This window comes from Pseudomonas sp. NY8896 (assembly GCF_039634505.1).
This window is the reverse complement of record NZ_CP132350.1, coordinates 6,417,844-6,474,706: the sequence shown is the minus strand read 5'-3', so window position 1 is coordinate 6,474,706 and position 56,863 is coordinate 6,417,844. Positions and strand designations below refer to the sequence as shown.

51 protein-coding genes and 1 pseudogene (2 of these 52 running past the window's edge) are annotated in these 56,863 nt (G+C 61.8%); 33 read left to right on the top strand and 19 right to left on the bottom strand.

The genetic code is table 11. The features are described from left to right. The 6 genes from Q9451_RS29320 to hisF all read left to right on the top strand — a co-directional run. Positions 1-459 carry the final stretch of an OFA family MFS transporter gene (locus Q9451_RS29320; RefSeq protein WP_012270090.1) on the top strand. The gene continues 1,203 nt to the left of window position 1, outside the view, so the window shows 459 of its 1,662 coding nt (coding positions 1,204-1,662); the start codon falls outside the window, past its left edge; its stop codon occupies positions 457-459. 170 nt (positions 460-629) lie between these two features. Continuing rightward, positions 630-1,223: an imidazoleglycerol-phosphate dehydratase HisB gene (gene hisB, locus Q9451_RS29315; RefSeq protein ID WP_003255736.1), complete on the top strand. Its 594-nt coding sequence runs from the start codon at positions 630-632 to the stop codon at positions 1,221-1,223. After that, entirely contained in the window at positions 1,224-1,862 is a 639-nt protein-coding gene (gene hisH, locus Q9451_RS29310; RefSeq protein ID WP_012270092.1) for an imidazole glycerol phosphate synthase subunit HisH, read from the top strand. It abuts the gene before it with no gap. Further along, complete coding sequence (locus tag Q9451_RS29305; protein ID WP_012270093.1) at positions 1,863-2,123, top strand: DUF2164 domain-containing protein; 261 nt, start codon at positions 1,863-1,865, stop codon at positions 2,121-2,123. 27 nt (positions 2,124-2,150) lie between these two features. Then, entirely contained in the window at positions 2,151-2,888 is a 738-nt protein-coding gene (hisA, locus tag Q9451_RS29300) for a 1-(5-phosphoribosyl)-5-[(5-phosphoribosylamino)methylideneamino]imidazole-4-carboxamide isomerase (RefSeq protein ID WP_012270094.1), read from the top strand. Between the two features lie 10 nt (positions 2,889-2,898). Next, a complete protein-coding gene (gene hisF / locus Q9451_RS29295; RefSeq protein WP_008091498.1) occupies positions 2,899-3,669 on the top strand; it encodes an imidazole glycerol phosphate synthase subunit HisF in 771 nt (256 codons plus the stop codon). Positions 3,670-3,788: 119 nt separating this feature from the next. On the opposite strand, the gene choV is transcribed toward hisF, so the two are convergent. The 3 genes from choV to Q9451_RS29280 all read right to left on the bottom strand — a co-directional run bounded on the left by choV (position 3,789) and on the right by Q9451_RS29280 (position 6,841). Next, positions 3,789-4,967 (bottom strand): choline ABC transporter ATP-binding protein, encoded by a 1,179-nt coding sequence (gene choV / locus Q9451_RS29290; protein ID WP_012270095.1) that lies wholly within the window; start codon positions 4,965-4,967, stop codon positions 3,789-3,791. After that, positions 4,964-5,812 carry a choline ABC transporter permease subunit gene (gene choW, locus Q9451_RS29285; RefSeq protein ID WP_171577239.1) on the bottom strand — a complete coding sequence of 283 codons (849 nt, stop codon included), beginning with the start codon at positions 5,810-5,812 and terminating at the stop codon, positions 4,964-4,966. Before choW ends, choV begins: the two co-directional genes overlap by 4 nt. Before the next feature lie 81 nt (positions 5,813-5,893). Further along, positions 5,894-6,841 (bottom strand): choline ABC transporter substrate-binding protein, encoded by a 948-nt coding sequence (locus Q9451_RS29280; protein ID WP_012270097.1) that lies wholly within the window; start codon positions 6,839-6,841, stop codon positions 5,894-5,896. A 442-nt stretch (positions 6,842-7,283) separates the two neighbouring features. On the opposite strand from Q9451_RS29280, the gene Q9451_RS29275 reads away from it, so the two are divergent. Then, on the top strand, positions 7,284-8,660 hold the full coding sequence (locus Q9451_RS29275) for an L-serine ammonia-lyase (RefSeq protein WP_012270098.1): 1,377 nt from the start codon (positions 7,284-7,286) through the stop codon (positions 8,658-8,660). A gap of 449 nt (positions 8,661-9,109) precedes the next feature. Continuing rightward, complete coding sequence (locus Q9451_RS29270; protein ID WP_012270099.1) at positions 9,110-10,216, top strand: GlxA family transcriptional regulator; 1,107 nt, start codon at positions 9,110-9,112, stop codon at positions 10,214-10,216. A 58-nt stretch (positions 10,217-10,274) separates the two neighbouring features. On the opposite strand, the gene Q9451_RS29265 is transcribed toward Q9451_RS29270, so the two are convergent. The 5 genes from Q9451_RS29265 to choX form a co-directional block, all read right to left on the bottom strand. Beyond that, positions 10,275-10,532, bottom strand: a complete 258-nt coding sequence (locus tag Q9451_RS29265) for a hypothetical protein (protein ID WP_012270100.1) — start codon at positions 10,530-10,532, stop codon at positions 10,275-10,277. 265 nt (positions 10,533-10,797) lie between these two features. Continuing rightward, a complete protein-coding gene (locus Q9451_RS29260) occupies positions 10,798-11,274 on the bottom strand; it encodes a thioesterase family protein (protein WP_012270101.1) in 477 nt (158 codons plus the stop codon). 10 nt (positions 11,275-11,284) lie between these two features. Then, positions 11,285-12,250 carry an L-carnitine dehydrogenase gene (locus Q9451_RS29255; RefSeq protein ID WP_012270102.1) on the bottom strand — a complete coding sequence of 322 codons (966 nt, stop codon included), beginning with the start codon at positions 12,248-12,250 and terminating at the stop codon, positions 11,285-11,287. 18 nt (positions 12,251-12,268) lie between these two features. Next, positions 12,269-13,153 carry a 3-keto-5-aminohexanoate cleavage protein gene (locus Q9451_RS29250; RefSeq protein ID WP_012270103.1) on the bottom strand — a complete coding sequence of 295 codons (885 nt, stop codon included), beginning with the start codon at positions 13,151-13,153 and terminating at the stop codon, positions 12,269-12,271. A gap of 125 nt (positions 13,154-13,278) precedes the next feature. After that, positions 13,279-14,223: a choline ABC transporter substrate-binding protein gene (choX, locus tag Q9451_RS29245; protein ID WP_012270104.1), complete on the bottom strand. Its 945-nt coding sequence runs from the start codon at positions 14,221-14,223 to the stop codon at positions 13,279-13,281. Between the two features lie 146 nt (positions 14,224-14,369). On the opposite strand from choX, the gene Q9451_RS29240 reads away from it, so the two are divergent. After that, positions 14,370-15,314 carry a GlxA family transcriptional regulator gene (locus tag Q9451_RS29240; protein WP_012270105.1) on the top strand — a complete coding sequence of 315 codons (945 nt, stop codon included), beginning with the start codon at positions 14,370-14,372 and terminating at the stop codon, positions 15,312-15,314. A gap of 81 nt (positions 15,315-15,395) precedes the next feature. Here Q9451_RS29240 and Q9451_RS29235 read toward each other — a convergent pair whose 3' ends face one another. Beyond that, positions 15,396-15,797, bottom strand: a complete 402-nt coding sequence (locus Q9451_RS29235; protein WP_012270106.1) for a lysozyme inhibitor LprI family protein — start codon at positions 15,795-15,797, stop codon at positions 15,396-15,398. 284 nt (positions 15,798-16,081) lie between these two features. Here Q9451_RS29235 and Q9451_RS29230 point away from each other — a divergent pair, with 284 nt between their 5' ends. The 7 genes from Q9451_RS29230 to Q9451_RS29200 all read left to right on the top strand — a co-directional run bounded on the left by Q9451_RS29230 (position 16,082) and on the right by Q9451_RS29200 (position 25,617). After that, positions 16,082-17,059: a dipeptidase gene (locus Q9451_RS29230; RefSeq protein WP_003257506.1), complete on the top strand. Its 978-nt coding sequence runs from the start codon at positions 16,082-16,084 to the stop codon at positions 17,057-17,059. A 77-nt stretch (positions 17,060-17,136) separates the two neighbouring features. Next, positions 17,137-17,667: a DUF5943 domain-containing protein gene (locus Q9451_RS29225; protein ID WP_008091518.1), complete on the top strand. Its 531-nt coding sequence runs from the start codon at positions 17,137-17,139 to the stop codon at positions 17,665-17,667. 15 nt (positions 17,668-17,682) lie between these two features. Further along, positions 17,683-19,743, top strand: a complete 2,061-nt coding sequence (gene dgcA / locus Q9451_RS29220; protein WP_012270107.1) for a dimethylglycine demethylation protein DgcA — start codon at positions 17,683-17,685, stop codon at positions 19,741-19,743. 208 nt (positions 19,744-19,951) lie between these two features. Beyond that, on the top strand, positions 19,952-21,904 hold the full coding sequence (gene dgcB / locus Q9451_RS29215) for a dimethylglycine demethylation protein DgcB (RefSeq protein WP_012270108.1): 1,953 nt from the start codon (positions 19,952-19,954) through the stop codon (positions 21,902-21,904). Continuing rightward, a complete protein-coding gene (locus Q9451_RS29210) occupies positions 21,904-23,136 on the top strand; it encodes an electron transfer flavoprotein subunit alpha/FixB family protein (protein ID WP_012270109.1) in 1,233 nt (410 codons plus the stop codon). Before dgcB ends, Q9451_RS29210 begins: the two co-directional genes overlap by 1 nt. 10 nt (positions 23,137-23,146) lie before the next feature. After that, the gene (locus Q9451_RS29205) at positions 23,147-23,917 is read left to right on the top strand and encodes an electron transfer flavoprotein subunit beta (RefSeq protein ID WP_012270110.1); all 771 of its coding nucleotides are present in this window, start codon (positions 23,147-23,149) and stop codon (positions 23,915-23,917) included. An 875-nt stretch (positions 23,918-24,792) separates the two neighbouring features. Further along, a complete protein-coding gene (locus Q9451_RS29200; RefSeq protein WP_012270111.1) occupies positions 24,793-25,617 on the top strand; it encodes an RHS repeat-associated core domain-containing protein in 825 nt (274 codons plus the stop codon). 27 nt (positions 25,618-25,644) lie between these two features. On the opposite strand, the gene gbcA is transcribed toward Q9451_RS29200, so the two are convergent. Then, positions 25,645-26,937 (bottom strand): glycine-betaine demethylase subunit GbcA, encoded by a 1,293-nt coding sequence (gbcA, locus tag Q9451_RS29195; protein WP_012270112.1) that lies wholly within the window; start codon positions 26,935-26,937, stop codon positions 25,645-25,647. 295 nt (positions 26,938-27,232) lie between these two features. Here gbcA and gbcB point away from each other — a divergent pair, with 295 nt between their 5' ends. Then, on the top strand, positions 27,233-28,333 hold the full coding sequence (gene gbcB / locus Q9451_RS29190) for a glycine-betaine demethylase subunit GbcB (protein WP_012270113.1): 1,101 nt from the start codon (positions 27,233-27,235) through the stop codon (positions 28,331-28,333). A gap of 144 nt (positions 28,334-28,477) precedes the next feature. On the opposite strand, the gene Q9451_RS29185 is transcribed toward gbcB, so the two are convergent. Beyond that, entirely contained in the window at positions 28,478-30,103 is a 1,626-nt protein-coding gene (locus Q9451_RS29185; protein ID WP_012270114.1) for a methyl-accepting chemotaxis protein, read from the bottom strand. Between the two features lie 265 nt (positions 30,104-30,368). Between Q9451_RS29185 and Q9451_RS29180 the strand changes: the two genes are divergently transcribed. The 3 genes from Q9451_RS29180 to mcpH all read left to right on the top strand — a co-directional run bounded on the left by Q9451_RS29180 (position 30,369) and on the right by mcpH (position 33,040). Beyond that, positions 30,369-30,599 carry a hypothetical protein gene (locus Q9451_RS29180; protein ID WP_012270115.1) on the top strand — a complete coding sequence of 77 codons (231 nt, stop codon included), beginning with the start codon at positions 30,369-30,371 and terminating at the stop codon, positions 30,597-30,599. Continuing rightward, positions 30,596-30,898, top strand: coding sequence for a cell division protein ZapA (locus tag Q9451_RS29175; protein WP_012270116.1), 303 nt, complete (start codon positions 30,596-30,598; stop codon positions 30,896-30,898). The genes Q9451_RS29180 and Q9451_RS29175 overlap by 4 nt, the downstream gene beginning before the upstream one ends. 204 nt (positions 30,899-31,102) lie before the next feature. After that, on the top strand, positions 31,103-33,040 hold the full coding sequence (mcpH, locus tag Q9451_RS29170; RefSeq protein ID WP_012270117.1) for a methyl-accepting chemotaxis protein McpH: 1,938 nt from the start codon (positions 31,103-31,105) through the stop codon (positions 33,038-33,040). 53 nt (positions 33,041-33,093) lie between these two features. Here mcpH and Q9451_RS29165 read toward each other — a convergent pair whose 3' ends face one another. Continuing rightward, complete coding sequence (locus tag Q9451_RS29165) at positions 33,094-34,134, bottom strand: low specificity L-threonine aldolase (RefSeq protein ID WP_012270118.1); 1,041 nt, start codon at positions 34,132-34,134, stop codon at positions 33,094-33,096. A 339-nt stretch (positions 34,135-34,473) separates the two neighbouring features. Here Q9451_RS29165 and Q9451_RS29160 point away from each other — a divergent pair, with 339 nt between their 5' ends. The 7 genes from Q9451_RS29160 (at position 34,474) to fdhA (ending at position 43,505) form a co-directional block, all read left to right on the top strand. Further along, entirely contained in the window at positions 34,474-35,727 is a 1,254-nt protein-coding gene (locus Q9451_RS29160) for a serine hydroxymethyltransferase (protein ID WP_003255681.1), read from the top strand. A 15-nt stretch (positions 35,728-35,742) separates the two neighbouring features. Next, the gene (locus Q9451_RS29155; RefSeq protein WP_003255680.1) at positions 35,743-36,993 is read left to right on the top strand and encodes a sarcosine oxidase subunit beta family protein; all 1,251 of its coding nucleotides are present in this window, start codon (positions 35,743-35,745) and stop codon (positions 36,991-36,993) included. 14 nt (positions 36,994-37,007) lie between these two features. Then, positions 37,008-37,343: a sarcosine oxidase subunit delta gene (locus Q9451_RS29150; protein WP_012270119.1), complete on the top strand. Its 336-nt coding sequence runs from the start codon at positions 37,008-37,010 to the stop codon at positions 37,341-37,343. After that, on the top strand, positions 37,340-40,354 hold the full coding sequence (locus tag Q9451_RS29145) for a sarcosine oxidase subunit alpha (RefSeq protein ID WP_012270120.1): 3,015 nt from the start codon (positions 37,340-37,342) through the stop codon (positions 40,352-40,354). The genes Q9451_RS29150 and Q9451_RS29145 overlap by 4 nt, the downstream gene beginning before the upstream one ends. A 174-nt stretch (positions 40,355-40,528) precedes the next feature. Beyond that, positions 40,529-41,161, top strand: coding sequence for a sarcosine oxidase subunit gamma family protein (soxG, locus tag Q9451_RS29140; RefSeq protein WP_012270121.1), 633 nt, complete (start codon positions 40,529-40,531; stop codon positions 41,159-41,161). A 12-nt stretch (positions 41,162-41,173) separates the two neighbouring features. Then, the gene (purU, locus tag Q9451_RS29135) at positions 41,174-42,031 is read left to right on the top strand and encodes a formyltetrahydrofolate deformylase (protein WP_012270122.1); all 858 of its coding nucleotides are present in this window, start codon (positions 41,174-41,176) and stop codon (positions 42,029-42,031) included. A gap of 274 nt (positions 42,032-42,305) precedes the next feature. Then, entirely contained in the window at positions 42,306-43,505 is a 1,200-nt protein-coding gene (gene fdhA / locus Q9451_RS29130) for a formaldehyde dehydrogenase, glutathione-independent (RefSeq protein WP_012270123.1), read from the top strand. 42 nt (positions 43,506-43,547) lie between these two features. On the opposite strand, the gene Q9451_RS29125 is transcribed toward fdhA, so the two are convergent. After that, on the bottom strand, positions 43,548-44,492 hold the full coding sequence (locus Q9451_RS29125) for an RHS repeat-associated core domain-containing protein (RefSeq protein WP_012270124.1): 945 nt from the start codon (positions 44,490-44,492) through the stop codon (positions 43,548-43,550). A 97-nt stretch (positions 44,493-44,589) separates the two neighbouring features. On the opposite strand from Q9451_RS29125, the pseudogene Q9451_RS29120 reads away from it, so the two are divergent. After that, a pseudogene (locus tag Q9451_RS29120) lies at positions 44,590-44,848 on the top strand (formaldehyde dehydrogenase, glutathione-independent); the annotation flags it as partial. 156 nt (positions 44,849-45,004) lie between these two features. Here the strand turns inward: Q9451_RS29120 and Q9451_RS29115 are convergent. Further along, positions 45,005-45,955: an RHS repeat-associated core domain-containing protein gene (locus Q9451_RS29115; protein ID WP_012270125.1), complete on the bottom strand. Its 951-nt coding sequence runs from the start codon at positions 45,953-45,955 to the stop codon at positions 45,005-45,007. Positions 45,956-46,155: 200 nt separating this feature from the next. On the opposite strand from Q9451_RS29115, the gene Q9451_RS29110 reads away from it, so the two are divergent. Beyond that, complete coding sequence (locus Q9451_RS29110) at positions 46,156-46,737, top strand: DUF2780 domain-containing protein (protein WP_012270126.1); 582 nt, start codon at positions 46,156-46,158, stop codon at positions 46,735-46,737. A 234-nt stretch (positions 46,738-46,971) separates the two neighbouring features. Here the strand turns inward: Q9451_RS29110 and Q9451_RS29105 are convergent, their stop codons facing one another. Further along, positions 46,972-48,321 (bottom strand): APC family permease, encoded by a 1,350-nt coding sequence (locus tag Q9451_RS29105; RefSeq protein WP_012270127.1) that lies wholly within the window; start codon positions 48,319-48,321, stop codon positions 46,972-46,974. Between the two features lie 244 nt (positions 48,322-48,565). After that, the gene (locus tag Q9451_RS29100; protein WP_012270128.1) at positions 48,566-49,453 is read right to left on the bottom strand and encodes an acyltransferase; all 888 of its coding nucleotides are present in this window, start codon (positions 49,451-49,453) and stop codon (positions 48,566-48,568) included. Positions 49,454-49,635: 182 nt separating this feature from the next. Here Q9451_RS29100 and Q9451_RS29095 point away from each other — a divergent pair, with 182 nt between their 5' ends. The 4 genes from Q9451_RS29095 to creD all read left to right on the top strand — a co-directional run bounded on the left by Q9451_RS29095 (position 49,636) and on the right by creD (position 53,927). Continuing rightward, entirely contained in the window at positions 49,636-50,136 is a 501-nt protein-coding gene (locus Q9451_RS29095; protein ID WP_012270129.1) for an ATP-dependent zinc protease, read from the top strand. A gap of 180 nt (positions 50,137-50,316) precedes the next feature. Then, complete coding sequence (gene creB, locus Q9451_RS29090) at positions 50,317-50,997, top strand: two-component system response regulator CreB (RefSeq protein ID WP_012270130.1); 681 nt, start codon at positions 50,317-50,319, stop codon at positions 50,995-50,997. Further along, positions 50,997-52,433, top strand: coding sequence for a two-component system sensor histidine kinase CreC (gene creC, locus Q9451_RS29085; protein WP_012270131.1), 1,437 nt, complete (start codon positions 50,997-50,999; stop codon positions 52,431-52,433). The genes creB and creC overlap by 1 nt, the downstream gene beginning before the upstream one ends. A 165-nt stretch (positions 52,434-52,598) precedes the next feature. Then, positions 52,599-53,927 carry a cell envelope integrity protein CreD gene (creD, locus tag Q9451_RS29080; RefSeq protein ID WP_012270132.1) on the top strand — a complete coding sequence of 443 codons (1,329 nt, stop codon included), beginning with the start codon at positions 52,599-52,601 and terminating at the stop codon, positions 53,925-53,927. Positions 53,928-54,093: 166 nt separating this feature from the next. On the opposite strand, the gene Q9451_RS29075 is transcribed toward creD, so the two are convergent. The 3 genes from Q9451_RS29075 to Q9451_RS29065 all read right to left on the bottom strand — a co-directional run. Next, positions 54,094-54,717, bottom strand: a complete 624-nt coding sequence (locus tag Q9451_RS29075) for a glutathione S-transferase (RefSeq protein ID WP_012270133.1) — start codon at positions 54,715-54,717, stop codon at positions 54,094-54,096. Positions 54,718-54,720: 3 nt separating this feature from the next. Further along, complete coding sequence (msrA, locus tag Q9451_RS29070) at positions 54,721-55,389, bottom strand: peptide-methionine (S)-S-oxide reductase MsrA (protein WP_012270134.1); 669 nt, start codon at positions 55,387-55,389, stop codon at positions 54,721-54,723. A gap of 165 nt (positions 55,390-55,554) precedes the next feature. Then, positions 55,555-56,863, bottom strand: partial view of an EAL domain-containing protein gene (locus Q9451_RS29065; protein WP_012270135.1) — the end only. 1,382 nt of this gene lie beyond the right edge of the window; the window shows 1,309 of its 2,691 coding nt (coding positions 1,383-2,691); its start codon lies off the right edge, out of view — the gene reads right to left on this strand; the stop codon is at positions 55,555-55,557.

Sequence of the window (56,863 nt, the reverse complement as noted above, 5' to 3'; positions counted from 1 at the left end):
GGTGGCGGTTTCGCGACCGTGCCGGCGTACCTGGCTGACCTGTTCGGTACGCAGATGGTCGGCGCCATTCATGGTCGTCTGCTGACGGCCTGGGCGGCGGCGGGGGTGCTGGGGCCGGTGTTGATCACTTACCTGCGTGAGTCTCAGTTGGCCGCGGGTGTGGAGCGGGCAGCGGCTTACGACATGACCTTGTACATCCTCGCTGGCCTGCTGGTGCTGGGCTTTATCTGCAACATGCTGGTACGCCCGGTGGCCGACAAGCATTTCATGAGCGATGCAGAGCTGGCCGCCGAGCGGGCGTTGAGCCATGACAAGGGCGCCGACAGTGCACGCTCGCTGGAGTGGAAAGCGGCGCCGGGCAGCCTGCCACTGGTGCTGCTGGCCTGGGCTGTGGTGGTCGTGCCGTTGGCCTGGGGGGTGTGGGTAACCTTGCAGAAGACAGCTGTGCTGTTCCACTGAGCCGCTCCTTTGGGGTTGCAAGGCAGCCCCAATTACCTGGTTGTATAGACCTGTAGCGGCATCTAGCCCGCGTAATTCCTCGCTTTGCCATATGTCATCCGCGTTTCAAGCTGGCGCGTTCTGGGCCTATAATGGAGCCCTTTTCGCCCAATGATTTTGCGGAGCTGGTGATGGTCGAACGTAAGGCTTCCGTCGAGCGCAATACCCTGGAAACCCAGGTCAAGTGCTCGATCAACCTCGATGGCAGTGGCAAGGCCCGATTCGATATCGGTGTGCCTTTCCTTGAACACATGCTGGACCAGATCGCCCGCCATGGGCTGATCGATCTGGATATCGAGTGCAAGGGTGACACGCATATCGACGATCACCATACCGTCGAAGACGTTGGCATTACCCTGGGCATGGCATTCGCCCAGGCCATCGGTGACAAGAAAGGCATCTTCCGCTACGGCCATGCCTACGTGCCGCTGGACGAAGCGCTGTCGCGCGTGGTCATCGACTTTTCTGGCCGCCCAGGCCTGCAGATGCACGTGCCGTATACCCGCGCCAGCGTTGGTGGCTTCGATGTCGACCTGTTCCAGGAGTTTTTCCAGGGTTTCGTCAACCATGCCCTGGTCACCCTGCACATCGACAACCTGCGTGGCCACAACACCCACCACCAGATCGAAACCGTGTTCAAGGCTTTCGGCCGTGCTCTGCGCATGGCCATTACCCTCGACGAGCGCATGGCCGGGCAGATGCCTTCCACCAAAGGGTGCCTGTAAATGCAGACGGTAGCCGTAATCGACTATGGCATGGGCAACCTGCACTCGGTGGCCAAGGCGCTTGAGCACGTAGGTGCCGGTAAGGTGTTGGTCACCAGCGATGCCGCAGTGATCCGCGAGGCCGACCGCGTGGTGTTCCCAGGTGTGGGTGCGATTCGCGACTGCATGGCCGAAATCCGCCGCCTGGGCTTCGACAGCCTGGTACGTGAAGTCAGCCAGGACCGCCCGTTCCTCGGTATCTGCGTCGGTATGCAGGCGCTGCTCGAACACAGCGAAGAAAACACCGGTGTCGATTGCATCGGTCTGTTTCCCGGCCAGGTGCGTTTCTTCGGCAAAGACCTGCAAGAAGACGGCGAGCACCTGAAGGTGCCGCACATGGGCTGGAACGAAGTTGCCCAGACCATCGACCACCCGCTGTGGCACGACATCCCCGACCGCGCACGTTTCTACTTCGTGCACAGCTACTACATCAATGCCGGCAAGCCGGGCCAGGTGGTCGGTCGCGGCCACTATGGCGTCGATTTCGCCGCCGCGCTGGCTGATGGCTCGCGCTTTGCCGTGCAGTTCCACCCGGAGAAGAGCCATACCCATGGCCTGCAGTTGCTGCAGAACTTCGTCGCCTGGGACGGGCGCTGGTAAATGAGCAGGTCGAAGACCAAGGCCCCGATCATGACCCTGGCCCCCGAGCAGGAGCGCGATGCGCTCGACACGCTCAAGCGCTTCCTTGAAGACCGCTTCGAGCTGCAGCTGGGGTCGTTCGAGGTGGCCGAAGTCCTCGAGCTGTTCACCAAGGAAATTGCACCCCATTACTACAACAGGGCGATTGCCGATGTTCAGCTGCACCTCAAGGAGCGGTTCGAGAGCATCGAAAGCGACCTGTGGGCACTCGAGAAGCCCTGAAACCCAACAAATAGACAGGTTCCCAAGATGCTGATTATCCCCGCTATCGATCTGAAGGACGGTGCCTGCGTGCGCCTGCGCCAGGGCCGCATGGAAGACTCCACGGTATTTTCCGACGACCCGGTGAGCATGGCCGCCAAGTGGGTCGAGGGTGGCTGCCGCCGCCTGCACCTGGTCGACCTCAACGGCGCTTTCGAAGGCCAACCGGTCAACGGTGAAGTGGTTACCGCCATTGCCAAACGTTACCCGACTCTGCCGATCCAGATCGGCGGCGGTATCCGTTCGCTGGATACCATCGAGCACTACGTCAAGGCTGGCGTCAGCTACGTGATCATCGGCACCAAGGCGGTCAAGCAGCCCGAGTTCGTCGCCGAAGCGTGCAAGGCCTTCCCAGGCAAGGTCATCGTTGGCCTGGATGCCAAGGACGGCTTCGTCGCCACCGACGGCTGGGCCGAAGTCAGCTCGGTGCAGGTCATCGACCTGGCCAAGCGTTTCGAGGCCGATGGCGTCTCGGCGATCGTCTACACCGACATCGCCAAGGACGGCATGATGCAGGGCTGCAACGTGCCGTTCACCAAGGCGCTGGCCGAAGCCACCCGCATTCCGGTGATCGCGTCTGGCGGCATTCACAACCTGGGCGACATCAAGGCCCTGCTCGACGCCAAGGCGCCAGGCATTGTCGGCGCCATCACAGGCCGTGCCATCTACGAAGGCACGCTCGATGTCGCCGAGGCCCAGGCCTTCTGCGACAACTACCAAGGCTGAGGACTGAACCATGGCACTGGCCAAGCGCATCATCCCTTGCCTGGACGTGGACAACGGCCGGGTGGTCAAGGGCGTCAAGTTCGAGAACATCCGTGATGCCGGCGACCCGGTGGAAATCGCCCGTCGGTACAACGAGCAGGGTGCCGACGAAATCACTTTCCTCGACATCACCGCCAGCGTCGATGGCCGCGACACTACCCTGCATACCGTCGAGCGCATGGCCAGCCAGGTGTTCATCCCGCTGACCGTGGGCGGTGGCGTGCGTACCGTGCAGGACATCCGTAACCTGCTCAACGCCGGTGCCGACAAGGTTTCGATCAACACGGCTGCGGTGTTCAACCCGGAGTTCGTGGGCGAGGCTGCGGACCGTTTCGGTTCGCAGTGCATCGTTGTCGCCATCGATGCCAAGAAAGTGTCCGGGCCGGGTGAAACGCCGCGCTGGGAGATTTTCACCCACGGTGGGCGCAAGCCGACTGGCCTGGATGCAGTGGAGTGGGCGAAGAAGATGGAAGGCCTGGGTGCAGGCGAGATTCTGCTCACCAGCATGGACCAGGACGGCATGAAGAACGGCTTCGACCTGGGCGTTACCCGTGCCATCAGTGATGCGCTGGGTATTCCGGTGATTGCCTCGGGTGGTGTGGGCAACCTGCAGCACCTGGCTGACGGTATTCTGGAAGGGCATGCCAGCGCGGTGCTGGCGGCCAGTATCTTCCACTTTGGCGAGTACACGGTACCGGAAGCCAAGGCCTACATGGCTTCGCGCGGGATCGTCGTTCGCTGACAGATCGCTGGGAGGGCTTTGCCCTCCTATCGCGACACAAGGCCGCTCCTACAGGGTAATGCGTATCTCTGTAGGAGCGGCCTTGTGTCGCGATGGGCCGCAACGCGGCCCCAATTGCATCACCCGTGATTCTTGCCGAGCAACGCGTGATAAAGCTCGGTATCCCCAAGAATCCCCACCACCCTGTCGTTATCCTGCAGCACCAGCTTGTTGCCAGTCTGATAACGAATCTGCAGCGCCTCGCGCATGCCGATGTCGGCGTGCACCACGGTCGGTCTGCGCTCCAGCAGCTCCACATCCTGCCCCGGTGCCCAGTTCTGCATGTCCAGCCCGTTCTGGCCCTGGCGAGCACGCTTGAGCGCGCCGCCTTCGCCCAGGTCCAGCCACGAATCGATACCGGGGTCCAGGCACACCGAACCATTGACCCGCTTGCAGTTGTCCAGGCTGCGCATCAGGCTGCGGCCGCACAGCACGTTCAGCGGGTTGGTGTGGGCGACGAAGGTGCGCACGTATTCGTCGGCCGGGTTGAGCACGATTTCTTCCGGCTTGCTGTACTGGATGATCCGCCCGTCCTTCATGATCGCAATACGGGTACCCAGCTTCAGTGCCTCGTCCAGGTCATGGCTGACGAACACGATGGTCTTGCTCAGCTTGGCCTGCAGGCCCAGCAGTTCGTCCTGCAGGCCCTGGCGGATCAGCGGGTCGAGGGCCGAGAACGGTTCGTCCATCAACAGGATGTCGGCATCCATGGCCAGTGCACGGGCCAGGCCCACGCGCTGCTGCATGCCGCCTGACAGCTCGTCCGGCTTCTTGTTGCGCCATTGGGTCAGGCCCACCAGCTCAAGCTTCTCGTCGACCAGCTTGCGCCGTTCCTTTTCCGGGCGGCCCTGCATTTCCAAACCAAAGCTGATGTTCTCGCGCACCGTCAGCCAGGGCATCAGGGCGAACTTCTGGAACACCATGGCAATGCGCTTGGTGCGCATCATCTTCAGCTCGGCCGGGGAGCAGTGGGCAATGTCGATGTGCTTGCCTTCGTGCTCGACGAACAGCTTGCCACGGCTGACGGTGTTGAGGCCGTTGATGCAGCGCAGCAGGCTCGACTTGCCCGAGCCGGACAGGCCCATCAGCACGCAGATCTCGCCCTTGTTGATATCCAGGTTGGCCTTCTCGACGCCAACCACCAGGCCGGTCTGCTTGAGGATCTGCTCGCGGGTCTTGCCTTGGTCCAGCAGCGACAGCGCTTCGCGTGGCTTGTTGGAGAAAATGACGTCGACGTCTTCGAAACGAATGATGCTCATGCCTCACCCCTTACCGGCAGTTCCGGTTGCTTGCAGATACGGTCGAGCATGATCGCCAGCAGCACGATCGCCAGGCCCGCTTCGAAGCCCAGGGAGATATCGGCGGTGTTCAGTGCGTTGACCACAGGTTTGCCCAGGCCGTCAGCGCCGACCAGGGCGGCAATCACCACCATCGACAGCGACAGCATGATGCACTGGGTGACGCCGGCGGCGATGCTGGGCATCGCATGCGGCAGTTCGATACGGGTAAGCAGTTGGCGACGCGAGCAGCCAAAGGCCTTGCCGGCGTCCATCAGCTCTTGCGGCACGTCGCAGATGCCCAGGTAAGTCAGGCGAATAGGCGCGGCAATGGCGAATACCACGGTGGAGATCAGCCCCGGCACCACGCCCAGGCCGAACAGGGTCAGGGTTGGGATCAGGTAGACGAAGGTGGGCACCGTTTGCATCAGGTCGAGCACCGGCCGCATGGCGGTGTAGAACATCGGTTTGTGCGCGGCGAGGATGCCCAGCGGCACGCCGATTACCACGCACACCACCGTGGCGAAGGTGACCTGCGCCAGGGTTTCCATGGTTTCCTGCCAGTAGCCCAGGTTGAGGATCAACAGGAACGATAGGGCAACGAACACGGTCAGCGCCCATTTGCGCTGGATCAAGTGCGCCAGGGCGGCGAACAGGGCAATGAGAACGAACGGGTTGAACCAGGTCAGGGCGTTGGTGACGCCATGGATCATGAACTCCAGGCCTTGCGCGATGGCGTCGAAGTAATTCGCGCCGTTCTGGGTCAGCCACTCGACGAACGACGCGATGTACTGGCCCAGGGGTATTTTCTGATCGATAAGCATGATAGCGAGCTTCCACCTGCATAGATTGAAATCAACCCGGGGCAGGCACGGTCCTGCCCCGAGGTAGCGCTATTGCGTGGTTCGTTATTGCGTGAGCTTGGCCTTGGCCGCCTCCAGGCCAGGTTTGCCATCCACGGTGGTCACGCCGGCCAGCCAGGCATCCAGCTTGCCTGGGTTGTCCTTGATCCATTTCTTGGCGGCGGCTTCGGGTTTCATCTTGTCGTCCAGGACATAGCCCATCATGGTGCTTTCATCCTTGAGCTCGAACGACAGGTTCTTCAACAGCTGGCCAACGTTGCTGCACTCCTGCGCGTAGCCCTTGCGGGTGTTGGTCAGCACGGTGGCCTTGCCGAAGTCGGGGCCGAAGAATTCGTCCCCGCCGGTCAGGTACTGCATCTTGAAGCGGGTGTTCATCGGGTGCGGTTCCCAGCCCAGGAACACCAGCGCTTCGCCACGCTTCTGCGCGCGGTCGACCTGCGACAGCATGCCGGCCTCGCTCGATTGCACGATCTTGAAACCGGCGTCCTTCAGGCCGAAGGCGTTCTTGTCGATCATGCTCTGGATGGTGCGGTTGCCATCGTTGCCGGGTTCGATGCCGTAGATCTTGCTGTCGAGTTCTTTCTTGAACTTGGGAATATCGCTGAAATCCTTCAGGCCCTTGTCATACAGCGCCTGGGGCACGGCCAAGGTGTACTTGGCGTTTTCCAGGTTGGCGCGCACGGTTTCCACCGTGCCGGCGTCGCGGTACTGCTTGATGTCGTTTTCCATGGTCGGCATCCAGTTGCCGAGAAACACGTCCAGGTCCTTGCCGGTGGCCAGCGACTTGTAGGTCACCGGTACCGAGATCATGGTGGTGTGGGTTTTGTAACCCAGGGCTTCGAGCACAACGCTGGTGGTCGCGGTCGTGACTGTGATGTCGGTCCAGCCGACATCGGAGAAACGTACCGTCTGACACTGCTCGGGTTCGGCGGCCTGGGCCAGCAATGGCGTGGACAGCAACGCAACCAGCAACAGCGAGGGTGAACCTTTCATGGATGGACTCCTGTGATTTTGTCTTCGGGTTCGCGTGGGTCGCCGGGCTTTCTGAAGGTCCGGTCGACCAGGCCTGCAGAGGGCAGGATGCGTGGCCGTGCTTTACGAGTCGCTTTCGATAATCCTCCAGCGCCGGGCAATCGCCTACTGGTAGGGTCGTATCCAGTACGGAACGGGTCGTATCCAGTACGGGCGATGTCGCTTATGGATTTTTCCACCCCTTCGGCCGCATTTTTGCGTCACCAGGCCGCTGGAAAACGGCGTGGAGAAGGCAACGAACAGCGCGGCGCTGCTGGACAAAAGTACGTCGGTTGCAGACGGCGAGGGGGGCGGTAAAAGCCCGATGATGCTGGCATTCAAGGCGGCCCGCTGTTTCAGCCTAGCAGCTGCCCCGCCCTGCGCATGGCGCGCAGAGACAAGCCCAGCAAGAGGTGATTCGACAATGGCCATCAGCGTGTTCGACCTGTTCAAGATCGGTGTCGGGCCCTCCAGCTCCCACACCGTCGGCCCCATGCGTGCTGGCGCCCTGTTCGTTCAGGGCCTGCGCGAACGCGGCGAGCTGGAGCGTGTGAAACGGATCGAGGTGCGTCTTTACGGCTCGCTGTCGGCCACCGGTATCGGTCACGGCACCGACAACGCCACCATCATGGGCCTGATGGGCGAATGGCCTGACGCCATTGACCCGACCCAGATCGTGCCGCGCATCGCCGACCTGCGCGAAACCGACACCCTGCAGCTGGACGGCCGGCTACCCATCGAATTCGTCTGGGCCCGCGACATGCTGCTGCTGGACGAGAACTTGCCATACCACCCCAACGCCATGACCCTGATTGCCGAAGGCGAGCAGGGTGAGCTGCACCGCGACACCTACTACTCGGTGGGCGGCGGTTTCGTGGTCGATGCTGCCCAGGCCGCCAGCGGCGTGCTGGATGCCGACCAGACCGTGCTGCCGTACGACTTCAACAGCGCCGCGGAACTGCTGCGCCTGTGCAAGCAAAACGACCTCAGCGTGTCGCAATTGATGATGGCCAACGAGAAGGTCTGGCGCAGCGAGCAAGAGATTCGCGCAGGCCTGCACAAGCTCTGGGAGGCCATGCAGGAATGCGTCAACAACGGCCTCAAGTACGAAGGCACGCTACCTGGCGGGCTGAATGTGCGCCGCCGCGCCGCCAAGCTGCACCGCAGCCTGCAGGAAATCGGCAAGCCCAACGTCATCGGCTCGACCATGAGCGCCATGGAGTGGGTCAACTTGTTCGCCCTGGCGGTCAACGAAGAAAACGCCGCCGGCGGGCGCATGGTCACCGCGCCTACCAATGGCGCGGCCGGGATCATTCCGGCGGTATTGCACTACTACATGCGTTTTAGCGATGAAGTGGACGAGTCGAGCGTGGTCGACTTCTTCCTCGGTGCTGCTGCGGTGGGCATCTTGTGCAAGAAGAACGCTTCGATCTCCGGTGCCGAAGTGGGGTGCCAGGGTGAAGTCGGCTCGGCCTGTGCCATGGCTGCAGCGGGCCTTGCCGAAGTGCTCGGGGCTACCCCGCCACAAGTGGAAAACGCTGCTGAAATTGCCCTGGAGCACAACCTCGGCCTGACCTGCGACCCGGTCGGCGGGCTGGTGCAGGTGCCGTGCATCGAGCGCAACGCGATTGCTGCGGTAAAGGCCATCAACGCGGTGCAGATGGCCTTGCGCGGGGACGGTGAGCACTTCATTTCTCTCGACCAGGTAATCCGCACCATGCGCGATACCGGGGCCGACATGCACGACAAGTACAAAGAAACCTCGCGCGGTGGCCTGGCTGTCAGTGCTATCGAATGCTAATGGTTTGATCCCCCCTCAAGGGCCTCTTCGCGGTTTTACCCGCGAAGAGGCCCTTGAGGTTGATGCAGGTGCAGCACAATCACCAATGCCTCTTTATGGTGCGCACGACGCCTACCGATCGTCGGGTGTCGTTATCAGTACTCGTGTTGTCGGTGACACTCAAGAGTGTCGTTTCTGGGCAACCTACACTGCGCGTGTCACCAAATTGCTCAGCCGTTACACGCATGGCGCCTAGCACGCCCGTTTGCGAACACCAGGCCAACTCGATCAAAGCACCTGATTTGCCGAATAAAGGCGTCGTTTTCAGGTTTTTTTGGATAGCCGTTCAATTTCAGGCACGGCGTTTGCGTTGATATTGGCCACCAAGCCCCGGCACATGAATCGGGGCAATAACAAGAAATCAGTGCCCGCCTGAGGCACACCCTGCATTTGTGTGAGGAGAAATCGCGATGACGTCGTACACCTCCGGGAACCCAACCCAGAACCGCACAGCACCCCAGTCCATCGGGTTTCTTCTATTGGACAACTTCACCCTGATTTCCCTGGCATCGGCCGTCGAGCCGCTGCGCATGGCCAACCAGCTGTCTGGGCGCGAGTTGTATCGCTGGCACACCCTGACGGTCGACGGTGGCCAGGTATGGGCCAGCGATGGCTTGCAGATCACCCCGGATGCCGCCATCAGCAATGCACCGCCCATCGACACCGTGATCGTCTGCGGCGGGGTTGGCATTCAGCGGTCGGTCACCCGTGAACACGTTACCTGGCTGCAAGCCCAGGCCCGTCAGTCGCGCAGGCTGGGCGCGGTATGCACCGGCAGCTGGGCGCTGGCCTGCGCCGGCCTGCTCGATGGCTTCGACTGCAGCGTGCACTGGGAATGCCTGGCCGCGATGCAGGAGGCCTTCCCGCGGGTGAACATGAGCACCCGCCTGTTCACCCTTGACCGTAACCGCTTCACCAGCTCCGGTGGCACCGCGCCGCTGGACATGATGCTTCACCTGATCAGCCGCGATCATGGCCGCGAATTGTCGGCGGCCATTTCCGAGATGTTCGTCTACGAGCGCATCCGCAACGAGCAGGACCACCAGCGCGTGCCGCTCAAGCACATGCTCGGCACCAACCAGCCGAAGCTGCAGGAAATCGTCGCGCTGATGGAGGCCAACCTCGAAGAGCCGATCGACCTGGACGAACTGGCGGTGTACGTGTCGGTGTCGCGACGCCAGCTCGAGCGGCTGTTCCAGAAGTACCTGCACTGCTCGCCGTCGCGCTACTACCTGAAGCTGCGGCTGATCCGTGCGCGCCAGTTGCTGAAGCAGACGCCGATGTCGATCATCGAAGTGGCATCGGTGTGTGGCTTTGTGTCGACCCCGCACTTCTCCAAGTGCTACCGCGAGTACTTCGGTATTCCGCCGCGTGACGAGCGCGTGGGCTCCAACACCGCCCAGCAGGTGGCGATGATGCCGATCCCGCAGGCCATGACCCTGTCGCCGCACAGCGGGCCGATGGCGGCCCTGAGCCAGGCGCGCAACGAATCGACGTTTGCCAGTGTAAGGCTATGAAACAGCACTGGCCTCTTCGCGGGTAAACCCGCGAAGAGGCCAGTGCAGGAAAACTCGATCAAGCGCGCTTGTTGAACTGCGCCAACGCCGGCAACAGCTGTTTGTCGATGGCTTGGCGCACCGCCGGCAGAATCGTCGCACTACCGGTATACATCTGCTCCACCATCCCCTTCAGCGCCCGTGCATTGGGCTCGGTCAGCCCACGCACCACCGCTTCGCAGGCCTGTTCGGCACTGGCCCCGGCGGGTATCTCGAACCCGCGTGCGCGCAGGTGGCCTGCCAGGTCGTCCTGATCAATCAAATCCGCATGCATCATGGCTGTTGTCCCTTTTATCGCTAAGAGAGTGCTGCTGTGATTTACGACCGATTCTGTGACGACCACGACATGCCCGCAACAACAGAATGCCGGCATGGCTGCTTTGGCTAAGAACAGGTCGTTTACGGCTAAATCCACCTGGCGGGAACTGCGCACACTCAAGCCATCTACAGCAACCGAGGGTTTGGTCACCCTCACTCATGCACAGTGGATGTTGCTCGCGCTTTGCCCCGGATGCTCACGGCTTTCCGGGGCTATTTTTTTCTTACCGTGCTGCAGGCAGGGATATCACCCGGCCCACGAACTCGGCCGGTGGCAGATCCTGCTGCTGTTCCAGCAACCCTTGTAGCAACCCGGCACTCTGCTCACTGAACGGCGCCGCCTTTGGCCCCGCCAGGTCCACATGCAGCAGCATCTGCTCACTGGCCGCCAGCACCTGGTCGAACCCGGCCCGGTGCAGGCTGTGGTAGACATGCAGGCGCTTGCGATCGAAACCGATGATCTGCGTCTGCACCCACACCTCGGTGCCTAGCTTTACTTCATGCAGGTAGTTGATGTGCGCTTCCAGGGTGAACAACGAATTGCCACTCTGCCCACGGCTGTCGGCATCCAGGCCGATGCGCTCCATCAGCGCATCGGTGGCGTAGCTGAAGATCAGCAGGTAGAAGGCATCGCGCAGATGCCCGTTGTAGTCGACCCAGTCCTCCTGGACTGGGGTGCGGTAAGTGATCAGTGCAGGCATTGCGTGGTCCTCAGTCGCCGAAAGCCATGCCGTGTTTGGCCTTGCTGGTTTTCACCGCTTCCAGCACCGCCAGCAGCGTGTCATCACGGTAGCGCTCAAGTGCGGCGATGCTGCGTTCACCCAGTTGTTCAGAAGTGCCGTCTACCACATCGTCGATCAACTGGTCGGTCAGCTCCGGTGCTGGCAAGTAGGTCCAAGGCAGTTTCAGCGCTGGGCCGAACTGCGACATGAAGTGGCGCATGCCGGCATCGCCACCGGCCAGAGTGTAGGTGAGGAAGGTACCCATGAACGACCAGCGCAAGCCGGCGCCAAAGCGGATCGCATCGTCGATCTCGCCGGTAGTCGCCACACCGTCGTTGACCAGGTGCAGCGCCTCGCGCCACAGCGCTTCGAGCAGGCGGTCGGCGATGAAGCCTGGCACTTCCTTGCGCACATGCAGTGGGCGCATGCCGAGGGTGGTGTAGATGGTTTTTGCCGCTTCGATGGCTTCTGGCGAGGTGCGGTTGCCGCCGACGATTTCTACCAGAGGTAGCAAGTAGACTGGGTTGAACGGGTGACCGACCACGCAGCGCTCAGGGTGAGTGGACGACTCGTAGAACTCGCTGGGCAACAGGCCCGAAGTGCTTGAGCCGATAATCGCGTCAGGCTTGGCCGCCGCGCTTATCTTGGCGTGCAGGTCGAGCTTGAGGTCCAGTCGCTCTGGTGCGCTTTCCTGGATGAAGTCGGCGTTGCGCACGCATTCGTCGATGGTGGCCACGAACCTCAGGCGGTCTTGTGATGCGCCAGGTGCCAGGCCTTGCTTTTCAAGCGCCGGCCAGGCATTGGCGATACGTTTGCGCAGGGCTTGTTCGGCGCCGGGGGCTGGGTCCCAGGCGACCACGTCCAGGCCATGGGCGAGGGCGCGGGCGACCCAGCCGCTGCCGATCACGCCGCTACCCAGGGCGGCGAAAGTCTTGATCTCGGTGATGAAGGGCATATCGGTCTCCTGAAAAGATCAGCGGCGCTTGAGGTTCATTTTTTCCCGGCCTTCTGCCGGGCTGAGTACACGGCCACCCATGCGGGTGATGATCTCGGCTGCGCGTTCCACCAGTTGGCCGTTGCTGGCCAGCACACCACGGTCCAGGTACAGGTTGTCTTCCAGGCCGACCCGCACGTTGCCGCCCAACAGCACCGCTTGCGCTGCCATGGGCATCTGCATGCGGCCGATGCCGAAGCCAGCCCAGGTGACGTTGGCTGGCAGGTTGTCGACCATGGCTTTCATGGTGGTGGTGTCGGCCGGCGCGCCCCACGGGATGCCCAGGCACAGCTGGAACAGCGGGTCTTCGAGCAGGCCTTCCTTCATCATCTGCTTGGCGAACCACAGGTGGCCGGTGTCGAAGATTTCCAGCTCGGCCTTCACCCCCAGTTCGGTGATGCGCTTGGCCCCGGCGCGCAGTTGTGCGGGGGTTGAAACGTAGATCGAGTTGCCGTCACCGAAATTGAGCGTGCCGCAGTCGAGGGTGCAGATTTCCGGCAGCAGCGCCTCGACGTGGGCCAGGCGCTCCAGAGGGCCGATCAGGTCGGTGCCTGGGCCGAACTCCAGGGGCGTTTCACCGGGGCCGATTTCCAGGTCGCCGCCCATGCCGGCAGTGAGGTTGACGATGATGTCCACATCGGCTTCGCGGATGCGTTCCATGACTTCGCGGTACAGCGCCACGTCGCGGCTGAAGCGGCCGGTTTGCGGGTCGCGGACGTGGCAGTGGACCACGGTGGCACCGGCTTTGGCGGCTTCGACGGCGGATTCGGCGATCTGCTTGGGGGTGACCGGGACCAGGTGGCTTTTCGAGGCGGTGTCGCCAGCGCCAGTGAGGGCGCAGGTGATGATGACGTCGTGGTTCATGGTGCGGTTCCTTGTGGTGTCTGTGCTGGCCTTTTCGCGGGCAAGCCCGCTCCCACAGGGTCAGCAGTGACCCTGAACTTGGCGCTGTGCCTGTAGGAGCAGCCTTGTGCTGTGAAAGGGCCGGATCAGTTAGCGGTAAGCTTCAGATTGTCCGCAGCCGGCTTGCCATCGAAGGTGGTCACACCCTCAAGCCAGCGGGCCTTGTCGTCGGGGTGGTCCTTGAGCCATTGGCGGGCCGATTCCAGCGCATCCTTGTGGTCGAGCAGCGGCTGCATCATGCGGCTCTCGTCCTCGGCGCTGAAGTTCAGGTTGGCCAGCAGGCGGTGGGCATTGGGGCAGCGTTCGGCGTAATCCGGCGCAGTCACCGTCCACACCGTCGCGCGGCCTTCGTCAGGGCCGAGCGCATCCTGGCTGTCACCCAGGTAGGCCATGTCGATGTTCACGTTCATCGGGTGCGGCGCCCAACCGAAGAACACCACGGCTTCCTTGCGCCGCACGGCGCGATCGACGGCGGCCAGCATGCCGGCCTCGCTGGACTCGACCAGCTGGAACTGGCCCAGGTCGAACTGGTTCTTGGTGATCATCGCCTTGATCTGGGTGTTGGCACCGGAGCCGGGTTCGATGCCATAGATCTTGCCACCCAGCTCTTTCTCGAACTTGTGGATGTCGGCGAAGGTCTTCAAACCCTTGTCGTAGAGGTATTTCGGTACGGCCAGGGTGGCGCGGGCGTCCTCCAGGCTTGGCTTGTCCAGCACTTTGACCTGGTTGGCATCGACGAACGGGGTAATGGTTTGGGTCATGATCGGGTTCCAGTAACCCAGGAACATGTCCAGGCGCTTGTCGCGTATGCCGGCGAAGATGATCTGCTGCGAGGCGCTGGTCTGTTTGGTCTGGTAGCCCAGGCCATCGAGCAGCACCTGGGCCATGGCGCTGGTGGCGATGACGTCGGTCCAGTTGACCACGCCCAAGCGGACGTTTTTGCAGGCCGCAGGCTCTGCGGCGAAAAGCGGGGAAGTGGCGATGCTGCTCAGGGCAAGGGTCAACAGGCTGCGGCGGATCAAGCTGTGCATGGTGGCTCTCCATCGGCAGTGCATATTGTTATGGGTTCCGACCTCTCTGGGCCGTGTGAACACGCTACGCTGCTGGCAGGGTGAAAAATCGCACCCTGGCGACCAACAGTTGCACGGAGGCGACCACCTTTGCCGTGGAGCATGCAATGCCGCAAATCATTCATTTCCTGTTGTTGCCAGGCTTCTCGGCCATGGGCTTCATCAGTGCCCTTGAGCCACTGCGGGTGGCCAACCGCTTCAAAGGCCCGTCCTATCGCTGGCAGGTGCTGAGCCTGGACGGTGGCGCTGTGCAGGCCAGCAATGGCATGTCGGTGAACGCCGATGCGGCGTTGGCGGCCGGCGAGCCGGGCGGCATCTTGCTGATCGTGGCTGGCTTCGACCCGTTGGCCTGCTATGGGCCGCCACTGCAGCAGGCGCTGCGCCGCCTGGACCATGACGGGGTGATTCTGGGCGGCATCGATACCGGCGCTGTGGTGCTGGCGGAAGCTGGCTTGCTCGATGGCCACCGGGCTACCGTGCATTGGGAGGCGCTGGAGGCGTTCAAGGAAAACTACCCGAGCCTGCAGGCAACCCAAGAGCTGTTCGAGATCGACCGACGGCGCATCACCTGTGCTGGCGGCACGGCATCGATCGACCTGATGCTCGACCTGATTGCACAGGCCCATGGCAGCGAGCTGGCGGTGCAGGTGTCGGAGCAGTTCGTGCTCGGGCGTATCCGCCAGCGACAGGACCATCAGCGCATGCAGATTGCCAGCCGCTATGGCATCAGCAACAAGAAACTGGTGAAGGTGATTGGCGAAATGGAGCGCAACACCGAGCAGCCGCTCAATACCCAGGTGCTGGCTGAAGCGGTGCAGGTGACCCGGCGCCAGCTGGAGCGGCTGTTTCGTGTGCACCTGGACGACACACCCAGTGGGTTTTATTTGCGCCTGCGGTTGGACAAGGCGCGGCAGCTGTTGCGCCAGACCGACATGAGCGTGCTGGAGGTGGGGGTAGCCTGCGGGTTCGAGTCCGCTTCGTACTTTACCCGCTGCTACCGGGCGCGGTATCAGCGTTGCCCGCGGGAGGATCGCTTGGCTCGGGCGCTATGAGGGTCTTGGGCAGCCCCAAAACCTGGGGCCGCTTTGCGGCCCTTTCGCGACCCAGGGCCGCTCCCACGTCATCGGCAGCCCCTATTGCTGACCAATGCTCTGCAGGTATTCCGACCGGTCATCACTGCGCTGCGCCACGCAGGTATCCCAAGCCGCCTGGAACGCCTTGCTCCCTGGCTTTTCGGCATAGGTCTCGGCCTTGCAATCCGCATCGCGCAACTGTGTCCACAGTTTTTCGGCCGCGTCCATGCGCCCGATCAGCGCGGTGGCCTGGTCGCCTTCTTCGGCATATTGATCGCGGATGCGCTGGATCAGGTCGTCATACGCCGCTTTCAGTTCGCGCTCGGCAGTCTGCTTGTTGAACGCCGCGCACGCGTAGGTCTGCTGGTCGGTTTCGACGTTGTCGCACGGGGTGCTTTCTTCCTCGCCGGCCTGGGCGCCCGATACGACAGCCAGCAGTACCAGCCATGCCAATGATTTCATCCGTTTTCTCCTCAACAGGCTGACGAATCGCAGGGATTCTCGCTCAGCCGAGGGCAAGGCGGTAGCTCTCTGACGAAATGTTCATAAAGCAGCCAGAAAGGTCGTTATCGAGACTGTCTCTCATCGCCAGGCGCCGCGCCAGAGGGCGTGTTGTCGCGCGTTGACGCTTTCGGCAAACCCCCTGTCGTTTTTGCATCGGGGCGCCTTTGGGCACAGGCATATGCTGGCCCCAAAGCGCCGGCACAAGGTTTGGCGCCAACCATTCAATAAAAGGGGACAGCCTGATGAGCCCAGCCGAACTTCATGCCGACAGCATCGTCATCGACGGCCTGATCATTGCCAAATGGAACCGCGAGCTGTTCGAGGACATGCGCAAAGGCGGGCTGACCGCGGCCAACTGCACGGTGTCGGTCTGGGAAGGCTTCAAGGCTACCGTCGACAACATCGCCGCCAGCCAGAAGCTGATCCGCGACAACAGTGACCTGGTCATGCCGGTGCGCACCACCGCCGACATCCGCAAGGCCAAGGAACTGGGCAAGACCGGCATCCTCTTCGGCTTCCAGAACGCCCACGCGTTCGAAGACCAGATCGCCTATGTGGACGTGTTCAAGCAACTGGGCGTGGGCATCGTGCAGATGTGCTACAACACCCAGAACCTGGTAGGCACTGGGTGCTACGAGCGTGACGGCGGCCTGTCGGGCTTCGGTCGTGAGATCGTCGCGGAAATGAACCGCGTAGGCATCATGTGCGACCTGTCCCACGTCGGCTCCAAGACGTCCGAAGAAGTCATCCTCGAATCGAAAAAGCCGGTGTGCTACTCGCACTGCCTGCCCTCGGGCCTGAAAGAGCATCCGCGCAACAAGTCGGACGAAGAGCTGAAGTTCATTGCCGACCACGGCGGCTTCGTTGGCGTGACCATGTTCGCGCCGTTCCTGGCCAAAGGCATCGATTCGACCATCGACGACTACGCCGAAGCCATCGAGTACACCATGAACATCGTCGGTGAAGACGCCATCGGTATCGGTACCGACTTCACCCAGGGCCACGGCCAGGACTTCTTCGAGTACCTGACCCACGACAAGGGCTACGCCCGACGCCTGACCAACTTCGGCAAGATCATCAACCCGCTGGGCATCCGTACCGTGGGCGAATTCCCCAACCTCACCGAAACCTTGCTCAAGCGCGGCCACTCCGAGCGCGTGGTGCGCAAGATCATGGGCGAGAACTGGGTCAACGTTCTCAAGGACGTCTGGGGCGAGTAAGCCGCTCTCCAAGCCTGATAGCCCCTGCCAGCAACGCCGGGGCACCCAAATAAAAATTTTTATGGAGTTGAGTTTCCATGGCCAAGATCGCCCCGCAATTGCCAATCGAAGTCGACAGCGAAACCGGTGTCTGGACCAGCGACGCCTTGCCGATGCTGTATGTGCCGCGCCATTTCTTCGTCAACAACCACATCGGCATCGAGGAAGTGCTGGGCGCTGACGCCTACGCCGAGATCCTCTACAAGGCTGGCTACAAGTCCGCCTGGCACTGGTGCGAAAAAGAGGCCGAATGCCATGGCCTGGAAGGCGTAGCGGTGTTCGAGCACTACATGAAGCGCTTGAGCCAGCGTGGCTGGGGCCTGTTCGAAATCCAGGACATCGACCTGGATAAAGGCACCTGCAGCGTCAAGCTCAAGCATTCGGCGTTCGTGTACGTGTATGGCAAGTGTGGCCGCAAGGTCGACTACATGTTCACCGGCTGGTTCGCCGGCGCGATGGACCAGATTCTCGCTGCCCGCGGCAGCAAGATCCGCACCGTGGCCGAACAGGTCTACGGCGGGTCGGAAGAAGGCCACGAAGATGGCCTGTTCGTAACAAAGCCGTTGTAAGCCGGAGATAGCGTCATGGCATTCGAAGCAATGTTCCAGCCGATTCAGATCGGCAAGCTGACCATCCGCAACCGTGTGCTCAGCACCGCGCACGCCGAGGTCTACGCCACTGACGGCGGCATGACGACCGACCGCTACGTGAAGTACTACGAAGAAAAGGCCAAGGGCGGCATCGGCCTGGCGATCTGCGGCGGTTCGTCCGTCGTCGCCATCGACAGCCCGCAGGAATGGTGGGCGTCGGTCAACCTGTCGACCGACCGCATCATCCCGCACTTCCAGAACCTGGCCGACGCCATGCACAAGCATGGCGCCAAGATCATGATCCAGATTACCCACATGGGCCGTCGCTCGCGCTGGGACGGCTTCAACTGGCCGACCCTGATGTCGCCGTCGGGTATCCGTGAACCCGTGCACCGCGCCACCTGCAAAACCATCGAAGTGGAAGAGATCTGGCGGGTGATCGGCAACTACGCGCAGGCTGCGCGTCGTGCCAAAGAGGGTGGCCTGGACGGTGTGGAACTGTCGGCGGTGCACCAGCACATGATCGACCAGTTCTGGAGCCCGCGGGTCAACAAACGTACCGACGAATGGGGCGGCACCTTCGAAGGCCGCATGAAGTTCGGCCTGGAAGTCCTGAAAGCCGTGCGCGCCGAGGTCGGTGACGACTTCTGCGTGGGCATGCGTATTTGTGGCGACGAGTTCCACCCTGACGGCCTCAGCCACGAGGACATGAAGCAGATCGCCGCGTACTACGACAGCACCGGCATGCTCGACTTCATCGGTGTGGTTGGCTCGGGTTGCGACACCCACAACACCCTGGCCAACGTCATCCCCAACATGAGCTACCCGCCGGAGCCGTTCCTGCACCTGGCGGCCGGTATCAAGGAAGTGGTCAAGGTCCCGGTGCTGCATGCGCAGAACATCAAGGACCCGAACCAGGCCACGCGCATCCTCGAAGGCGGCTACGTGGACATGGTCGGCATGACCCGTGCGCACATGGCCGACCCGCACCTGATCGCCAAGATCAAGATGGGCCAGATCGACCAGATCAAACAGTGCGTCGGTGCCAACTACTGCATCGACCGCCAGTACCAGGGCCTGGATGTGCTGTGCATCCAGAACGCCGCGACCTCCCGTGAATACATGGGCGTGCCGCACATCATCGAGAAAACCACCGGCGTCAAACGCAAGGTGGTGGTGGTTGGCGCCGGCCCTGCCGGCATGGAAGCGGCCCGGGTGGCTGCCGAGCGCGGCCACGACGTGACCCTGTTCGAGAAAAAAGACCAGATTGGCGGGCAGATCACCATCGCCGCCAAGGCCCCGCAGCGTGACCAGATTGCCGGTATCACCCGCTGGTACCAGCTGGAGCTGGCGCGCCTGAAAGTGGACCTGCGCCTGGGTACCGCCGCTGATGTGGCCACCATCCAGGACCTGCGCCCGGACGTCATCGTACTGGCGGTAGGCGGGCATTCGTTCCTGGAGCAGAACGAGCACTGGGGCGCTGCCGAAGGCTTGGTGGTCAGCAGCTGGGATGTGCTCGACGGCAAGGTTGCACCGGGCAAGAACGTGCTGGTGTACGACACCATCTGCGAGTTCACCGGCATGTCGGTGGCCGATTTCATCGCCGACAAGGGCAGCCAGGTCGAGATCGTCACCGACGACATCAAGCCGGGCGTGGCCATGGGCGGCACCACTTTCCCGACCTACTACCGCAGCATGTACCCCAAAGAAGTGATCATGACCGGCGACATGATGCTGGAAAAGGTCTACCGCGAAGGCGACAAGCTGGTGGCGGTGCTGGAGAACGAATACACCGGCGCCAAGGAAGAACGCGTGGTCGATCAGGTGGTGGTGGAGAACGGCGTGCGGCCTGATGAGGAGCTGTACTACGCGCTGAAGGATGGCTCACGCAACAAGGGCCAGATCGATGTGGAGGCGCTGTTTGCCATCAAGCCACAGCCGATCCTCAGCCAGCCGGGCGAAGGTTACCTGCTGTATCGCATTGGCGACTGCGTGGCCCAGCGCAACGTGCATGCAGCGATCTACGACGCCTTGCGCCTGTGCAAGGACTTCTGATCGCACCGCCTTTCTAGAGGCGGGACTGGCCCCCTGTGTAGGAGCGGCCTTGTGTTGCGAAAGGGTCGCGTAGCGGCCCCAAGATCGCCATAGCAGCATAGATTTTGGGGCCGCTACGCAGCCCTTTCGCGACACAAGGCCGCTCCTACATGGGGTCCGCGCTGGCCTTCGGGGTGGCGCAAGAATCTAGCTGTTGTGGGAGCCTCCCATGTTGAACACCCTTCTACCCATCCTGCTGTTCGCTGCCCTTGGCCTGGCAGTGCTCGGCGCCCTGCGCCGGGTGCGCATGTGGCGGCGTGGCCGAGCCGCCAAGGTCGACCTGATAGGCGGCCTGCTGGCCATGCCGCGCCGTTACCTGGTGGACCTGCACCACGTGGTCGAGCGCGACAAGTACATGTCCAAGACCCACGTGGCCACGGCGGGCGGCTTCGTGCTGTCGGCGGCCTTGGCGATCCTGGTGCACGGCTTCGGCCTGCAGAGCAAAATCCTCGGCTACGCATTGCTGGTGGCCACGGTAATCATGTTCAGCGGTGCCATCTTTGTCTTCAAACGCCGCCTCAACCCGCCTTCGCGCCTGTCCAAGGGCCCGTGGATGCGCCTGCCGAAAAGCCTGCTGGCGTTTGCCGCGAGCTTCTTCATCGCCACACTGCCGGTCGCTGGCATCCTGCCGGCCAATACCGGCGGCTGGGTGATGGTCGTCGTGCTTGGCCTGGGCGTACTGTGGGGCGTGTCGGAGCTGTTCTTCGGCATGACCTGGGGCGGCCCGATGAAGCACGCCTTCGCCGGTGCCCTGCACCTGGCCTGGCACCGCCGTGCCGAGCGTTTTGGCGGCGGCCGTTCTACCGGCCTCAAGCCACTGGACCTGGAAGACCCGAATGCTCCGCTGGGCGTTGAAAAGCCGGTGGACTTCACCTGGAACCAGCTGCTGGGCTTCGATGCCTGCGTGCAGTGCGGTAAATGTGAGGCCATGTGCCCGGCCTTTGCCGCTGGCCAGCCGCTGAACCCGAAAAAACTCATTCAGGACATGGTCATCGGCCTGGCCGGGGGTACTGACGCCCAGTTCGCCGGCAGCCCGTACCCTGGCAAGCCGATTGGTGAACACGGCGGCAATCCGCACCAGCCGATCGTCAATGGCCTGGTCGACGCCGAAACGCTGTGGTCGTGCACCACCTGCCGTGCCTGCGTCGAGGAATGCCCGATGATGATCGAGCACGTCGATGCCATCGTCGACATGCGCCGCCACCTCACCCTGGAAAAGGGCGCCACCCCGAACAAGGGTGCCGAGGTGCTGGACAACCTGATCGCCACCGACAACCCTGGCGGCTTCGCCCCTGGCGGGCGCATGAACTGGGCCGCTGACCTGAACCTGCAACTGCTGTCGGAGGTGCAATCCACCGAAGTCCTGTTCTGGGTGGGCGATGGTGCCTTCGACATGCGCAACCAGCGCACCCTGCGCTCGTTCGTCAAAGTGCTCAAGGCTTCGGGCGTGGACTTCGCCGTGCTTGGCCTGGAAGAGCGCGACAGCGGTGACGTGGCGCGCCGCCTGGGCGACGAAGCGACCTTCCAGCAACTGGCCAAGCGCAACATCCAGACCCTGGGCAAGTACAAGTTCCAGCGCATCGTCACCTGCGACCCACACAGTTTCCATGTGCTGAAGAACGAATACGGCGCCCTGGGCGGCGACTACCAGGTGCAGCACCACAGCACCTACATCGCCGAACTGATCGCGGCCAAGAAGCTCAACCTCGGCCAGCACAAGGGCGGCAGCGTCACCTACCACGACCCGTGCTACCTGGGCCGCTACAACGGCGAGTACGAAGCCCCGCGCGAAGTGCTCAAGGCGTTGGGTATCGAAGTGCGCGAGATGCAGCGCTCGGGCTTCCGCTCCCGTTGCTGCGGTGGTGGTGGCGGTGCGCCGATCACCGACATCCCTGGCAAGCAGCGTATCCCGGACATGCGCATGGACGACATCCGCGAGACCGAGGCCGAGTTGGTGGCCGTGGGTTGCCCGCAGTGCACCGCCATGCTCGAAGGTGTGGTCGAGCCGCGCCCGCAGATCAAGGACCTGGCCGAGCTGGTGGCCGACGTGCTGATCGAAGAGGACGCGCCCACTGGCCCAAAGCCGCAAACGGCTAAACGTGAACCTGCGGAGGTGCACTGATGAGCGACATTATCCGCCGCGACCCACGCGCCGAGTGGATCGCCCGTAACCGCCTGCACCCGCTGCATGCGGCAATGCAGACACAGCAAACTCGCTGGATGGGGCCCAACGGCATCCTCCGCAAGAACCCCCATGCGATCGCCGCAGGCTTCATTGGCCCTGCCGGCATCAAGCGTATCGACCGCAGCGGCGCCCAGCAGGGCACCGGTGTGGGCGGGCGTCGCACGGCGGCCGCCGAGGTCACGCTGCCACTGCATCAGGTACCGGCACCGGCGTTCTACATCGCCGTGGTACCGGACATGGTCGGTGGCCGCCTGAGCAGCCACGACCGCGACCTGCTTGGCCTGGCCCACAGCCTGGCCGGCAGCGACGGTGCGGTGCTGGCGGTGGTTTTCAACGAGCACAAGGACAGCAACTTTTCCACAGCCGGGGTCGACCGCCTGCTGGTCATCGAGGGCGAGGCTTTCGAAGGTTATGCACCAGAGCAACTGGTACAAGGCCTGCGGGCTGTGGATAACCAGTTTACCCCGCGCCACTGGCTGTTGCCCGACAGCCGCACCGGTGGCGGCGAACTGGGTCGGCGCCTGGGCGCCGCGCTGGGTGAACGCCCGGCGACGCGGGTGTGGCAGGTCAAGGATGGTCAATGCATTGGCCGCGCCGGTGCCGGCCAGCAAGACCTGCAACGCACTGTGCCGCGCCTGATCCTGGCGTCGGCCGAGTGCGCCGAGCCCGTCAGCGAAACCCGCCACGAAGCCTTGCCGGTGGAGTTGTCCACAAGCGTGGCGCGCAGCCTGTCGCGTATCGAAGACCTCGGCTCGGTGGCCGTGGACCCGGCCACCATTGCCATGGCCGAGGCCGAGTTCATCGTCTCGGGTGGTAACGGGGTCAAGGACTGGGACCTGTACCACCAGGCCACCGCTGCCCTCGGTGCTACCGAAGGCGCTTCGCGGGTGGCGGTGGACGACGGGTTCATGCCGCGCAACCGCCAGGTGGGTGCTACCGGTACCTGGGTCACCGCGCGCGTGTACGTGGCTGTGGGTATCTCGGGCGCGATCCAGCACCTGCAGGGTATCGGTGCCTGCGACAAGGTGGTGGCGATCAACATGGACCCGGGCTGCGACATGATCAAACGGGCCGACCTGTCGGTAATTGGCGACAGTTCGGCGATTCTCAAGGCACTGATCGAGGCTGTGGACAACTTCCGCAGCGGCGGCCAGCGCGACGCGGCATAAGGGCACGAGCATGAGTACGAAAGTGATCAGCCTGGTTTCCATCGGTGCCCACCCAAGCTCTGGCCGCGCCCGCCGCGCCGAGCAGGATGCCCGCGCCGTGGAACTGGGTTTGCAACTGGCTGGGGATAACTTGCAGGTGGTGCATGCCGGCGACCCACAGGAAGAGGCGCTGCGCGCCTACCTGGGCATGGGCCTGGACCATCTGGATGTGCTGGAGCAGCCGGCTGGTGCCGATGTGCTGGGTGTGCTGGGGGATTACCTGCGCGATGCCGGGGCACAGCTGGTGCTGACAGGTAGCCAAGCCGAAACGGGTGAAGGATCGGGCATGTTGCCGTTTCTGCTGGCCGAAAAGCTCGGCTGGCCGTTGATCGTGGGGCTGGCCGAGGTGGAGTCGATCGACAATGGCACCGCCCAGGTATTGCAGGCGCTGCCGCGTGGCCAGCGGCGCCGGCTGAAAGTGCGCCTGCCGTTGCTGGCGACTGTGGATAACGCGGCGCCCAAGCCGCGCCAGAGTGCCTTCGGGCCGGCGCGTCGGGGTGTACTGGCGGCGCGCAATGTGGCCATCGTTGACGATGAACTGCTGGCTGAGGCCGAGCTGCAACCGGCGCGCCCGCGGCCAAAGCGGCTGAAGGTGATCAAGGCCAAGAGCGGTGCGGACCGGATGAAGGCGGCAACTGCCAAGGCCAGTGGTGGCGGCGGCAAGGTGCTGAAGGATGTTTCGCCACAGGAAGGCGCCGAGGCCATCCTCAAGTTGCTGGTGGAAGAGGGCGTGCTGCGCTGAAACCTTACGCGGTCCCCGTGTAGGAGCGGCCTTGTGTCGCGATGGGCTGCGCAGCAGCCCCAGCGATCTTGAACCCGTTTCGAGATTTTGGGGCCGCGTTGCGGCCCATCGCGACACAAGGCCGCTCCTACACGTTTCAAGCCCTCATGGCCAATAGCCCAGTGCCTCGCTCACCCGCTCCCCCTCTGGCGGCTGTGCATAAGTCACTCCTGAAGAATGCCAAAGTAGTGGGCATTACCCATCACATTTCTAGAATTCGGGAAACTGGCAGCGTTATCTTCCTTTTTGCCCACGGAATCTGTTCGCCAATTTGTGGATAAAGTGTTGGCGCATGGCTGGGGGCCTTACGTGACGGTACTTGCAGGGTTTAGATCATAAAATGATCAGCTTTCAACCGGCGTGGTGGATGCTGCCGTTCTGGTTTCCGCCAGATTTTGCCCACAATCGCTGTTAGCGGGTCTGTGGATAATCTGTTCGGTAGCGGCTGGAAGCTCCGCAGATAAAGGCGGTGACTGGATCGATTAAAAAGTAACCAAATCATTCAAGAAGAGGCTATCGTGTTGATTTTGAGGGCTTTGAATCGCTTATCCACACCCGAATTGCAGAGAATGTGTCGGTTGCTCACAAACTCTGTTGGTGCCTCTGTGGACAATGTGTTTGCAGAGGGCTGGGAGCCTTTAAACATGAGGCCTTTAGAAAGTTGGTTAAAAAACAACCAGTACAGCACGGATCGGCATTCTTGATGGCTCAGCCTTTTTGCACAGACGCAGCGATCACTTCTGTGGATAACCAATGTCGTCCACCTGTTATTTTTGCCAGTTTCCAATTGCTCTCCAGGCGATTAGCGTTAATGCAATGACTTGGGAGTGGCGCGTATGTACTTGGTGCACCTGCTGGCGACCGATAGCCTGCGTTCTGTCATGAATGATTCGACTGATGTGCGACGGGCCTATACGGCTTATGGCCTGGTAAACATCCAAGGTGGGCCGATGAGTGCCTTCTGCGGTGAATACAGAGATCCCTTGGCGGGCTATTACCACCTGGGGAATGGGTATCGACAGTTCAATCCGGCGATCATGCGCTTCCATGGTCCGGATGGATTGAGCCCGTTCGGTGAGGGCGGGCTCAATGCGTACATGTATTGTGAGGCTGATCCGGTGAACCGTATTGATCCCAGTGGCAAAGTACCGATATCACTCTTGCAACGCCTACTGACGACGACGCTACATGTTGTCTCACCTACGGCGCTCATCTTTGGCCCTCCACCTAAAGGGGCGCTTGCGGTCAATGCCACCCGCCTAGCATTGATGGGGTCCACCACTACTGTCGCGGGGGCTGGGCTCGGTTTTGCTGGGGTCGCCGTAGCCCCTTATGTTTCTGCAACTGGAACCGGACTGCTGCTTGCGGGTGGGGTTACCCGCATAGCTAAGGCACTTTGGGACAACCGATCGGCGCTCTGGCAGAACATCAAGAATAACTCCAGATCGAATCTCAGAACAATTTTCACAGGGCGAGTCGAGAAGAAAAAGAACAAGACAACCCCTCTGAACAGCCCGAAAAGGGTGTCGGTACAGGCGGTTTTTATGGTCGAGAATGAATTAACGAGGACGGGCTCAACCGTGAGTGCTTCAATTGTCACTCATACAACGGAGAATGGCGCGAATATCCGGCAAGCGCAGAGAGAAAGGCCAAGCCTGTGACTTATACACAGGCTTGGTTGGCGCACTTTACTGTGCCTGCACTTCTTTCAGATACGCCGCCGGCTCCGCCCCCAGGTTGTTCAGCATCCGCCCGCTGTACCAGTCGATGAAGTTCACCACGCCAAACTCGTAGGTTTTCGAGTACGGCCCTGGCTGGTAAGCCGTGGAGTTGATCCCGCGCTGGTTCTCTTCGGCCAGGCGGCGGTCCTGGTCGTTGGTGGCGTCCCACACCTTGCGCATGCGCTCAGGGTCGTAGTCCACCCCTTCCACGGCGTCCTTGTGCACCAGCCATTTGGTGGTGACCATGGTCTCCTGGGCGCTGATCGGCCACACGGTGAACACGATCATGTGGTCGCCCATGCAGTGGTTCCAGGAGTGCGGCAGGTGCAGGATACGCATCGAGCCCAGGTCCGGGTTCTTGATGCGGCCCATCAGCTTCTGGCAGGCCTGCTTGCCGTCCATGGTCATCGACACGGTGCCCTTGAGCAGAGGCATGCGTACGATACGGTTACGCAGGCCGTGGCTCTTGTGCAGGTACGGGATCTTTTCGGCTTCCCAGGCGGCGGCGGAGGCGGCCACGTGGTCCTTGAATTCCTGGCTGGCGCGCGGGTCGTTGGTGTCGTCCCACTCCAGCAGGGTTTGCAGCAGCTCCGGGTGCGAGCCGCTGCAGTGGTAGCACTCGCGGTTGTTTTCCAGCACCAGCTTCCAGTTGGCTTTTTCCATCAAGGTGGTTTGCACCGCCACCTTGGTGTTCTCCATGTCGTAGGGTTCCATGTAGTGTTCCAGGGTGGCCAGGAACTCGTCGATGGCGGGTGGGTTTTCCGCCAGGCTGATGAAGATGTAGCCACCAGCGACCTTCACGTTCACAGGCTTCAGACCGTACTGCTTCATGTCGAAGTCGGCGCCCATCTCGGTGCCCGCGAACAGCAGGCGGCCGTCCAGTTCATATGTCCACTGGTGGTAATGGCAGACCAACTTGGCCACTTTGCCTTTGTCGCTGACGCACAAGCGCGAACCGCGGTGCCGGCAGACGTTATGGAAGGCGTGCACCTTACCTTCGGCGCCACGCACCACCAGAATCGGGTTGTTGCCGATCTGCAGCGTGATGTAGTTGCCTTTTGCCGGAATTTCGCAAGTCATGCCGGCGATCAGCCATTCTTTCTGGAAGATCTCCTGCATGTCGATCTGGAACAGACGCTCGTCGGTGTAGAAAGGCTGGGGCAGCGAGTAGGTTCGCTCGCGGGTCTGCAGCATCTCGGCGGTGGCCTTGCGTGCAGGTTCCAGTGGATCGCCCAGGCTCAGGGTTGCGGTGACGTCCATCGTGTATTCCTCGGGGCCGTGTGCGGCCGGCAAAAGGTGGCTAATCGTTGTTGTGGTGCCGCAAGGCTGTCTATCGAAAAACAGCTAGTTGTTTTGCCGTGGAGTGTGCGTCCGAAGGCGCCGCGAACCGTATCCATGGGCGACATGGCCGAATTGAATTACGACGCGCCAGCCCTTGTAGCGCGGGGCTGGTCGCGATAAGCACGCCGATGTCGCTGGCAGGAATGTACGTCGCCCTCAGCTTGCGCATTATCCAAGCCATAAAAAGCCCAATAGTCGGCTGCTGGAGATGAACATGTCCGATACCTTCCTCAATCCGGTCACTACCCAGACCTGGGCCAACGGCCGCCACATCGTGCGCTGCGTCAAGGTCATCCAGGAGACCTGGGACGTGCGCACCTTCTGCTTCATGGCCGACCAGCCGATCATGTTCTTCTTCAAGCCGGGGCAGTTCGTTACCCTGGAGCTGGAGATCGAAGGCAAACCGGTGATGCGTTCCTACACCATTTCCAGTTCGCCGTCGGTGCCCTACAGCTTCTCGATCACCGTCAAGCGCGTGCCGGGCGGCCTGGTGTCCAACTTCCTGCACGACACCATGCACGAGGGTGCCGAGCTGCCGGTGCATGGCCCGGTGGGGTTGTTCAATGCCATCGACTTCCCGGCGGGCAAGGCGCTGTACCTGTCGGGCGGTGTGGGCATTACTCCGGTCATGTCGATGGCGCGCTGGTTCTACGACACCAACGCCAATGTCGACATGGTGTTCGTGCACAGCGCCCGTTCACCCAAGGACATCATCTACCACCGCGAGCTGGAACAGATGGCCTCGCGCATCCCCAACTTCAGCCTGCACATCATTTGCGAGAAGCACGGCCTGGGCGAGCCATGGGCGGGTTATCGCGGTTACCTGAACCAGCGGCTGATGGAACTGATTGCACCGGACTACATGGAACGCGTGGTGTTCTGCTGCGGCCCGACGCCTTACATGACGGCGGTAAAGCGCATGCTCGAAGCGGTCGGCTTCGACATGAAGAACTACCACGAGGAATCGTTCGGTGCCACGCCGGCCGAGGCCAAGGCCGATGCGGTCGAGCATGCCGAGCAGGCAGCCGAAGCGCCGGAGCTGGATGTATCCGACCTTAACCTGGTGGAGTTCATCGGCAGCGAGAAGAGCATTCGCATTGCCCCAGGCGAGACCGTGCATGCGGCGGCGGCCAAGGTTGGCCTGATGATCCCGAAAGCCTGCGGCATGGGCATTTGCGGCACTTGCAAGGTGCTCAAGCTGGGCGGCGAAGTGGAAATGGAGCACAACGGCGGCATTACCGAGGAGGACGAGGCCGAGGGGTATATCCTGTCGTGCTGCAGTGTGCCGAAAGGGGATGTGCGGATCGATTATTGATCCGAGATTGCAGGGGGCTGCTTTGCAGCCCATCTCGACACAAGGCCGCTCCTACAGGTATCGCCCAAGCCATGAAACTGCGCGGTAGCTGTAGGAGCGGCCTTGTGTCGCGATGGGCCGCAAAGCGGCCCCAGGTACTTCAGGTCAGGTACGGAACCGTGCCACCAACCCATTCAGGTCCACGGCCAGGCGCGACAATTCAGCACTCGCCGCACTGGTCTGATGCGCCCCGGTGGCACTCTGCACCGACAGGTCGTTGATGTTCACCAGGTTGCGGTCCACTTCCCGCGCCACCTGCGCCTGTTCCTCCGCCGCGCTGGCAATCACCAGGTTACGCTCGTTGATCTGCGCCACCGCGCCGGCAATGGTGTCCAGTGCCATGCCCGCGCCACGGGCGATGTTCAGGGTGGATTCGGCACGCTCGGTGCTGGTGCGCATCGACTCCACAGCTTCCTCCGTGCCCCCTTGAATGCTGCCGATCATCCGCTCGATTTCGCTGGTCGACTGCTGGGTGCGGTGGGCCAATGCCCGAACTTCATCCGCCACAACGGCAAAACCACGGCCCGCTTCGCCAGCACGTGCGGCCTCGATGGCGGCGTTCAGCGCCAGCAGGTTGGTTTGGTCGGCCAGGCCACGGATCACGTCGAGGACCTTGCCAATGTCGCGCGACTGCTCGGCCAGGTGAGTGATCAATTTGGCAGTGGCCTGCACATCGCCGCTCATGCGCTCGATGGCGCCCACGGTCTCCATCACCAGGTCACGGCCGTCGCCGGTGGAGCGGCTGGCTTCACTGGAGGCTTCCGAAGTGCTCACGGCATTGCGCGCTACTTCCTCCACAGCGCTGGTCATTTCGGTCACGGCCGTGGCGGCCTGTTCAATCTCGTTGTTCTGCTGTTGCAGGCCGCGGGCGCTTTCGTCGGTGACGGCGTTCAGCTCTTCGGCCGCCGAGGCCAGCTGGGTGGCGGAGCCGGCGATCTGTTGCAGGGTGTCGCGCAACTTGTCCTGCATGCGGGCCATGGCGCGCAGCAGGCGAGCGGCTTCGTCGGTGCCTTCGGCACGGATGATGTGGGTCAGGTCACCGTCGGCGACCTGTTCGGCGCTTTTGAGCGCATCTTCGATCGGCTTGACGATGCTGCGGGTCAGCAGGAAGGCGCAGGCGAACGTCAGGACGGTGGCGGCAACCAGCAGGCCGATCACCAGGGCGAAAGCAGCGGCGTACTGGCTGGCGGCCTTGTCATTGGTGGCGCGGGTCTGGTCGGTGTTGATGCGTACCAGGGTGTCCATGACCTTGTTGATCTGCTCTGAGTTGGCCAGCAAATCGCGGTTGAGCAGGTCGCGCAATTCGTCCAGGCGGTCGGCCTGGCTCAGTGTGCGCATGCGCGCTTCCAACTGGCGGTATTGGTTGAGCAACAGGCCGTACTGGTCGAACGCGGCCTGTTCGTCGGCGGCACCGATCATCGGCAGGTAAGCCTGGCGCGCGCGGTCGATCTGGCTGTTGCGCTGGTCCAGCAGGTTGAGGGTATCGCGTTGGGTTTCCGGTTCGCGGTTGAGCAGCAGGCGGTAGGAAAGCGTGCGCATGCGCAGGTTCAGCGCGGTGAGTTCGTCGAGGATCTTGATGCTGGGCACACTGACTTGCTCGATGGCAACGCCAGCCTGGCGGATGTTGCCCATCTGCACCAGGGAGAAGATACCAAGGCCGAGCATCAGCAGGCCGATAAGCGCGAAGCCGAGCAGCGCGCGCGGGGCGATATTCATGTTGCGTAGGGACATGGAGAGGAGGATCCAGGCAAGGGGGAAAGTGCGACAAAACATGACTTGCCGGGCTATCGGTCGTGACCGGCCAGTCTTGAGTGCGACCGGCAAAAATTGTGAGGTAGCTAACCTTTTCCTGACCGGCGGTTGACTCAGGTCGGAACAAGGGGGCGGTTACCCTGTCAATCTGCGGGTTCGACACCTTATGAATCCGATATTTAATGGCGATGGGCGGCACTTTTCTTTATCGTGTGCGCCCCTCGCAACAACCTGAGATAGACCCATGCTGGAAGCTTCCCTGAATCAAATCGAGCAACTGGTCAGCGACCTGATGCAGAAAAACGCTCAACTCACCGAGCAGAACACCGCCCTCGGCCAGGAACTGGCCCAGGCCAAGGAAGAGAACGAAACCCTGCAGCTGTCGCTGATGGAGCAGGAAGAGAAGAACGGCGCTACCGCAGCGCGCATCCAGGCCCTGGTCGAGCGCGCCAGCGCGGGCGTTGTCGGCGCATGAGACTGCAAGAGCAGCCGATCAATGTGGTGTCGATTCTCGGCATCGACTATTCGATCAAGGCGCCCGAAGGTCAGGAAGAAACCCTGGCCCAGGCGGTACGGATGCTCAACACTGCCCTGAACGAAACCAAGCGTCAGTACCCGACCCTGATCGGCGACAAGCTGTTGGTGCTGGCTGCCCTCAACCTGTGCTCCAAGCAGGTTGAGCTGCAGAAAGAGCATCAGCAGACCCTAGCGCGTACCCAGGCGCAGATCGACGCCACGGTGGACGCCATCGTGCGGACCATTGCAGAGTCCTGATCGATAGCTGGGGCGCTTCGCGCCCCTTTCGCGACACAAGGCCGCTCCTACAACGTTTATATGTTTCCCTGTAGGAGCGGCCTTGTGTCGCGATGGGCTGCACAGCAGCCCCAAAGGCCCAACTCATTGTTCCAGGTCACTGGATTAACTGGATACTCAAGTGTATACACTTTCCGCAAAACAATAATGTGCGGGGAGTAGGGCATGCGTATCTGGCGTAAGAGCATCCAGTGGCAATTGATCACCAGCATGGGCGCCGCCTTGCTGGCGAGCATCCTGGTCGTGGTCGTCATCTTCACCGTGGCGCTCAACCGCCTCACCGAGCGCTACCTGGTCGACACTGCCTTGCCAGCCAGTATCGAAGCCATCCGCAACGACATCGAACGCATGCTCGGCCAGCCTTTGGTGGCAGCGGCAGACATCGCCGGCAACACCTTGCTGCGTGACTGGCTGGCGGCTGGTGAAGAGCCCGCCCAGGCAGCGCAATTCACCGAATACCTGACCGCCGCCAAGCAGCGCAACCAGGCCTTCACTGCCCTGTTCGCGGCGACTGAAACCGGCCACTACTACAACGAGAACGGCCTGGACCGCACCCTCAGCCGCAGCAACCCCAAGGACAAGTGGTTCTACGGCTACATCGATAGCGGCGCCGAGCGGTTGATCAACATCGACATCGATGGTGCCACCGGCGAGCTGGCGCTGTTCATCGATTACCGCGTGGAAAAAAATGGCCAGCTGGTCGGCGTGGCCGGCATGGGCCTGCGCATGACCGAGCTGTCGAAGCTGATCCACGATTTCAGCTTCGGCGAACACGGCAAAGTGTTTCTGGTGCGCAACGATGGCCTGATCCAGGTGCATCCAGACGCAGCCTTCAGTGGTAAACGCCAGCTCACCGAGCAGCTTGGGGCGGACGCAGCCAAGGGTGTCATGACCGGAGGCGAGGGGCTGCGCAGCCGCCGCTTCAGCCGTGACGGCGAAAGCTACCTGGCGCTTGGTTTGCCACTGCGCGACCTTAACTGGACCCTGGTGGCCGAAGTGCCAGAGTCGGAAATCTATGCACAAATGCATCAGGCCGTCTGGTTGACCAGCCTGATCGGTGGCGCCGTGGCCCTGCTGTCACTGCTGCTGGTGGTGCTGTTGGCGCGTGGCCTGGTACGGCCGATCCGCCGCGTCACCGGCGCGTTGGTGCAGATTGGCAGCGGCGCAGGAGACCTCAGCCACCGCCTGGATGATTCGCGCCAGGATGAGTTGGGCGACCTGGCCCGGGGGTTCAACCGCTTTCTCGACAGCCAGCGCAGCCTTATCGGTGAGGTGTTGAGCACCTCCGAGCGGCTGCACCGGGCCGTAGAGCAGGTAACTCAGGTGGTGGACAACACGGCCGAGCGCTCGGGGCGGCAGCAAGAGATGACCGAAATGGTCGCTACTGCCGTGCATGAGATGGGCCTGACCGTGCAGGACATCGCCCGCAATGCCGGCGATGCGGCGCAAGCCTCGCAGTCGGCGCGGGACGAGGCGTTGCAGGCGCGCGAGGTGGTGCAACGCTCGATTCGGGGGATCGAGGGCATGTCGGGCGACATCGGCAAGGCTGCCGATGCAGTCACTCAGTTGGCCGACGAAGTCGCCTCGATCGATGAAGTTCTGGCGGTTATCCGTAGTATTTCCGAGCAGACCAATTTGCTGGCACTTAACGCGGCTATCGAGGCTGCGCGGGCAGGGGAAATGGGGCGCGGTTTTGCCGTGGTGGCCGATGAGGTGCGCACGCTGGCCCGGCGCACACAGCTGTCCACCGACGAAGTGCAGCAGATGATCCAGCGCCTGAAGCAGGGCGCGGGGTCGGCGGTGAGTTCGATGCAGGCGGGGCAGCAGGCGACTGGCAGTGGTGTGGAGTCGAGCCAGCGCACCGGGGCGTCGCTGGGCGCGATTACCGACCAGGTGGAGCACATCAGTGATATGAACCATCAGGTGGCCACGGCGACGGAAGAACAGTCGGCGGTGACCGAGGAAATCAACCGGACGGTGCAGGGGATTTCCGACCTGGCGCGGGAAACGGCGGCGGAGGTGCAAGGGTGTCGCGAGGAGTGCCAGGCGTTGCGTGGGTTGGCTGATGATCTGGCGCGGCAGATGGGTGGGTTCAGGCTTTAAATTGCTGGGGCCGCTTTGCGGCCCTTGGAGGGCAAAGCCCTCCCAGCATGCTTTCAGGCGGTAATGATGCTACGGATATCCGCCGCAAGCTCGCGCACGCGCGCTTCCTCGGTATCCCACGAACACATGAAGCGCGCCCCGCCGCTACCAATGAAGGTATAGAACCGCCACCCCTTGCCCCGCAGCGCTTCGATCGCATGCTCCGGCATCTGCAGGAACACCCCGTTGGCCTCCACCGGGAACATCAGCTCCACCGCTGGCAAGTCACTCACCAGCGAGGCCAGCAGCTGCGCGCAATGGTTGGCGTGGTTGCCATGGCGCAACCAGGCGCCATCTTCCAGCAGGCCCACCCAGGGCGCCGACAAAAAGCGCATTTTCGACGCCAGTTGCCCGGCTTGCTTGCAGCGGTAGTCGAAGTCTTCGGCCAGCTGGCGGTTGAAGAACAGGATCGCCTCACCCACCGCCATGCCGTTCTTGGTGCCGCCAAAGCACAGCACATCGACGCCGGCCTTCCAGGTCAGCTCGGCCGGGCTGCAGCCCAGGAACGCGCAGGCATTGGTAAAGCGCGCGCCGTCCATGTGCAGGTTCAGGCCCAGCTCCTTGCAGGTGGCGCTGATCGCCTTCAGCTCGTCGGGGCGGTACACCGTGCCCACTTCAGTGGCCTGGGTAATGGTCACCACGCGGGGCTTGGGGTAGTGGATGTCTTGGCGCTTGAGCGCCACTTCGCGGATCGACTGCGGCGTCAGCTTGCCGTTGACGCTGGCCGCCGTCAGCAGTTTGGAGCCGTTGGAGAAGAACTCCGGCGCGCCGCATTCATCGGTTTCGACGTGGGCGGTCTCGGAGCAGATCACGCTGTGGTAGCTCTGGCACAGCGAGGCCAGGGCCAGGGAGTTGGCGGCAGTTCCGTTGAAGGCGAAGAACACCTCGCAGTCGGTTTCGAACAGGTTGCGGAAGTATTCCGAGGCGCGCTCGGTCCACTGATCGTCGCCATAGGCGCGGTCGTGGCCGTGGTTGGCCTTCTCCATCGCTGCCCAGGCTTCGGGGCAGATACCGGAATAGTTGTCGCTGGCGAATTGTTGGCTCTTATCTGTCATGACACGGTCCTGTGAACGACGCAGAACAGCACTCTAAACCATCGATTCAGCGGTTGCCTATACAAGCTGTGCATTGGCGGATTTCTGGGTTATCTGTGCTGGCCTCTTCGCGGGTAAACCCGCTCCCACAGGGATACCACAAGCCTTCAGAGCACCACCGTACCTGTGGGAGCGGGTTCACCCGCGAAAGGGCCGGCACAAACGGCACAACAACGAATGTCGTAAACGCGCCATTGCAAGGCGTGCGCAGGCATCTGACCCGACCCCGCCAGTCATACCATCGCCACAAAGGGCCACAGTGCCTTACGACAAAAAACGATCGCTGCCGGGAGATACACGATGTTCAGCAAGCAAGACCAGATCCAGGGTTACGACGACGCACTGCTGGCGGCGATGAATGCCGAAGAACAGCGCCAGGAAGATCACATCGAGCTGATCGCCTCGGAGAACTACACCAGCAAGCGCGTCATGCAGGCCCAAGGCAGCGGCCTCACCAACAAATACGCCGAAGGCTACCCGGGCAAGCGCTACTACGGTGGCTGCGAGCACGTGGACAAGGTAGAAGCCCTGGCCATCGAGCGCGCCAAGCAGCTGTTCGGTGCCGACTACGCCAACGTCCAGCCGCACTCCGGCTCGTCGGCCAACGGCGCGGTCTACCTGGCCCTGCTGCAGGCCGGTGACACCATCCTCGGCATGAGCCTGGCCCACGGCGGCCACCTGACCCACGGCGCCAAAGTGTCGTCCTCGGGCAAGCTGTACAACGCTGTGCAATACGGCATCGACACCAACACCGGCCTGATCGACTACGACGAAGTCGAGCGCCTGGCGGTCGAGCACAAGCCGAAAATGATCGTTGCCGGTTTCTCGGCTTACTCCAAGACCCTCGACTTCCCTCGCTTCCGCGCCATCGCCGACAAGGTCGGTGCGCTGCTGTTCGTCGACATGGCCCACGTTGCCGGCCTGGTTGCCGCTGGCCTGTACCCGAACCCGATCCCGTTCGCCGACGTGGTCACCACCACCACCCACAAGACCCTACGTGGCCCGCGTGGTGGCCTGATCCTGGCGAAGTCCAACGAAGAGATCGAGAAGAAGCTCAACGCCGCTGTATTCCCAGGCGCCCAGGGCGGCCCGTTGATGCACGTCATCGCCGCCAAGGCCGTGTGCTTCAAGGAAGCGCTGGAGCCAGGCTTCAAGGCCTACCAGCAGCAAGTGATCGAAAACGCCCAGGCCATGGCCCAGGTGTTCATCGACCGTGGCTACGACGTGGTGTCTGGTGGCACCGACAACCACCTGTTCCTGGTCAGCCTGATCCGTCAGGGCCTTACCGGTAAAGATGCCGACGCCGCCCTGGGCCGCGCGCACATCACCGTCAACAAGAACGCCGTGCCGAACGACCCGCAGTCGCCGTTCGTCACCTCGGGCCTGCGCATCGGCACCCCGGCCGTCACCACCCGTGGCTTCAAGGTCGCCCAGTGCGTGGCCCTGGCCGGCTGGATCTGCGACATCCTCGACAACCTCGGTGACGCAGACGTCGAAGCCGATGTGGCGAAGAACGTCGCGGCGCTGTGCGCAGATTTCCCTGTTTACCGCTGAGTGGAGTCACACACCATGCAACGTTACTCGGGCTTCGGCCTTTTCAAGCACTCCCTCAGCCACCACGAGAACTGGCAGCGCATGTGGCGCACGCCAACCCCTAAAAAGGTGTACGACGTGGTCATCGTCGGCGGTGGCGGCCATGGCTTGGCCACGGCCTACTACCTGGCCAAAGAGCACGGCATCACCAACGTCGCCGTGATCGAGAAGGGTTACCTGGGCGGCGGCAACACCGCCCGTAACACCACCATCGTGCGTTCCAACTACCTGTGGGACGAGTCGGCCCACCTGTACGAGCACGCCATGAAGCTGTGGGAAGGCCTGTCCCAGGACCTCAACTACAACGTGATGTTCTCCCAGCGCGGCGTCTACAACCTGTGCCACACCTTGCAGGACATGCGTGACTCCGAGCGCCGTGTCAGCGCCAACCGCCTGAACGGCGTGGATGGCGAGCTGCTGAACACCGCCCAGGTCGCGGCCGAAATCCCGTACCTGGACTGCTCGAAGAACACCCGTTACCCGATCCTTGGCGCAACCGTGCAGCGCCGTGGCGGCGTGGCCCGTCACGATGCCGTGGCCTGGGGCTTCGCCCGTGCTGCCGACGCCCTGGGCGTTGACCTGATCCAGCAAACCGAAGTGATCGGCTTCCGCAAGGAAAACGGCGCGGTCATCGGCGTGGAAACCAACAAAGGCTTCATCGGCGCCAAGCGCGTCGGCGTAGTCACCGCTGGTAACTCCGGGCACATGGCCAAGCTGGCCGGCTTCCGCCTGCCGCTGGAATCGCACCCGCTGCAAGCGCTGGTATCCGAGCCGATCAAGCCGATCATCGACAGCGTGATCATGTCCAACGCCGTACACGGCTACATCAGCCAGTCCGACAAGGGCGACCTGGTGATCGGTGCCGGTATCGACGGCTGGGTCGGCTACGGCCAGCGCGGTTCGTACCCGGTGATCGAGCACACCCTGCAGGCCATCGTCGAAATGTTCCCCAACCTCTCGCGCGTGCGCATGAACCGCCAGTGGGGCGGCATCGTCGACACCTCGCCGGACGCCTGCCCGATCATCACCAAGACCCCGGTCAAGAACATGTTCTTCAACTGCGGTTGGGGCACTGGCGGCTTCAAGGCGACCCCGGGTTCGGGCAACGTCTTCGCCGCGAGCCTGGCCAAGGGCGAAATGCACCCATTGGCCGCGCCGTTCTCCATGGACCGTTTCTACAACGGCGCACTGATCGACGAACACGGCGCCGCCGCCGTCGCCCACTAACCGGAGACACCGTCATGTTGCATATTTTCTGTCCCCACTGCGGCGAGCTGCGCTCCGAAGAAGAGTTCCACGCCTCTGGCCAGGCGCACATCGCCCGCCCGCTGGACCCTAACGCCTGCTCCGACGAGGAGTGGGGTACCTACATGTTCTACCGTGACAACCCGCGCGGTATTCACCATGAACTGTGGGACCACGTTGCCGGCTGCCGCCAGTACTTCAACGTCACTCGCGACACCGTGACCTACGAAATTCTGGAAACCTACAAGATTGGCGAGAAGCCGCAAGTGACCGCCAATGGTAAAGCGGCGAACGCACCGTCGACCGTCAAAGGCCAAGGGGAAAAAGTATGAGCCAGACCTATCGCCTCGCCAGCGGCGGCCGTATCGACCGCAGCAAGGTCCTGAACTTCACCTTCAACGGCAAGACCTACCAGGGTTATGCCGGCGACAGCCTGGCCGCCGCGTTGCTGGCCAACGGTGTCGACATCGTTGGCCGCAGCTTCAAGTACTCGCGCCCACGCGGCATCATCGCCGCCGGCACCGAAGAGCCGAACGCCATCCTGCAGATCGGCTCCAGCGAAGCCACCCAGATCCCTAACGTGCGTGCCACCCAGCAGGCGCTGTACGCAGGCCTGGTCGCTACCAGCACCAACGGCTGGCCGAACGTCAACAACGACGTCATGGGCATCCTCGGCAAGGTAGGCGGCAGCATGATGCCGCCGGGCTTCTACTACAAAACCTTCATGTACCCGAAATCGTTCTGGATGACGTACGAGAAGTACATCCGTAAGGCAGCAGGCCTTGGCCGTGCGCCGCTGCAGAACGACCCGGACAGCTACGACTACATGAACCAGCACTGCGACGTGCTGATCGTCGGCGCCGGCCCTGCAGGCCTGGCTGCCGCACTGGCCGCTGCGCGCAGCGGTGCCCGCGTGATCCTGGCCGACGAGCAGGAAGAGTTCGGCGGTAGCCTGCTCGACACCCGCGAAACCCTTGACGGCAAGCCTGCCGCCGACTGGGTCAACGCCGTGGTCAAAGAGTTGGAAGGCCTGCCGGAAGTAACCCTGCTGCCACGTGCCACGGTCAACGGCTACCACGACCATAACTTCCTGACCATTCATGAGCGCCTCACCGACCACCTCGGCGACCGCGCCCCGATCGGCCAGGTTCGCCACCGCGTGCACCGTGTGCGTGCCAAGCGTGTGGTACTGGCGCCCGGCGCCCATGAGCGCCCGTTGGTGTATGGCAACAACGACGTGCCGGGCAACATGCTGGCCGGTGCCGTGTCCACCTACATTCGCCGCTACGGTGTGGCCCCTGGCCGCAAGCTGGTGCTGTCGACCAACAACGACCATGCCTACCGCGCCGCGCTGGACTGGCACGACGCCGGCCTGCAGGTGGTCGCCATCGCTGATGCCCGCCACAACCCACGTGGCTCGCTGGTTGAAGAGGCCCGTGCAAAAGGCATTCGCATCCTCACTTCCAGCGCCGTGGTCGAGGCCAAAGGCAGCAAGCACGTCACCGGCGCCCGCGTGGCGGCCATCGATGTGCAGGCGCACAAAGTCACCAGCCCAGGCGAAACCCTCGAGTGTGACCTGATCGCGTCCTCGGGCGGTTACAGCCCGATCGTCCACCTCGCCTCGCACTTGGGCGGTCGCCCGGTATGGCGTGACGACATTCTCGGCTTCGTGCCGGGCGATGCACCGCAGAAACGCGAATGCGTCGGGGGCATCAACGGTGTCTACGCCCTTGGCGATGTGATTGCCGATGGTTTCGAAGGCGGTGTGCGCGCAGCTACCGAAGCGGGCTTCAAGGCAACCGTTGGCACCCTGCCAAAAACCGTGGCGCGCAAGGAAGAGGCCACCGTGGCATTGTTCCAGGTGCCGCACGACAAAGGCACCAAAGGGCCGAAGCAGTTCGTCGACCAGCAGAATGACGTGACTGCAGCGGGTATCGAGCTGGCCACCCGTGAAGGCTTCGAGTCGGTCGAGCACGTCAAGCGCTACACCGCGCTGGGCTTCGGTACCGACCAGGGCAAACTGGGCAACATCAACGGCCTGGCCATCGCCGCCCGTTCGATCGGCATCACCATCCCGGAAATGGGCACCACCATGTTCCGCCCCAACTACACGCCGGTCACCTTCGGCGCGGTAGCGGGCCGTCACTGTGGTCACCTGTTCGAGCCCGTGCGCTTCACTGCCTTGCATGCCTGGCACGTGAAGAACGGCGCCGAGTTCGAAGACGTCGGCCAGTGGAAGCGCCCGTGGTACTTCCCGAAAGCCGGCGAAGACATCCATGCCGCCGTGGCCCGTGAATGCAAGGCCGTACGCGACAGCGTGGGCCTGCTGGACGCCTCGACCCTGGGCAAGATCGACATCCAGGGCCCGGACGCCCGTGAGTTCCTCAACCGTATCTACACCAACACCTGGACCAAGCTCGACGTGGGCAAGGCCCGCTACGGCCTGATGTGCAAGGAAGACGGTATGGTCTTCGACGACGGCGTAACCGCCTGCGTCGGCGACAACCACTTCATCATGACCACCACCACCGGCGGCGCCGCGCGCGTGCTGCAGTGGATGGAGCTGTACCACCAGACTGAATGGCCGGAGCTGAAGGTGTACTTCACCTCGGTCACCGACCACTGGGCCACCATGACCCTGTCCGGCCCCAACAGCCGCAAGCTGCTGAGCGAGCTGACCGACATCGACATGGACAAGGAAGCCTTCCCGTTCATGACCTGGAAGGAAGGCAACGTTGGCGGCGTACCGGCCCGTGTGTTCCGTATCTCGTTCACCGGCGAGCTGTCGTACGAAGTCAACGTGCAGGCCAACTACGCCATGGGCGTGCTGGAACAGATCATTGAGGCCGGCAAGAAGTACAACCTGACCCCGTATGGCACCGAGACCATGCACGTACTGCGTGCCGAGAAGGGCTTCATCATCGTTGGCCAGGACACCGACGGTTCGATGAACCCGGACGACCTGAACATGAGCTGGTGCGTTGGCCGCAACAAACCGTTCTCGTGGATCGGCCTGCGTGGCATGAACCGCGAAGACTGCGTGCGTGAGAACCGCAAGCAGCTGGTAGGCCTGAAGCCGGTCGACCCGACCAAGTGGCTGCCGGAAGGCGCTCAGTTGGTATTCGACCCGAAACAGCCGATCCCGATGGACATGGTTGGCCACGTCACCTCCAGCTATGCCTCCAACTCCCTGGGCTACTCGTTTGCCATGGGTGTGGTCAAAGGCGGCCTCAAGCGCATGGGCGAGCGAGTCTACTCGCCGCAGGCGGATGGCAGCGTGATCGAGGCGGAGATCGTGTCTTCGGTGTTCTTCGATCCGAAGGGTGAGCGGCAGAACGTCTAAAGGCCCCCGGATGGCAAACGGTGCCGGGCTGGTAATGAGGGCCCTGTGGGAGCGGGTTCACCCGCGAAGAGGGCGGTGAATCCACCCTCGCATTCGCGGGTAAACCCGCTCCCACAGGATGCACCACCCGCCATGGCACCGCATGCGACCTACAGAATTCAAGGCAGGTAAGAAATGAGCGCTATCAACGTCTTCCAGCAAAACCCCGGCGCCGAGGCCAAGGCCCAGTCGCCACTGCACCACGCCGACCTGGCCAGCCTGGTTGGCAAAGGCCGCAAGAACGCAGGCGTGACCCTGCGTGAACGCAAGTTCCTCGGCCACCTCACCCTACGTGGTGATGGCCACAACCCGGAGTTCGCCGCCGGCGTGCACAAGGCCCTGGGCCTGGAGCTGCCCGTGGCGCTGACCGTGGTCGCCAACAACGACATGTCGCTGCAATGGGTCGGCCCTGACGAGTGGCTGCTGATCGTGCCCGGCGGCCAGGAACTGGCGGTCGAGCAAAAGCTGCGCGCGGCCCTTGACGGCCAGCATATCCAGGTGGTCAACGTCAGCGGCGGGCAAAGCCTGCTGGAGCTGCGCGGCCCGAACGTGCGCGAAGTGCTGATGAAGTCCACCAGCTATGATGTTCACCCGAACAACTTCCCGGTGGGCAAGGCTGTCGGCACCGTGTTCGCCAAATCGCAACTGGTGATCCGCCGCACCGCCGAAGACACCTGGGAGCTGGTGATTCGCCGCAGCTTCGCCGACTACTGGTGGCTGTGGCTGCAGGACGCTTCGGCCGAGTACGGCCTGAGCATCGAGGCTTAAGGAGAGCAGAACATGAGTCGGGCACCGGATACCTGGATTCTCACCGCCGACTGCCCGAGCATGCTCGGCACCGTCGACGTGGTGACGCGTTACCTCTTCGAGCAGCGCTGCTACGTGACGGAGCACCACTCCTTCGATGACCGGCAGTCTGGGCGGTTCTTCATTCGCGTGGAGTTCCGTGCCCCTGATGGCTTCGACGAGGACGGCTTTCGCGCCGGCCTCGCCGAGCGCAGCGAAGCGTTCGGCATGGCTTTCGAGCTGACCGCCCCGAACCACCGCCCCAAGGTGGTGATCATGGTGTCCAAGGCCGACCACTGCCTGAACGACTTGCTGTATCGCCAGCGCATCGGCCAGCTGGGCATGGACGTGGTCGCGGTGGTGTCCAACCACCCCGACCTCGAACCTTTGGCCCAGTGGCACAAGATTCCCTACTACCACTTTGCCCTCGACCCCAAGGACAAGCCTGGGCAAGAGCGCAAAGTGCTGCAGGTGATTGAGGAGACCGGCGCCGAGCTGGTCATCCTTGCCCGCTACATGCAGGTGTTGTCGCCCGAGCTGTGCCGGCGCCTGGATGGCTGGGCGATCAACATTCACCATTCGTTGTTGCCTGGGTTCAAGGGTGCCAAACCTTATCACCAGGCGTACAACAAGGGCGTGAAGATGGTTGGGGCCACGGCGCACTACATCAATAACGACCTGGACGAAGGGCCGATCATTGCCCAGGGCGTGGAGGTGGTGGACCACAGCCATTACCCGGAAGACCTGATTGCCAAAGGGCGCGACATCGAGTGCCTGACCTTGGCGCGGGCTGTGGGGTATCACATCGAGCGGCGCGTGTTCCTCAACGCCAACCGGACGGTCGTTCTCTGAACAATTCTGGGGCTGCTGCGCAGCCCTATCGCGACACAAGGCCGCTCCTACAGGCGATCGCGTACCCCTGTAGGAGCGGCCTTGTGTCGCGATAGGGCCGCAAAGCGGCCCCAGCTTTTGGTCTGCCGTAAAAAGGCATCCCCCTGTCGTTTTCAGTCAGTGCATCTCGCCCCATCAGGCCCACAATTCCCTGCATTCCAGAAACACATGCCGCCCATGGATGGCGGCGCGTTCAACCACCGCTGCATAAATAAAAATCAAGCGAGGTAAGAGCATGTCTGGCAATCGTGGAGTGGTATATCTCGGCGCCGGCAAGGTCGAAGTGCAGAAGATCGACTACCCGAAAATGCAGGACCCGCGCGGCAAGAAGATCGAACACGGCGTCATCCTCAAGGTGGTCTCCACCAACATCTGCGGCTCCGACCAGCACATGGTCCGTGGCCGTACCACTGCCCAGGTCGGCCTGGTTCTGGGCCATGAAATCACTGGTGAAATCGTCGAGAAGGGCAGCGACGTCGAGCGCATGCAGATCGGTGACCTGGTATCGGTACCGTTCAACGTCGCCTGTGGCCGCTGCCGCTCGTGCAAAGAGATGCACACCGGTGTTTGCCTCACCGTTAACCCAGCCCGTGCTGGTGGTGCCTACGGCTATGTCGACATGGGCGACTGGACTGGCGGCCAGGCTGAATACGTGCTGGTGCCTTACGCCGACTTCAACCTGCTGAAACTGCCAGAGCGCGACAAGGCCATGGAAAAGATCCGTGACCTGACTTGCCTCTCCGACATCCTGCCAACCGGCTACCACGGTGCCGTGACTGCTGGCGTAGGCCCAGGCAGCACCGTTTACGTCGCGGGCGCTGGGCCAGTCGGCCTGGCCGCCGCTGCCTCGGCCCGCCTGCTGGGCGCTGCCTGCGTGATCGTGGGCGACCTGAACCCTGCCCGCCTGGCCCACGCCAAGTCCCAGGGCTTCGAGGTGGTCGACCTGTCCAAGGACACCCCGCTGCATGAGCAGATCGTCGACATCCTCGGTGAGCCAGAAGTGGACTGCGCCGTTGACGCCGTTGGCTTCGAAGCCCGTGGCCATGGTCACGAAGGTGCCAAGCATGAAGCCCCGGCCACTGTACTGAACTCGCTGATGCAGGTGACCCGCGTTGCCGGCAGCATCGGTATTCCAGGCCTGTACGTGACCGAAGACCCGGGTGCGGTGGATGCCGCCGCCAAGATCGGCGCACTGAGCATCCGCTTCGGCCTGGGCTGGGCGAAGTCGCACAGCTTCCACACCGGCCAGACCCCGACCATGAAGTACAACCGCCAGCTGATGCAGGCGATCATGTGGGATCGGATCAATATTGCTGAGGTGGTGGGTGTGCAGGTGATCAACCTGGATCAGGCGCCAGAAGGGTATGGCGAGTTTGATGCGGGTGTGCCGAAGAAGTTTGTAATTGACCCGCACAAGATGTGGGGTGCGGCTTAAGGCCAAATAAAGATGCCCTCTTTTGAGGGCATCTTTACACTATCAAGAGTTCGACTTTCTGATCTCGCGCCTGGCATCAGCAGGTAGTGTGGTAGTCGGCCAATTTGGCGTAATGCCTTTGCGCCAAAGCGCTTCGCCAATCTGGGACAATTTCTCATTTTTGTTCATGAGCGCTGCGGCCCTAGCCAGATAATTCAAGGCTGGGGCTCTGTCGCCTTCGTCATGCAGTCTGGTTAACACGCCAATCTCCGCGCGATTGCGCTTGAATGTCTGCATATCCATTGCCCGGACGTGAGCTACTTCAGTACTGCTGCCTGGGTTTTGGAATAGCTCAAACACCCTGATGTGGGTACGCCCTTCAGTGACCGAGTTGTCGGCTTTTACCCTGCGAGGCATCTGCAATTTTGTGTCAATAAGTGCCTTTCGATGAGCTGTTCTGTTGAAATCTAACGGCTTCAACCAGGAACCAGCGGAAATCGCTGCATTCTTGCTAGTCCTCATTATCTGACCATTAGCTAGGTAAACACGCATGTGGCCGCTTTGGTCGCTGCTGTTTACTGGGTCGCCCTCACAATAGCAGTAAGCGTTCAGGCCCCCCTGACCAAAAGGGCTCCAGTTATCTGCAGCAACAAAGCGTCCGAGACGTGGTGAGTAGGCGCGGTATCCAAGCCCAAGCAGATAGCAGTTCGAACCAATGTCGAAAACCTCACCATTGAAGCCAGTCGTAGTCCTTAACGAGGGCAGAGATGGGTCGTGCCCATAGGCTGAGTAAGGGTGGTCCTCCTTATCACCTTCGCTCTCAACACTGAGAACCGAACCCTTATCGTTGGTGGCCAGCAATGCAATGCTGCGGTCTCCATTCGTCTGCTGCTCAGCCAGCGGTTGTTCCGCATTGCGGAAGATGGCGCGATGCTTATCGACTTGTTTCACGGTGATCAGCTTGTCGCCCTGGTAGAAGAAAAGCGAACAATTCGACGCTTTGCTCATGATTCAAGTCTCTGCCGTGCTGGATAAATGGAGGCTGCTTGATGCCCATTCTGAACAGTCGCAGGGATTTTGATACTGGTAGAAATATCAGGTGTTGGCCGAATGCGGCGCGCTGAGCGTCTGCTTTGGCCAGGGTTGGGCGAAGTCGCACAGCTTCCACACTGGCCAGCCACTGACCATGAGGTACAACTGCCAGCTGATGCAGGCGATCATGTGGGGCCGGATCAATATTGCTTGAAGTGGTGGGCGTGCAGGTGATCAACCTGGATCAGGCGCCGGAAGGGTATGGTGAGTTTGATGCGGGTGTGCCGAAGAAGTTTGTGATTGATTCGCATAAGATGTGGGGTGCGGCGTAACAACCGTCGAGTAAATAGAGCCCCTCAGATCGAGGGGCCCTTTTCATGACAGATCCAATGCCTTAACTAACCTCCAGGCATATTCCGCTCTTGCAGGCGCGAGCTTGCTTGCGAAGATGCCAGCCTCGGCCCCCAACCGGCAAGAGCTTTGCCACACTACGAGCTCGCTCGCAGTATTGCGTTTGCATTTTCTAAGTCGCTAGTAAGCTGTTTGTGGTGTTCGTTATAAGTACGATATTTTTCTAGGTGGGCTGAGTGCTTGGTTGTTATATCGGTAAGTTTTGCGCGCGCCTCGGAGATGCGAGATTCAATATCAGCTATTGTGTTTTTTACAGCGCGGCGATCTTTGGTCCAGTTAAGCGCGTCAGTATATGTTTTTAGCGAGGCGTTGCCTTTATCTATGATGGCTTCAAGATTTTCAGCTTCTTGTATCGGGCGTCCATGTGAGTGTTTTATTTGATTTATTCTTGCGCGAGTCCGATCGATTTCACCTGTTTGTTCGTCTATGAAACCTTTTAGGTGAATTTTTTCTGACTCGCTCAAGGCCGGGGCAGATACGAATCTCTTATTACCTTGAATATTTTCCACTCTGTAGAGCTTACCGTTCACGACACGTCTCGACTTGGTCAGCGTGAGTGCTACAGGGGTTCGCAGTGGGTTTCTCGCTTGGCCGGACGGGTCGGTGTAATTAATCGGGTCGTTTGAACAGTAGGCATAAGCATTCACACCGCCTCGACCAAACGGACTTTTCCCGTCTGGCGAAATGAAGCGCATTAACTGAGGCATATAAGCTCGGTATCCGTTGCCGAGCATATAGATTGAAGCATGATTTTGCGCTAACTCACCATTGTAACCAAGTAGGAACGGCAGATTGGTTGCATGGCCGTATGGGGAGTATTGAGTGGCTATGTTATTCACTTCGCTCGCGCTGTATATGGAGTTCTTGTCGTCGACAAGCAGTAGTTTTGCTTCGCTTGTTTCAGAAGTTTTTTGGCCGAGGGGCCGTGAATCAGTGCCAAAAATGGTTGTGCTGCTGGAGCTGGAAACTTTGGTTACAGTATTGTGGTTTCGATAGAAAAACGCTGCGGTAGAGGGTTTTCTCTTCATGATCGTTACCTCAAATTCTAAGCACGGCTGATTTGAATTTTTATTATTTAGGAGCCGTCTGCCAACGGCTACTGGCAGAAATGACAGGTCACTCATAGCCCAGCGTGTACTCGATCTTGATCCAGGAACAAACCACTAATGTTGCGGTCAAAAGTCCGTTTCCCAGCCCATCCCATCCATGGCCAACGAGGTCCCTCCCGATGAAAGCGTTCACCTTGGCAACCCTGATGACCCTGGCCGCAAGCCCGGTGTTCGCCTTCAACCTCAGCGATGCCGCCAACGCCGTGTCGGCCATGCAAAACCAGAAGCAGAGCCAGCAAGCCCAAGTGCAGGCGCCCGAGGCACAGGCCAATTTGCTCAACACCCTGGGCAGTGAATTGAAGATCACCCCCGAACAGGCCGTAGGTGGGGCGGGTGCAATGCTGGGGTTGGCGCGCAACAATCTGAGCAGCGATGACTATGGGCAACTGACCAAGGCCGTGCCGGGGCTGGACCTGCTGGCCGGCGCCAATGCGCTGGGTGGGTTGAGTGGGTTGGGCGATTTGCTGGGCAAGAACAGCGAGAGCCAGTCGGCATTGAGCAATGCGCTGGGCAACAATGTGGAAAACCGCAGCGACCTGGACACTGCGTTCAAGGCGCTGGGGATGGATACCGGGATGATCGGGCAGTTTGCGCCGTTGATTCTGCAGTACCTGGGGCAGCAGGGGATTGCTGGGTCGTTGTTGCAGAACCTGGGTAGCCTATGGACAACCCCGGCGCCGTTGACCCAGCCTTCGGTCTGAGGTTTTTGGGTTGCCAGCGGCGGCTCTATCGCCGGCAAGTTAGCGCCCACAGGTTTTTCGCAGACTTCAAGCCTGGCGCTGTACCTGTGGGAGCGGCCTTGTGTTGCGAAAGGGCCGCAAAGCGGCCCCGGCAATCTTCGAGGTGAAGCGGAAATCCCTGGGGCCGCTGCGCGGCCCTTTCGCGACACAAGGCCGCTCCTACAAGAAAAAGCGGTTTTGCGTCGTCTCGGCAGGTCAGGCCGCTTCGGTGAAATCCACCAGGTGCACCGGGCGGCGGAAGCCTGCGGTCAGTACGGCAAGGTACACAAGGCCTAGCGCAAACCAGCACAGGCCAATCACCAGCGTCAGCGCCGACAGGCTGGTCCACAGCCACAAGGTCAGCCCCAACCCCACCAATGGCACCACACCGTAGCGCAGCAGGTTCTTGGCATTGCGCTGGCTGGTGTCGTCCATCAGATGAGTTTTCACCACCGCCAGGTTCACCGCCGAGAACGCCACCAGTGCGCCAAAGCTGATCAGCGAGGCGAGGGTGGACAGGTCGATCACCAGCGCCAGCAGCGAGAACGCCGACACCAACGCAATGGCGAACACCGGCGTGCCAAAGCGCGGCGACAGGTAACCGAAGCTACGCCGTGGCAGCACGTTGTCACGGCCCATGGTGAACAGAATGCGCGACACCGCTGCCTGCGAAGCCAGCGCCGAACCCAGGCTGCCCGCAACATACGCGGCGGTGAAGAAGTTGGTGAGGAACTGCCCGCCCGCCTTGAACATCACTTCGTTGGCTGCCGCATCGGCATTGGCGAAGCTGCTACCCGGCAACACCAGCTGGCTGACATAGGCCAGCACGGTGAACAGCAAACCGGCAAACAGGGTGGTGAGGATGATCGCCCGTGGCACGTCGCGGCGGGCGTCGCGGCATTCTTCGGCCAAGGTCGAGACGGCGTCGAAGCCCAAAAACGACAAGCACAACACCGCTGCGCCAGCCATCAGGTGGCCGAAGCCCGGTTTGCTGCCGTCACCCAGCAGCGGCGACAGCAGGTCGAGCGGCTGGCCAGCCAATGTCTGGCAGGACAGCGCGACAAACACGCCGATGAACACGATCTGCGCGCCAACGATCAGGTTGCTGGTCTTGGCCACCGAGTTGATGCCGACCACGTTCAGCACTGTCACTAGGGCAATGCAGGCGAGCACGAAGGCCCAGGTGGGCACTGCGGGGAAGGCGATGTTGAGGAACAGCCCGATCAGCAAGTAGTTGATCATCGGCAGGAACAGGTAGTCGAGCAGCAGCGACCAACCGGCGAGGAAGCCGATATTGGGCCCGAACGCCATGTTGGTGTAGGAGTACGCCGAGCCCGCGACCGGGAAGCGCTTGACCATGAAGCTGTAGGACGCCGCGGTGAACAGCATGGCCACCAGGGTGACCAGGTAGGCGCCGGCAGTGCGGCCCCCCGTGAGTTCGGTGACGATGCCGTAGGTGGTGAAGATGGTCAGTGGGACCATGTAGACCAGGCCGAAAAATACCAGGGCGGGCAGGCCGAGGACACGGCGAAGCTGGGCGGGGGCGGAGCTGGGTGGGTTGGCCATTGATCGATCCAAGCTTTTTTGTAGTTGTGCTTTGATCGATTTTTATCCACTTAGGTAGGGTGTGACAAAGAAGTAATCCTAATGCTGATTATTAGCCAGGGTTTTAATTGGATATTTGCACTGCCTGTTCCGGCCAATTCGCGGGTAAACCCGCTCCTACAGGGACGGCACAGTTTTCAAAGGCAATGTAGTACCTGTGGGAGCGGGTTTACCCGCGAATTGGCCGGTCCAGAAAACAAAAATCTCAACGCATTTCCTGGCGCAGCTGCTCAATCCGCTGGTCCTTCTCCACCCAAAGCTGATTCACCCAAGCCTGTACCGTCTGCCGAAACTCCGGGTCATTCTCGTAATCACCCGCCCACAATGCCGGGTCCAGTTCGCGCACCTGAATGTCGATAATCACCCGGCTAATGCTGCCATTGAGCAACGCCCAGAACCCCGGTGCCTTGTTGCCGGGGTAGACGATGGTCACGTCCAGCAAGGCATCCAGTTGCTCGCCCAGTGCCGCCAGCACGAACGCCACGCCACCGGCCTTGGGCTTGAGCAGGTAACGATACGGCGACTGCTGTTCCTGGCGTTTGGCTTCGGTAAAGCGCGTGCCTTCCAGATAGTTCACCACCGTCACTGGCTGGCGCTTGAACAGCTCACAGGCCGCCTTGGTGATCTCCAGGTCCTTGCCCTTGAGCTCGGGGTGCTTTTCCAGAAACGCCTTGCTGTAGCGCTTCATGAATGGGTAATCCAGCCCCCACCAGGCCAGACCCAGCAGCGGCACCCAGATCAGCTCTTTTTTCAGGAAGAATTTGAAGAACGGTGTGCGGCGGTTGAGGCTTTCGATCAGCGCGGGGATATCGACCCAGGTCTGGTGGTTGCTCACGGCCAGGTACGAGGTGTCCTTGCGCAGGTTCTCGACGCCGCGAATGTCCCACCGGGTCGGGATGCACAGGGCGAAGATGGCCTTGTCGATCTCCGACCAGGTTTCCGCCACCCACATCACCGCCCATGATGCGTAATCACGCCCACGGCCCGGCAACACCAGTTTGAGCAGGGCGAAGACCAGCAGCGGGCAGATCAACACCACAGTATTGAGCAGCAGCAGGGTGGTCGTGAGAATGCCGGTCAGCAGGCGACGCATAAAGAAACTCTTGTTGTGGGAGATGAACGATTGGCAATGATAAGCAGCGCAATGGCCTACGCCAAATGTCCAATGCCCGTCGGCAGGGACAAATGTTTCACATTATGTTGGTTAGGCTTGTCACAGCGAACCTATTCAGCCATTGCAGTCTAAGCACTGACCCTTCTCAAGGAAGCCTGCCTGTGAAACCTCTGCTTGCTCTGTTGTCATTGTTGGCCATGCCGGTAATGGCTGCCGAGCCCACGATCTACGGCCGTTACGAGAACATCGCCCTGCCTGAGCTTGGCGAAACCCTGAAAGCCAAGATGGACACCGGTGCGTTCACCGCCTCGTTGTCGGCCAAGGATATCGAACTGTTCAACCGCGATGGCGAGGAGTGGGTGCGCTTCCGCCTGGCGACCAAGGACTCGGACGGCAAGGTGTACGAGCACAAGGTCTCGCGCATCAGCAAGATCAAGGGCCGTGCCGATGAAGAGGAGGAGGGCGATGCGCCGGAAATCTCCAAGCGCCCGGTGGTCGACCTGGAGCTGTGTCTGGGTGATGTGAAGCGCACCGTGGAAGTGAACCTGGTGGACCGCAGCAGCTTCAACTACCCGCTGCTGGTGGGTTCCAAGGCATTGCGCGAGTTCAAGGCCGCAGTCAACCCGGCCAAGAAATTCACCGCTGGCAAGCCTGACTGCTGACCTGAAGCCAGACCGGTCCCCTTGTAGGAGCGGCCTTGTGTCGCGATAGGGCCGCAAAGCGGCCCCACGATCCAAGCGTTGATGCAGATATTGCCGGGGCCGCTCTGCGGCCCTTTCGCGACACAAGGCCGCTCCTACACAATAGTGCGTCGCCATCGACATTTGCACAGGCCGCGCACTATGCCCCATATCCTCATTGTCGAAGACGAAGCCGCCATCGCCGACACCCTGCTCTACGCCCTGCAGGCCGATGGCCACAGCACCGAATGGGTGACCCTCGGTAGTGCCGCCCTCGACCAGCAACGCCAGCGCCCGGCCGACCTGATCATCCTCGACATCGGCCTGCCCGACATCAGTGGCTTCGAAACCTGCCGCCAGTTGCGCCGTTTCACCGAGGTGCCGGTGATGTTCCTCAGCGCCCGCGACGGCGAGATCGACCGGGTGGTAGGCCTGGAAATCGGTGCCGACGACTATGTGGTCAAACCCTTCAGCCCGCGTGAAGTGGCCGCACGGGTGCGGGCGATTCTCAAGCGCATGGCCCCCAGGGCCGAGCCCGCGACCGTTGCCGCGCTGTTCCAGCTCGACACCCTGCGCATGCAGATCACCTACCGCAGCCAGCCCCTCACACTGACGCGCCACGAATTCCGACTGCTGCAATGCCTGTTGGAGCAACCACAGCGCGTATTCAGCCGCGAACAACTGCTCGATGCCCTGGGCGTGGCCAGCGACGTGGGCTACGAGCGCACCATCGACAGCCATATCAAGAGCCTGCGCGCCAAGCTGCGCCAGGTGGCCAGTGGCGGCGAGCCAATCCAGACCCACCGTGGCCTCGGCTACAGCTACAGCCCGGAACATGCCTGATGCGCCTGGGCATCCGGATCTTCCTGGTGTACTTCCTGTTCGTGGGGTTGGCGGGCTATTTCTTGCTCAACACCGTACGCGAACAGATACGCCCGGTCGTGCGTCAGTCTTCCGAAGAAACCCTGGTAGACACCGCCAACCTGCTGGCGGAGATCCTGCGTGATGACGTCAAGGCCGGCACCCTGAACCAGGGGCGTCTGCCCGAGGTGCTCAAAGCCTACGGCTCGCGCAGCCCGGGTGCGCAGATTTGGGGCCTGGCCAAAAACCAGGTCAGCCACCGCATCTACGTCACTGACGCCAAGGGCATCGTGTTGCTGGACTCCAGCGGTGAGGCATTGGGCAAGGACTACTCGCAGTGGAATGACGTGTTGCTGACCTTGCGTGGCCAGTACGGCGCCCGCTCCACCCGCAGCGACCCCAGTGATGAAAGCACCTCGGTGATGCACGTTGGCGCACCGATCATCGACGACGGCAGGATCATCGGCGTTGTCACGGTGGCCAAACCCAATAGCTCGCTGCAACCGTACATCGACCGATCCGAGCGGCGCTTGCTTACGTTGGGCTTGGGGCTGATCGGCCTGGGCTTGCTGATCGGCGCTGCGTTGTCGTGGTGGCTGGCGCGTTCGCTGCGGCGGCTGGCTCGTTATGCCCAGGCGGTCAGCGAGGGCGAACGGGCCGCATTGCCGCACTACAAAGGTGGCGAGCTGGCGCACCTGGCACAGGCCGTGGAGCACATGCGCACCCAGCTGGAGGGCAAGGCCTATGTCGAGCGCTACGTGCACACCCTGACCCACGAGTTGAAAAGCCCGCTGGCGGCCATTCGGGGGGCTTCCGAGCTGTTGCAGGGCGACGACATGCCTGCTGAGCAACGGGCACGCTTTGCCGGCAATATCGAGCGCGAAAGCGAGCGTTTGCAGCAGATGATCGAGCGTCTGCTCAACCTGGCCAGGGTCGAGCAGATGCAGGCGCTGGAAGATGAACAGCAGGTGGCGCTGGCGGCGCTGGTCGATGAATTGCTGCTGGCCCATGCGGCGCGAATCGAAGGTGCCAACCTGCACGTGCGCCAGCGTGTGCCTGCCGGGTTGCGTTTGCTGTGCGATCCGTTCCTGATGCGCCAGGCGCTGGCCAACCTGCTCGACAACGCGCTGGATTTCACCCCCGAAGGTGGCGCGCTGCTGTTCGACCTGGAGCGCGATGGTGAGCGGGTCGCATTGAGCCTGTTCAACCAGGGGCACGCGATACCGGCGTATGCCATTGGGCGGGTTAGCGAGCGGTTCTACTCGCTGCCGCGGCCGGGGAGCGGGCGCAAGAGCACCGGGCTGGGGCTGAATTTTGTGGCCGAGGTGATGCAACTGCATGGCGGAGCGTTGGCGGTGGATAACGTTGATGGCGGGGTGCGGGTGCGGTTGTGGTTGCCGGTGCGGCGTATTAGTTGAGATAGCCGGGGCTGCTGCGCAGCCCATCGCGACGCAAGGCCGCTCCTACAGGGACCGCGCAAACTTCGAATAATGCGCGGACCCAAAAACACACAATCTCCACACAAGCTCCCCAAGGCCTCCACGCAAGGCGCAGACACTGCGCCCACTGCCACAGGAGGCCCCATGAACAAGACCCTCGGTTACAAGCTCGGCATGATCGCCGTGCTCATCTTGCTGCTGCTCATTCCGCTGTTGCTGATCAACGGCCTGATCGATGAACGCCAGGCCCTGCGCGACAACGTACTGCGCGACATCGCCCAGAGTGCCAGCTTCGACCAGCAACTCAGTGGCCCGCTGCTGGTGGTGCCTTATCGCAAGTACCAGCGCCGTTGGATCGAGAAGGACGGCGAACGCACCCAGGAAACCAGCACCATTGCCGGCCACTTGTACTTTCTGCCGGAAACCTTCGACGCCGACCTGGGTGTGGACACCGAACTGCGTGCCCGCGGTATCTACCAGGCGCGGCTGTTCCATGCCAAGGGGCGTATCAGTGGCCGCTTCAAGCTCCCGGAGCGTTGGGGCATCGACAAGGACTTCGACGACTACCGCTTCGACAAACCTTTCCTGGTGGTGGGCATCAGCGATATCCGCGGCATCGAGAATGGCCTGGAACTGAGCATCGACGAGCAGAGGCTGCCGTTCGAGGCCGGCACCCAGCTCGACTGGATGCGCGGTGGCGTGCATGCCAGCCTGCCGATGCTGGATGGCCTGCAAGCACGGGAATTCAGCTACGGCTTCGACCTTGCATTACAAGGCACCGGGCAGTTGCACGTCGTGCCGGTGGGCCGCACCAGCAGCGTGGCCATGCGTGCAAACTGGCCGCACCCGAGCTTCGTCGGCAGCTATCTGCCCAACCGCCGCGACATCGATGCCCAGGGCTTCAGCGCTCACTGGCAGACGTCGTTCTTCGCCACCAACCTTGAAGATGCCCTGCGCCAATGCGCCACCGCCGGCCAGTGCGAAGACTTCAACGAGCGCAGCTTTGGCGTGAGCTTTATCGACCCGGTGGACCAGTACCTGAAAAGCGAGCGGGCGATCAAATACGCGTTGTTATTCATCGCGCTGACCTTTGCCGGCTTCTTCCTGTTCGAGGTGCTGAAAAACCTGAGTGTGCACCCGGTGCAGTACATCCTGGTGGGTGTGGCGCTGGCGTTCTTCTACCTGTTGTTGCTGTCGTTGTCCGAGCACATCGGCTTTGGCCTGGCGTATGGGCTGTCGGCTTCGGCGTGTGTGCTGTTGATCGGCTTCTACCTCAGCCATGTGTTGCGCAGCCTGGGGCGAGGGGTGGGGTTTGCGGCAGGGTTGGCGGCGCTGTACGCGCTGCTTTACGGGCTGTTGAGTGCCGAAGATTATGCGCTGCTGATGGGGTCGCTGCTGTGCTTTGGCTTGCTGGGGCTGTTCATGGTGCTGACCCGGCGGCTGGACTGGGCGCGGGTGGGGAGAGCGGCATGAGGGAGGACAGAGAAATCGGGCGGTGGTTGGCCTTCAGGATTGGGCAGCTGTTTCCTGTGATACCGAAGTGAGGCATTCGCGGGTAAACCCGCTCCTACAGGTATGCCGCACAATTTGAAATTGGCGCTGTACCCTGTGGGAGCGGGTTTACCCGCGAAGAGGCCCTTCAGGCCACTGGGGATGTGGCGACCATCGACGGCCGCTTGGCCACTTCGGCATACCACGCAGCCAACCCAGGTTGGCGCTCACGCCAGCCAAACTCGGGCTGACGCAAGTCCAGATACCCCAGCGCACAGGCCACGCCAATCGCCGCCAGGTCGAAACCGGACATCAGCTCGGGCAAATGCTCCTGCTCAAGGTTAGCCAGGCTACGGCGGATCTTGTCGCCCTGCGCCTGCAGCCAGCCGTCCCAGCGTTTTTCCTCGGGCCGCAGGAAGCTTTCATAGCGCGACGACACCGCCGCATCCATGATTGCATCGGCCTGCGATACCAGCGTCATGCGCCGCCAACGCGCCGAACCCTCACGCGGCAGCAGCGGCAGGCCGACGTGTTGCAGGTCGAGGTACTCGCAGATCACCCGGCTGTCATGCAGCACAGTGCCATCGTCCAGGCGCAGGGCTGGGATTTTGCCGATCGGGTTGTCCTGGTTGAGCTGCGGGTCGCCGCTCACCGGGCTGATGTTCACCGGCTGCAGCTGCACGCGCTCGAGCTGGCCGGTTTCGTGCAATACCACCATGACCTTGCGCACGAAGGGCGACAACGGCGAGTGGAACAGTGTCATCGTGGCCATTGTTCAGTTGCCCTGCAGGCTGGGTGGCAGGCAAACGCCGGTGCCGCCAATGCCGCAGTAGCCCTGCGGGTTCTTGGCCAGGTACTGCTGGTGGTAGGCCTCGGCGAAGTACACGGTGGGTGCCTGGTCGATTTCGGTGGTGATCTCGCCGAAGCCGGCCTTGCTCAGCTCGGCCTGGAACGCGTCGCGGCTGGCTTCGGCCTGTTCCAGCTGTTCTGGGCTGGTGCAGTAGATGGCCGAGCGGTACTGAGTGCCGACGTCGTTACCCTGGCGCATGCCCTGGGTCGGGTTGTGCAGCTCCCAGAACATTGCCAGTAGCTCGCGGTAGCTGACTTTGTCCTTGTCGAACACCACCAGCACCACTTCGGTGTGGCCGGTCAGGCCTGAGCAGACTTCTTCGTAGGTGGGGTGTGGGGTGAAGCCGCCGGCGTAACCGACCACCGTGCTGACCACGCCTTCACGCTGCCAGAAGCGGCGCTCGGCGCCCCAGAAGCAACCCAGGCCGAAGATGGCGAAGTCGATGGCGCCTTCGAAGAATGGACCGAGCAGTGGGGTGCCTTCGAACACGTAGTGGAACTCGGGCAGGCTCATTGGCGTTTCGCGGCCAGGCAGGGCCTGTTCCGCAGTTGGCATGACGTTTTTGTTCACCAGGATTTCCGAACGCAGGACCATGGCCGTTCCTCTGTATGGCTTTGAGATAGGGGCTGGGGCATTCGCGGGTAAACCCGCTCCCACAGGCAACCCACAGATTTCGAATACTGTGGCGTACCTGTGGGAGCGGGTTTACCCGCGAAAGGGCCCGTATGGGCTCTATAGTGCCCGAGGTTTGCGTGGCTGTCAGGCCACCGGGCCACGCGGATAGCGCTTCAACCGCTCAGCCAGCTCGCGCCCCGGAATTGGCCGGTCGAACAGGTAACCCTGGCCCACGTCGCAGCGGTGCCGACGCAGGAACGCCAGTTGCTCCGGCGTCTCGATCCCTTCGGCCACCACCTTCAACTTCAGGTTGTGGGCCATGGCCACCACCGCCGAGGTGATTTCCATGTCGTCCTGGTTGTCGGGGATTTCGTTGATGAAGCTGCGGTCGATCTTGAGGATGTCGATCGGAAACTTCTTCAGGTAGCTCAGCGACGAATAACCGGTACCGAAGTCGTCCATGGCCAGGGTCAGGCCCAGGGCTTTCAGCTCGTCCAGCTGGCGGTGGGTGTCTTCGCTGGCCTCCAGCAGCAGGCCTTCGGTCAGCTCCAGCTCAAGCAGGTGTGGGGGCAGGGCTTCATCCTTGAGGATGGTGCTGATCGACGCCACCAGGTCCGGGTCGGAGAACTGCTTGGGTGACAGGTTGATGGCCACGTGCAGGTTGCCCATGCCAGCCTCGCGCAGTTGCTGGCTCATGCGGCACGCCTGGCGTACCACCCATTTACCAATGGGGATGATCAGGCCGGTCTCTTCCGCCACGCTGATGAACTGGTCCGGGCGGATCATGCCGCGCTCTGGGTGGTTCCAGCGCAGCAAGGCTTCCAGCCCCAGCAGGCGGCCGCTGCGCAGGCAGATCTTGGGCTGGTAGAACACTTCCAGCTCGTTCTGGGTCAGGGCGCGGCGCAGGTTGTTCTCGACGAACAGCTTGTAGCTGGCTTCGGCATTGAGCACTTCGGTGAACACCTGCACCTGGTGTTTGCCGTTGGCCTTGGCCTTGTGCAGCGCCAGGCCGGCGTTTTTCATCAGGCTGGCCGGGTCGACGCCGTGCAACGGTGCACAGGCCAGGCCTACCGAGGCGGTGACGTTGATCAGCTGGTTGTCGACGAACATCGGCTTGTCGAGGGTGCGCAGCAACTGCAGAGCAACGCCCTGGCCATCTTCCAGGCTGGTGTTGTCGAGCAGCACGGCGAATTCGTTACTGGCAAAACGGGCCAGGATGCCACCGGCGTGAAGGCTGTTGCGCAGGCGCCGGGCCAAGCTGATCAGCAGCTTGTCACCGGTTTGGTGGCCAAGGCTGTCGTTGATCCGCTTGAAGTTGTCGATGTCCACCAGCAGCAGGCACATCGCGCTTTCGCCATCACGGGCAAAGCGTTCGTCGAGGCTGCGGATGAACGCCGGGCGGTTGCCCAGGTTGGTCAGGTTGTCGGTGTAGGCCAGGCGCTCGATACGCTGC

Coding starts and splice junctions, on each gene's coding strand:
- hisB (WP_003255736.1), top strand. CDS start 630: ATGGTCGAACGTAAGGCTTCCGTCGAGCGCAATACCCTGGAAACCCAG.
- hisH (WP_012270092.1), top strand. CDS start 1,224: ATGCAGACGGTAGCCGTAATCGACTATGGCATGGGCAACCTGCACTCG.
- Q9451_RS29305 (WP_012270093.1), top strand. CDS start 1,863: ATGAGCAGGTCGAAGACCAAGGCCCCGATCATGACCCTGGCCCCCGAG.
- hisA (WP_012270094.1), top strand. CDS start 2,151: ATGCTGATTATCCCCGCTATCGATCTGAAGGACGGTGCCTGCGTGCGC.
- hisF (WP_008091498.1), top strand. CDS start 2,899: ATGGCACTGGCCAAGCGCATCATCCCTTGCCTGGACGTGGACAACGGC.
- choV (WP_012270095.1), bottom strand. CDS start 4,967: ATGAGCATCATTCGTTTCGAAGACGTCGACGTCATTTTCTCCAACAAG.
- Q9451_RS29280 (WP_012270097.1), bottom strand. CDS start 6,841: ATGAAAGGTTCACCCTCGCTGTTGCTGGTTGCGTTGCTGTCCACGCCA.
- Q9451_RS29275 (WP_012270098.1), top strand. CDS start 7,284: ATGGCCATCAGCGTGTTCGACCTGTTCAAGATCGGTGTCGGGCCCTCC.
- Q9451_RS29270 (WP_012270099.1), top strand. CDS start 9,110: ATGACGTCGTACACCTCCGGGAACCCAACCCAGAACCGCACAGCACCC.
- Q9451_RS29265 (WP_012270100.1), bottom strand. CDS start 10,532: ATGATGCATGCGGATTTGATTGATCAGGACGACCTGGCAGGCCACCTG.
- Q9451_RS29260 (WP_012270101.1), bottom strand. CDS start 11,274: ATGCCTGCACTGATCACTTACCGCACCCCAGTCCAGGAGGACTGGGTC.
- Q9451_RS29255 (WP_012270102.1), bottom strand. CDS start 12,250: ATGCCCTTCATCACCGAGATCAAGACTTTCGCCGCCCTGGGTAGCGGC.
- Q9451_RS29250 (WP_012270103.1), bottom strand. CDS start 13,153: ATGAACCACGACGTCATCATCACCTGCGCCCTCACTGGCGCTGGCGAC.
- choX (WP_012270104.1), bottom strand. CDS start 14,223: ATGCACAGCTTGATCCGCCGCAGCCTGTTGACCCTTGCCCTGAGCAGC.
- Q9451_RS29240 (WP_012270105.1), top strand. CDS start 14,370: ATGCCGCAAATCATTCATTTCCTGTTGTTGCCAGGCTTCTCGGCCATG.
- Q9451_RS29235 (WP_012270106.1), bottom strand. CDS start 15,797: ATGAAATCATTGGCATGGCTGGTACTGCTGGCTGTCGTATCGGGCGCC.
- Q9451_RS29230 (WP_003257506.1), top strand. CDS start 16,082: ATGAGCCCAGCCGAACTTCATGCCGACAGCATCGTCATCGACGGCCTG.
- Q9451_RS29225 (WP_008091518.1), top strand. CDS start 17,137: ATGGCCAAGATCGCCCCGCAATTGCCAATCGAAGTCGACAGCGAAACC.
- dgcA (WP_012270107.1), top strand. CDS start 17,683: ATGGCATTCGAAGCAATGTTCCAGCCGATTCAGATCGGCAAGCTGACC.
- dgcB (WP_012270108.1), top strand. CDS start 19,952: ATGTTGAACACCCTTCTACCCATCCTGCTGTTCGCTGCCCTTGGCCTG.
- Q9451_RS29210 (WP_012270109.1), top strand. CDS start 21,904: ATGAGCGACATTATCCGCCGCGACCCACGCGCCGAGTGGATCGCCCGT.
- Q9451_RS29205 (WP_012270110.1), top strand. CDS start 23,147: ATGAGTACGAAAGTGATCAGCCTGGTTTCCATCGGTGCCCACCCAAGC.
- Q9451_RS29200 (WP_012270111.1), top strand. CDS start 24,793: ATGTACTTGGTGCACCTGCTGGCGACCGATAGCCTGCGTTCTGTCATG.
- gbcA (WP_012270112.1), bottom strand. CDS start 26,937: ATGGACGTCACCGCAACCCTGAGCCTGGGCGATCCACTGGAACCTGCA.
- gbcB (WP_012270113.1), top strand. CDS start 27,233: ATGTCCGATACCTTCCTCAATCCGGTCACTACCCAGACCTGGGCCAAC.
- Q9451_RS29185 (WP_012270114.1), bottom strand. CDS start 30,103: ATGTCCCTACGCAACATGAATATCGCCCCGCGCGCGCTGCTCGGCTTC.
- Q9451_RS29180 (WP_012270115.1), top strand. CDS start 30,369: ATGCTGGAAGCTTCCCTGAATCAAATCGAGCAACTGGTCAGCGACCTG.
- Q9451_RS29175 (WP_012270116.1), top strand. CDS start 30,596: ATGAGACTGCAAGAGCAGCCGATCAATGTGGTGTCGATTCTCGGCATC.
- mcpH (WP_012270117.1), top strand. CDS start 31,103: ATGCGTATCTGGCGTAAGAGCATCCAGTGGCAATTGATCACCAGCATG.
- Q9451_RS29165 (WP_012270118.1), bottom strand. CDS start 34,134: ATGACAGATAAGAGCCAACAATTCGCCAGCGACAACTATTCCGGTATC.
- Q9451_RS29160 (WP_003255681.1), top strand. CDS start 34,474: ATGTTCAGCAAGCAAGACCAGATCCAGGGTTACGACGACGCACTGCTG.
- Q9451_RS29155 (WP_003255680.1), top strand. CDS start 35,743: ATGCAACGTTACTCGGGCTTCGGCCTTTTCAAGCACTCCCTCAGCCAC.
- Q9451_RS29150 (WP_012270119.1), top strand. CDS start 37,008: ATGTTGCATATTTTCTGTCCCCACTGCGGCGAGCTGCGCTCCGAAGAA.
- Q9451_RS29145 (WP_012270120.1), top strand. CDS start 37,340: ATGAGCCAGACCTATCGCCTCGCCAGCGGCGGCCGTATCGACCGCAGC.
- soxG (WP_012270121.1), top strand. CDS start 40,529: ATGAGCGCTATCAACGTCTTCCAGCAAAACCCCGGCGCCGAGGCCAAG.
- purU (WP_012270122.1), top strand. CDS start 41,174: ATGAGTCGGGCACCGGATACCTGGATTCTCACCGCCGACTGCCCGAGC.
- fdhA (WP_012270123.1), top strand. CDS start 42,306: ATGTCTGGCAATCGTGGAGTGGTATATCTCGGCGCCGGCAAGGTCGAA.
- Q9451_RS29125 (WP_012270124.1), bottom strand. CDS start 44,492: ATGAGCAAAGCGTCGAATTGTTCGCTTTTCTTCTACCAGGGCGACAAG.
- Q9451_RS29115 (WP_012270125.1), bottom strand. CDS start 45,955: ATGAAGAGAAAACCCTCTACCGCAGCGTTTTTCTATCGAAACCACAAT.
- Q9451_RS29110 (WP_012270126.1), top strand. CDS start 46,156: ATGAAAGCGTTCACCTTGGCAACCCTGATGACCCTGGCCGCAAGCCCG.
- Q9451_RS29105 (WP_012270127.1), bottom strand. CDS start 48,321: ATGGCCAACCCACCCAGCTCCGCCCCCGCCCAGCTTCGCCGTGTCCTC.
- Q9451_RS29100 (WP_012270128.1), bottom strand. CDS start 49,453: ATGCGTCGCCTGCTGACCGGCATTCTCACGACCACCCTGCTGCTGCTC.
- creB (WP_012270130.1), top strand. CDS start 50,317: ATGCCCCATATCCTCATTGTCGAAGACGAAGCCGCCATCGCCGACACC.
- creC (WP_012270131.1), top strand. CDS start 50,997: ATGCGCCTGGGCATCCGGATCTTCCTGGTGTACTTCCTGTTCGTGGGG.
- creD (WP_012270132.1), top strand. CDS start 52,599: ATGAACAAGACCCTCGGTTACAAGCTCGGCATGATCGCCGTGCTCATC.
- Q9451_RS29075 (WP_012270133.1), bottom strand. CDS start 54,717: ATGGCCACGATGACACTGTTCCACTCGCCGTTGTCGCCCTTCGTGCGC.
- msrA (WP_012270134.1), bottom strand. CDS start 55,389: ATGGTCCTGCGTTCGGAAATCCTGGTGAACAAAAACGTCATGCCAACT.